This is a genomic window from Streptomyces sp. NPDC028331, from assembly GCF_055565775.1.
On sequence record NZ_JBVHTR010000006.1, the window covers coordinates 373,522 to 414,095 of the forward strand.

A 40,574-nucleotide genomic window follows, 5' to 3' on the forward strand; every position below is an offset into this window, starting at 1 on the left:
TTTCTTTTTTTCTCCTTTTTTTTCTTCTTTTCTTTCCCCCCCCCTCCCCCCTCCCCCCCCCCCCCCCCCCCCCCCCCCCCCCCCCCCCCCGGGCCGTGGGACGGATGTCAGCCGCCGTTCCAGAGGGTCTTCCGGACGGCGCGGATGTCCTCGAAGGAGTCGAGGTCGGGAACGGTCCAGCCGTCGAGGTCGTACTCCGCCAGGCACTGGTCGGCGAACCCCTTGTAGCCGTCGAGCTGCCCCCGCTCGCTCTGCACCGAGAAGATGTCGGTGCGCACGGACTCGTGGTTGCCCGAGTAGTTCCGCTCGTACAGCTCGTGCCGGCTGCCGAACTCGGTGCCGATCGCGTCCCACAGCAGTTTCATGAGCTTGACGCGGTCGACCGCTTCGTAGCCGCCCGAGCCTCGGACGTACTTGTCGAGGTAGGGCCGTACCTCGGGGTTCTTGAAGTCCTCGGCGCCGGAGTTGACGTAGATGAGTCCGCTGGCGACGTCCTGCTCGATGATCTCCTTGATCCGCGGGTAGCCGATGGTCATGAACCAGCGGTAGGCCATGCCGTAGTCGAGGCGGGGCAGCAGGGCCCCGTCCCGCCACTCCTCCGGGTTGCGGGCCGCGGCGTCGGACAGGGCCCAGAACAGGTTGCGCCACGCCAGGACTTCACCGATCCGGGCCTGGATGCCGCGGAAGTCCTTGGTTCCGGTCATCTCGACCGCCTTGAGCAGCAGGCCGGCGATGAAGTCGATCTTCACGGCGAGCCGGATGCAGCCGTGGAAGGTGAGGCGCGGGATGAACCCGGACTTGGCGGCGAAGCCGTTGACCTGTTCCGGGTCGCCGTAGAGGAACACGTTCTCCCACGGGATGAGCACCTTGTCCATGACGAAGATCGTGTCGTTCTCGTCGAGACGGGAGGAGAGCGGATAGTCGAAGGGGCTGCCCATCAGGGCGGCGGCGGCCGCGTAGGAGGGCCGGCAGATCAGCTTCAGTCCCGGTGAGCCCATCGGGATCGTCGCGACCAGCGCGAACTCCTTCTGCTTCAGGGGCAGTCCGTAATGGGAGATGAAGTTGTAGTGGGTGATGGCCGATCCGGTGGCCACCACCTTCGCACCGCTGACGACCAGACCGTCGTCCGTCTCCCGCTCCACGTGGACGAAGACGTCCTTGACGTCCTCGGCCGGGCGGTGGCGGTCGACCGGCGGGTGGATGATCGCGTGGTTCCAGAACAGGACCTTCTCCTGCGACTCCCGGTACCACCGGCGGGCGTTGTCCTGGTAGGGAGCGTAGAAGTCGGCGTTGGCGCCGAGCGTTCCGAGGAAGGCGGCCTTGTAGTCGGGGCTGCGTCCCATCCAGCCGTAGGTCAGGCGCGCCCACTCGGCGATCGCCTCACGGTCCGCCACGAGGTCCTGGACGCTGTGCGGGGTCCGGAAGAACTTGTGGGTGTAACCGTCGCTGCCGGTGTCGGTGCGTGTGGTGAGGACGTCGCGCCGGTCGGGGTCGTGCAGAGCGTCGTAGAGGCGTGCCGTCATCCGCGCCGCGTTGCGGAACGCCGGATGCTCCGTGACGTCCTTCACCCGCTCGCCGTAGATGTAGATCTCCCGGTCGTCCCGCAGACTCTCCAGGTACTCGTCTCCCGTCATCGGGCGGGTCACCGGGGAATCGCCCGCGGATGCGGCGCTCTCGCCCTGCCGAAGCGTCATGTTCTTGCCCTGCCTTTCACGCATGCGTCTGAACCGGTCGGTCTTCGGGCCGGTGGTTACGTGCGTCTCGGCGTCCAGGTCAGCCGGCGTGGGTCGCGCAGTCCGCGAGCCACGCACCGTCGGCAGGGCCGTCGAGCGAGCCCGTCCATGCCGATTCCTGCGCATCCCGGTCCAGTTCGCGGAACGCCCCGCCGTGGAAGACCAGCGGCTCCGCCTCGCCGCCGTCGAAGGAGCGCACCTCACCGACGTGCAGGATGTGGTCTCCCCCGTCGTACGAGGCCCAGGGGAGGCAGGAGAAGTAGGCGGCGCATCCCGTGAGCCTTGGAGTGCGGGAGTCCGGCTCCCAGCGCACGGGGGCGCCCTGCCGTGCGGGGCGGCCCGCGAAGTGCAGGGCGAGATCGCGTTGCCCCGCGGCCAGGATGTTGATTCCGAACTCCCGGCCGGCGAGTTCCCGGCACATGCGGCTGCGCCGGTCCAGCGACACCACGACGAGCGGCGGGCCGAGCGACACCGAGGTGAAGGAGCTCACCGTGGCCCCGTGCACGCCGTCGTCCGTGCGTACGGTGACGACCGTGACCCCGGTCGCGAACCGGGCGAAACAGTCCCTGAGCCGACGCTCCCTGGTGCTCACCGGACCTCCCTCTCGGCGGCTCGTGCGCTGGTTCGGCGGTATGTGTCCGACAGGCCACTGAATATCTTCACGGAAGACGGCACCAATAATGGACGCCGATGTCCACGGATATCGGCGCGGACAATTATGGCAGTCGCTTCTGAAGGATCGAGCTAGGAATAAGGACCGGCGGCACCGGCCCTTTATCGCACGTCCGCGGCCCTTGACACGGACGGGAAAACGAGGCTCTAATCACTGGAGCCGCGCGAGGAATGCACGCCAAACGACCGGAAGTTCTCGCCCATCGGGCCCACCGGTTCTGCATTCACATCTCCCGACTTCATTCCTTTCTCTCACACGAGGTGCCGGTCATGAGAATCCAGGTCGAGGTGAACGAGGCTCTCCAGGACTACGTCGCCGACGTCTCCCTGCGCGAGGGCGAGCTGCTGCGCGAACTGCGCGAGGAGACGGCCAGGTTGCCGCTGCATCTGATGCAGATCTCGCCGGAGCAGGGGCAGTTCCTGAGCGTGCTGGTCAAGGCGATCGGTGCGCGGCGCACCCTCGAGGTGGGGGTGTTCACCGGGTACAGCCTGCTGTCCACGGCGCTGGCGCTGCCGGACGACGGCCAGGTGGTGGCGCTGGACATCAACGCGGAGTGGAGCGCCATGGCGCTCGAGTACTGCAAGCGCGCCGGCGTCGCCGACAAGGTGGAGTTGCGCATCGGCGACGCCCAGCGCTCCCTCGAGGCGCTCCTGCAGGAAGAGGGTGCGGCGGGCTCCTTCGACTTCGTGTTCATCGACGCGGACAAGGAGGGGTACACGGCGTACTACGAGGCCGCCCTGCGGCTGCTGCGGCCGGGTGGACTGGTCGTCGTGGACAACGTGCTGTGGCACGGCGCCGTCATCGACGACGCCGCACAGGACTCGGAGACCCGCGCGCTGCGCGAGTTCAACCTCCGGCTCCACCACGACGAGCGTGTCGACCTCAGTCTGATCCCCTTCGCCGACGGGCTGACCTTCGCCGTCAAACGCTGATCCGCGCTCGTACCGAGGCCGCCCCGGGGGTTCCCCGGGGCGGCCTGCGTACGCGTACTACGGGAGGACGGGGGTCAGCCGGGCAGCCGGACGGACTGGCGGTGCCGGAAGACGTTCCCCGGGTCGTACTTCTTCTTGACCTGCTGCAGGCGGGGGTAGTTGCCCTTGTAGTACAGCCCGTACCACGGCACCGACGAGGTGTTGTACGCCGGGTCGCTCAGGTCGGCGTCCGGGTAGTTGACGTAGCAGCCGTCGGTCACCTCGTTGGGCACCGGCACCCCGCCGGTGTCGGCGTACATATCGGCGTAGAACTCGCGGTTCCACTTCACGTACGTCGCGTCCTGCGCCGGATCGTTCCACAGCGACATCCACATCATCTTGTAGAACGACTCACGGTGCGGATAGGCGGTGGCATCGGGTGCGACCGCGTTCACCTGGCCGCCGTAGGAGCTGAGGGTCACCGAGGCGCCGGGGATGGTCACGTCGTCGCGGGAGAGGTGCTTGTACAGCGTCGCCGCGTGCCGGTCGGGGAAGTTGGCCCGCATGTAGGCCGACTTGTACTCCTGGCGGAACGTCGGGTCGGTCAGGTTCGCGTTGGTCGTGCCCAGATAGCGGGTGGCTTCCAGCCACGGCAGCCGGCGCGGTTCGGCGTACTCCGCCATCGGGCCGAGCTCGGCCATCGGCCGGGTCAGGGCGGCCTGCTGAACGCCGACGCCGGCGTTGACGGCGGCCAGATAGCCGTCCAGCATCTCCCGGGCGCCGGGGACGGTGGCGTCCACCTGGGTCACCATGCCGATCTGCCCGTTCGACCGGTGCGTCAGGACCAGGAAGCTGGCGAGGGCCAGCTCCGCGGCGCCAGGGGCGCTGTGCGCGGCGAACCAGGCACCGTAGTTCTTCACCAGTGTCGTGAACTTCGCCTGCGTCATCTCCGCCCACGGCCAGGAGACGGCGCTGAGGTACACCGAGGCGGGCGGCTTGGGCAGCAGGGTCCGGGGGCTGGTCCCGGTGGCTCCGGGCGCGCGGAACCAGTAGCGTGTCACGACCCCGAAATTGCCGCCGCCACCGCCGGCGTGGGCCCACCACAGGTCACGGTTGGGATCGTCCTTCTCGCGCGTCGCCACCACGGTGCGCACCTTGCCCGCCGCGTCCACCACGACGACCTCGACGGCGTACAGGTAATCGATGACGAGGCCGAGCTGCCGGCACAGCAGTCCCCAGCCGCCGCCGCTGACGTGGCCGCCGGCGGCGACCGAGTAGCAGATGCCGGCCGGGATGGTGACGCCCCACACCTGGTAGAGGAGCTCGTACACGTCCAGCAGTTGCGCGCCCGTCTCGACGGCGACGGCGTTGCGCGCGGTGTCGAAGTAGACCTTGTTCAACTGCGAGAGGTCCAGCACGACCTGGACGTCGGGGTTGAAGACGAAGTCCTCCAGGCAGTGTCCGCCCGACGACACCGTGATGCGCTTGCCGCCGCTCACGGCCTGCTGGACGACGTCGGCGACCTGGCCGACGGAGTCGACGAGGAAGACGGCCTCCGGGTTGCCCACGTACCTCTGGTTGACCCCGTGCACCAACTCCCCGTACTGCTGGTCGGCCGGAGTGATCCTGACCGGACCGAAGCCCTGGGCGTCCGCCGCTTCGGCCGGCACGGCCGCCGCCGGCCCGGCGGTGCCGCCGACCACCGCGGCGCCACCCACCGCCGCGGCCGCCGTCGACAACAACTGTCTGCGTCCTATTCCCGCTGAGTTCCGCGCCATGCGCGCACCCCGTCTTTCTGCAGTTCACCGATGGAGCGGACGCCGAGTTTCCGGTTTGCTCCGTCACCACCCGCCGTCCGCGGCGAGATTACGAACTGCCGTGGCCTGAAACACTCCCGATGTTGCGGTGCTTTTCGCCAATCTGCCCGGGCCGGATTCGACCGCAAGATTGGGAGTGCCCGCGGGCGGGACCGCCCCCACCATCGAAGGACCTTGTGACGACAAGGCCGACAATGGGACAGGAGGCCGATCGGTGACGGTCAGTGTGGGTGAGGTGTACGAGAACCCGCGGTGCGGCGAGCGGGTGGTCATCAGGACGCCGTCGTCCGAGACGGGCGGCCAACGCACCGTCATGGACGTCTACGCCAAGCCGGGCGGGGCCGTTTCGGGCGAGCATGTCCACCCGGTGAGCGAGGAGAGGTTCACCCTCGTCAGGGGCAAGGTCGCGTTCCTCATCGGCGGGCGGCAGGTGACCCTGGAGCGTCCGGGTGAGAGCGTGCTGATCCAGCCGGGCATCAAGCACCGCTGGTGGAACTGCAGCGGGCAGGAGTCGTTCCACATCTGCGAGGTCCGCAAGAACAGCGACCGCTTCGAGCAGTTGGTGCTGCGGCAGCTCTTCGGGCTGGCCCAGGACGGCAAGACCACCCCGGAGGGCATGCCGCGCCTTCTTCAGCAGGCGGTCACCACACTGGAGTTCGGCGACGTCGTCCGGTTCACCTCGCCGCCCTGGGTGGTGCAGCGGGCGTTGTTCACGGCACTGGCGCCGATCGCGCGGCTGCTCGGTCACAAGGGGTGCGACCCGGAGTACATGAACCGCAAGCCGTCGGAGACCGCCGAGTTGGAGGAGCTGCCCGAAGAGGTCGCCCGCTGGCACCGGTGAGTCACCGCCGGCACACGATGCAACACCCTGCCCGTCGGCGGTGTTCCTGGACATGAGACGCACAGCCTCTCCTCCGCCCGCACGGGGCGGGGATACTTCACGAGAAGGAAGTCCATGGATCTGCAACTCTCCGGCAAGGTCGCCGTGGTCACCGGTGCTTCGAAGGGCATCGGGCTGGCCGTCACCCGTACGCTGCTGGAGGAGGGCGCGAAGGTCGTGGCCGCCTCCCGCAAGAGCAGCCCCGAGCTGGATGCGCTGAGCAGCCCCGAGCTGGTCCACGTCTCCGTCGACCTCACGGATCCCGAGGCGCCCGCCCAGGTCGTGGCCCGTGCCGTGGAGGTGTTCGGCGGGCTCGACATCCTGGTGAACAACGCGGGCGGTCCGCCTCCCGGGGTGACCCTGCCGCGCGGTTCGTTCCTCGACGCCTCGGACGAGGACTGGCGGGCCGTGTTCGAGTTCAACGTCCTGTCCGCCGTGCGTGCCATCCGTGCCGCCATTCCGCACTTCCAGTCCCGCGGCGGCGGATCGATCGTGAACATCTCCACGGCGAACGCGCGTCAGCCCTCGCCGATCAACGTCGACTACGGCGCCGCGAAGGCCGGCCTGAGCAACCTCACCAAGGCGCTGGCCGGTGAGTTCGGTCCGCAGGGCATCAGGGTGAACACCGTCTCGCCCGGCGTGGTGCGCACGCCGTGGTGGACGGCTGAGGGCGGTGTCGCCGACATGATCGCCTCGCAGGCGAACACCGACCGCGACAGCGTCATCAACGAGGTGGTCCCGGGCATGCTCAACCTCGCCACGGGCCGCTTCGTGGAGCCGCAGGAGGTCGCGGACGCGGTCGCCCTGCTCGCCTCCCCCCGGTCCGGCTCCACCACGGGTGCGGACTTCGTCGTGGACGGCGGGCTGCTCAAGGAGCTGTAGACGGCCCCGGGAGCCGGGAAGGCGGTCCGGCCCCGGCCGGGCCGCCTGTCACCGTCCCGGCGAACCGTCGCTCGGCCCGTGGCATTCCACCGCACACGACACAGGTGGGCCCCCGGCGTACCGGGGGCCCACCCACCGTGCTCTCCGTTCGCTCACCCTGCCGGTCCGCCGTCGTCGCAACCGGCGTCGGTCGTCAGGCCGGGGTCGGCAGGTACGGCGAGAACGGGGTGTCCGCGCGCGGTTCCAGTTGCGGGTCGGCGGAGAGGATCTCGGTGTGGAGCTGTTGGATCCGCTGCGAGGGATAGGTGCCCAGTTCCGCGCGGAGGGTGTAGCGGAGCTGATGGAAGCTGGTGAGCGCGTCCGCCTGCCGGCCGGACCGGTACAGCGCGAGCATGAGCTGGCTGCACAGGTCCTCGTTGGTGGGGTACCGGTGCACCAGGGCGCTGAGTTCGCCGACCAGTTCATGGTGGCGGCACATGCGCAGTTCGGCGTGGATGCGGTCGATGATGGCGTCCAGGCGCTGCCGTTCGATCCTCTCCATGGCGGCGTGCAGCAGCGGGCCCGTCGGCACGTCGACCAGGAGCTGCCCCCGCCACATCGCCTCCGCCTGCCGCAGTTGCCGTGCGCCCGAGGCGACGTCGTTGACGGCGAGGGCGTCGCGCGCGGACCGCACCCGCTCCTCGTACACATCGAGGTCCAGCTCCCCCGGCCGGACCTGAAGCAGATATCCCTGGTCCCGGGTGACCAGACGGCCCGAGCGCGCCGCCGCGCGCCTCGAGCGGCCGGAAAGGATCCGGCGCAACTGCATGACGTACGTGTGCACCGCCGCGACGGCGCTGGTCGGCGGAGAGTACTCCCAGAGCTCTTCGACCAACTGCTTCCGGGGAACCACGGTGTTGGCATGCAGGAGTAAGAGGGCCAGCATTTGTCGTTGTTTCGGTGGAGTGGGCGCTCTGTCGACAGAGGACTCGATCACACGCAATGGACCGAGTACGCAGAATTGCATCTCTCCCCCATGTCTTTCACCTGATCGTGCACCGGAAGATCATTCCGTGAGAACAAGTTCCGACTGCCGTTGCCCGGGTCAACCACGGCCGTCTTGCTCTTTCTTCGGACCATAACACGCCGCCGCACCCGGCCCCTAGGATCTGCTCGCGCCGCGCGTTCAATATTTTCTGCGCCTTGACGTTCACCGGGACCATGTCGAGTCAACGAGAATCGACGCGGAAGCAGTTCCGCATTCAAGGAGTCGGGGCCTGCGCCTGGTTAATATCCGGTAACTCTGGCCAAAAGCGCGGGAACATCGGCGGGGTTCCTGTTTCCGCGCCAGGCGACATGCTGGTCGGGGCGCACGAGCACCAGGTCGCGCTCGTACAGATCGCGCACCACCGGGTCCTCGATGCGCAGCACGTCCAGCGGCATCCCACGTCTGCGCGCAGCGCTCGTCCAGGCGCCCACCGCGTCGTCGGACCCCCCGAGTCGGAGCAGGGTGAAACCGGTCCCGAGCCGGTCGAAGAGCGAACTTCCCGGGCCGCGCCCGTCGTCGAGCCACGCGTGCGGCGCCCGGCCCCCGGGCACGGCGGACGGCGTGTACGTGGTGAAGGTGTCCGGCGGTGGCGAGCTCCCGTCATCGGCGATGACCGGCGATCCGTCGTAGCGGGCGCCGAGTTGCACACCGAGGGTGTCCAGGGTGAGCCGACCGTACTCGGCGAGCCGGGCCCCGGTCTCCTTGCGGGCCGCGATCCCGTCCTCCGACTCCTCCTCCAGCCGGGCCGGCCGCTCGATGCTGCCGAGGCCGATGCCGAGCCGGCGTGCCGCCTCGGTGTTGCGCAGGGCGATCGGTCTGCGTTCGGCCTCGTAGCTCGCGAGCAGACGGGGTCCCGCCCAGCCCTGCACCGCGGCGGCCAGCTTCCAGGAGAGGTTCGCGGCGTCGTCGACCCCGGTGTTCATGCCGAACCCCCCGTTGGGGGTGAACAGGTGGGCCGCGTCGCCCGCGAGGAGCAGTCTGTCCGTTCCGAAACGCTCGGCGACCAGGGCGGCACCCGCCGTCCAGGTCCGGTGGCCCAGTACCTGCACGTCGAGCGGTGCTCCCGCGGCGCGCTGCACCAGGGCCGCCAGGTCGGCGCCGGTCGCGGTGTCCGGGTCGATGGAGCTGGTCAGCAGGAAGAACTCGTCCACACCGTTGAGGGCGATCAGATTGAGGGCGAGTTCGGCGTTGACGACCCAGTTGCTCCACGCCCCGCGCTCACGCAGGAAGTCCTGGTAGAGGCGGGGTATGCGCAGGTGCGCGGCGACCGAGCGGCGCCCCAGGACGTCCTGGTCGAGGCTGCCCTCTCCGGTGTAGCGGATCCCGAGCGTGCGCCGCACCAGACTGCGGCCGCCGTCGCAGCCCACGGCGTACCGGGCCCGCCAGGTACGGCGCACACCGTCCCGCTCGGCGGTGACGCTCACCCCGTCGGCGTGCTCGGACAGCCCGACGACCCGCCAGCCGAAGCGCAGCGTGACGGCGGGCCGGGTGCGGGCGTGTTCCAGGAGCAGCCGCTCCACGTACATCTGGTTGGCACGGTGCATCGGCTCGGGCGTCTGGTCCGCCCGCGTCGCGGCGGCGACCCGCCGCTGCGTCTCGGCGGCCCCGGGCCACGGCAGCAGGGCCAGTTCGTGCCCGCTGTAGCGGGTGAAGAACGAGATGCCCGCCGAATGGCCGGGCGGGAGACCGAGCCGACGCACCCGGGCGGCCAGCCCGAGGGTGCGGTAGTGCTCCATGGTGCGGGCGTTGTGCGTGCTGCCGCGAGGGTGGTCGGGCACAGACTCCTCGGTGTTGAACACCGTGGCGGGGACGCCCCTGCGGTCGAGGAAGAGTGCCAGCAGCAGTCCGATCGGACCGCCTCCGACGATGACTACGGGCGTGGTCGACGAGGTGGTCGGTGGGGTGTCCATCCGAGCGAGGCCTCCAGCCTGTCTTCTATGACGCGCCCCGGATCCTCCCAGCAGCCGCTGAAGGATGGAGCGAAGTCGGACGGGGCCCGCCGGCGATGGCGCACATACCTGTCGCCGCTTGCGTTTCAAGGCTCGTCGAGTATCCGCGAACGCGATCTCCACCGCCTCTATATCAACAGCCTGGAGACTGAGCGGGAACGGTTTTCGAGCGGCAATTCGATCGCAACGGATCACGCTGAGCCACCGACCTCCGGCTCGATTCCGGGTATCTCCGCGGAGTATGAGGTATTCATATGTTCCTGTTCGGCACGCACAGGTCCGTCGCCCAGCGCCTGCGTCTTTACACCGACCGGAAGCTGGGCGCGGGTAATTTCTTCTGGCACGCCTGGAGAGTGGCACGCGACCGCGACCGCCCGATTCTTTTCCATCCGGACGTCGATTCCGCGGACTGGCACCGGAAAGAGCTGCCCGCCGTGTCCCTGGAGGATATGCGGATCGCCGCCATCCGGTACGCCCACTGGTACCGCGGTCACGGGGTGGGCCCCGGCTCCCGCGTCGGCGTCCACACGCGCGACGGCCTGCTCGGGCTGATCCACCACATCGCCATCACCGGCCTCGGGGCCGCGGCCGTGCACTGCAACCCCAGGATGGCCTCGAAGACCGCCGCCGAGTACTTCCTGCGGACCGGGACGACCGTGCTCGTCGCCGACGGCGACCTTCTCAAGCGACTGGCCGACGCCTGGTCCGAGGACGCCCAGGGCAGGGCCGTGCCGCTGGTCGAGGACATCGCCGCGCTGGAGCAGTCGGCGCCCCGGCCGCCGCGTCCCATGGAGAACTTCCCGTACCGGCACGCCGACGACGACCTGATGATGATCTCGCACTCGTCGGGGACGACCGGACGGCCCAAGGCCCCGGTCTTCAACCACGGTTCCTTCTTCGCCGGCAAGCGCGAGCGGCTGTGGACCTTCCCCTCCCTGCGCACCGACCGGTTGCTGACCGCGCTGCCGCACAGCCACTCGGCGGGCATCAGCTATCTGAGCATGGCGATCATGCTGGGCGTCCCCACGCTCATCCTGGACGACCCCGACGGCCGACGGGTGGTGCAGGCCATCAACCGCTTCCATCCCACCGTCGTGCTCGGATTCCCGCTCACCCTCGCCGAGGTGTGCGCCGCGGACATCCAGCCGGAGGCGGCCCAGTATCTCCACACCTGGAACGGCATGGGCGACGCCTCGCACGAGCGGCACATACGCCCGCTGATCTCCGTCGGCCAGCGGACGGAAGGCAAGCGCAGGCTCGCGGGATCCCGCTACGTCGACGGCCTCGGCTCCTCCGAGATGGGCATGGTGCTGTTCCGGCAGGTGCACGTTCCCACGTCCGAGCGCTACGGACGGCTCATCGGCCGGCCGGTGAGCGTGGTGCGCGAGGCCGCCGTCCTGGACGCGAACGGCCGCGAACTACCCCACGGCGAGGCCGGAATGCTCGGGGTGAAGACACCCAGCGTCACACCCGGCTACCTCGACGACCCGGGCCTGACCGAGGAGTCCACGGTGAACGGCTACTTCCTCACCGGTGACATCGTCCGCCGCGACGCGGAGGGCGACTGGTACCACCTGGACCGCACCCCGGACGTGATCCACACCGTGGACGGGCCCGTCTACAGCCTGCCGCTGGAGGAGAGCGTCCTGCTGACCACCCAGTGCCTGGACGCGGCGGTCGTGGCGGTGGACGATCCGCTGGCGCCCGGCAAGTCCCGCCCCGCAGCGGTGGTGCTGTACACCGACGGCGTCGAGCGCAGTCCCGCCGACCTCCTCGCCGCCTGCAACACGGCGTTGGCCGGGGCGGGTCTCGCCAGGCTGCACGCCCTCGTCCTCACCTCCGAGCGGTCCGAACTGCCGGTCGGCATCACCGGCAAGGTCCTCAAGCGCGTTCTGCGCGAACGTCATCACGCGCTGCTCCAGGGCCCCGCAGGACCGTCGGTGGCGATCGACACCCCCCACCCCTCCAGCTCACGAAAGGCGTGACCGTGACGGACGTGCACGCGGCGCGCCGCGTCGTGGACATCATCACCGGCTCCTGGCAGTCACAGGCCCTGTACGCGGCCGCCGCCCTGGCGATCCCCGACCACATCGCCGCAGGGCACACCACCGCGGAGGAACTGGCACGCCGTGCCGAGGCCCGTCCCGACGGGATCGTCCGGCTGATGCGGCTGCTCACCGCGCTCGGTGTCTTCGAGGGCGACGAGACCGGCTATCGGCTCACAGCGGTGGGCGAGCTGCTCCGCTCCGGCTCCGAGCAGTCGATGCGGGACATGGTGCGCATCTACGGCGAGGAGTTCCACCGGGCCTGGGGCGCCGTGGTGCCCGCCGTCCGCTCCGGCGGCTCCGGCTTCGAGCACGCTTTCGGCGTGCCGTTGCGCGGTTACCTGCAGCGCGAGCCGAGCGCGGCCGAGAAGTTCCAGCGGGCGATGAACGCCGGCAACGTGTTCTTCCCCGACGTGCTGGAGGCCTTCGACTTCACCGGCAGCCGCCATGTGGTGGATGTCGCCGGGGGCAGCGGCATGCTGCTCTCACTCGTCCTGCGCGCCCACCCGGACGTGCACGGGACGCTCTTCGACCTGCCCCATGTGCTGCCGGTCGCGCGGAAGTACCTGGACAGCACCGTCGGTACCGGACGCTACGAGGTCGTCGCCGGCGATGTGTTCCAGGAGGTCCCCGCGGGTGCCGACGTGTACCTCCTGTCCCGGGTGCTGCAGGACTGGGACGACGAACGGTGCACGGCACTGCTGACCACCATCCGGACGGCCATGCGCGGTTCCGCGCGCCTCCTCGTCCTGGAACGGGTCATCGACCCGACGGGCGGGGAACTCCTGCCGCTGCTGTGGGACCTGCACCTGCTCATGGCGGCCGGCGGACGGGAGCGCACCCTGGACGGCTATCGCGCTCTGCTGGCCGGGGCCGGGCTGCGGCTGGAGTCCGTGCACCCCCTCGGGCTGGAGACGCGACTGCTCGTCGCGTCCTCCGCATAGCCGCACCCCCGCCCGTCCACACCCCAGGAGCAGACGTATGACCAGCGGGGACCTCGAAGTGTGCATCGTCGGAGCCGGACCACGCGGCCTGTCGGTGCTGGAGCGGATCTGCGCCAACGAACGCAAGTCCGCCTTCCACCGGTCGGTGACGGTTCATGTGGTGGATCCCCATCGCCCCGGGGCCGGCCGCGTCTGGCGCACGGACCAGTCCGGGCTGCTGCTGATGAACACCGTCTCCAGCCAGGTCACGGTGTTCACCGACGAGAGCGTGGAGATGGACGGGCCGATCGAGCCCGGTCCCAGCCTGTACGAGTGGGCGCGGTCGCTGGCCCTGTCCGGCGGATACGGCGGCCAGGTCCCCGGCGGCGTCCTGGCACAGGCCCGTCGGCTCGGCCCGGACGACTATCCGACCAGGGCGTTCTACGGGAGCTATCTGGAGGACGTCTTTTTGCAGGTGACGGCCGCTGCACCGCGGCACGTCACGGTACGGGTCCACCGGTCCGCGGCGACGGCGCTCCACGAGGACGTGCCGGGCGGAGCACAGTGCCTGACCCTGACGGACGGCACCCGGCTGCACGGCCTGGACGCCGTCGTGCTCGCCCAGGGGCATGTGCCGGCCCGGCCGACGGACCAGGAGCTGACGCTGGCCCGCCAGGCGGAGGCATGCGGCCTGCTCCATGTGCCGCCCGCCAATCCGGCGGACGTCGACCTGTCGCAGATCGAGCCTGGACAGGCCGTGCTGCTGCGCGGGTTGGGGCTGAACTTCTTCGACCACACGACGCTGCTCACCGTCGGCCGCGGAGGAGAGTTCGAGCGGCGTGGAGACCAGGTGGTGTACCGCCCCTCGGGCCGGGAGCCCCGGCTGTACGCGGGGTCACGGCGGGGCGTCCCGTACCACGCGCGCGGCAACAACGAGAAGGGCGCCCACGGCCGGTACGAGCCCAGGCTGCTCACCGCCGAGGTCGCCGCGCGCCTGCGTGAACGTGCGGTCGACGGTCAACGCGTCTACTTCAGCACCGACTTGTGGCCGCTGATCGCCAAGGAGGTGGAGAGCGTCTATTACGGCGCGCTGCTGGCCGCGCACGGTCGGGCGGCCGAGCGCGAGGCGTTCACCGAGCGGTACTGCGCGGCACCGTCCGAGGACGCCGAGGCCGCGCTGCTCGACCGGTACGGCATCCGCGCCGAGGACCGCTGGGACTGGGAACGCATCGCCCGTCCGTACGGGAACCGGGAGTTCACCGACCGGGCGGCGTTCCGGGACTGGCTGCTGGACCACTTGGCCAGGGACGTCCGGGAGGCCCGGGCCGGGAACGTCAGCGGCCCGCTCAAGGCGGCGCTCGACGTGCTGCGCGACCTGCGCAACGAGATCCGGCTGGCGGTGGACCACGGCGGCCTGGACGGCAACTCGTACCGGGACGACCTCCAGGGCTGGTACACACCGCTGAACGCCTACTTGTCGATCGGTCCACCGGTGTCCCGGATCGAGGAGACCATCGCCCTCATCCGGGCGGGCGTCCTCCACCTCGTGGGCCCCGAGCTGCGGGTGCGGGTCGACCCGGGAGAGCCGGCGTTCGTCGCCGAGTCGAGCAGGGTGGGGGGTCCGCCGGTCAGGACCTCGGTCCTGATCGACGCCCGCCTGCCCGAGCCGGACCTTCGGCGCACCGCCGACCCCTTGCTGGCCGGGCTCCTCGCCACGGGTCAGTGCACGCCGTACAGCATGTCCGGTGCCTGCGGCACGAGGGTCGAGACCGGCGGTCTGACGGTGACCGGGAAGCCGTACCACCTGGTCGACGCCGAGGGGCGGCCCCATCCGCGCCGGTTCGCCTACGGGGTTCCCACCGAAGCCGTGCACTGGGTGACCGCGGCCGGTATCCGGCCCGGGGTCAACTCGGTGACTTTGGGCGACTCCGACGCCATCGCCCGCGCGGTGCTCGCGCTCCGCCCCACCGCCGCCGTGGCGACACGGCGGCGGCCGGCCCCGAGGTGCCGGCCCGACGGCGACCTGACGGAGGCGACGGCATGACGACGACGTTCGACGGGGGCCCGGACGCGGGTCTGCTGTCGCCGGTGCGAGCCGGCACCCCGGTCGAGGAGGCCGTGTCGGACCGTGCATGGCTGCAGGCGATGCTGGACGCCGAGGCGGCACTCGCGCGGGCCCAGGCCCGGGTGGGCACCGTGCCCTGGACGGCGGCCGACGCGATCACCAAGGCGGCGCGGGCCGACCGGCTCGACGTGCGGGCGCTTGCGCTCGCCGCCCGGGAGACCGCCAATCCCGTCGTCGGGCTCGTGCAGGCATTCACCCGGGTCGTGGCACAGGACGATCCGGAGGCCGCCGAATACGTGCACCGTGGTTCGACGAGTCAGGACGTCCTCGACACCGGCGCCATGCTGCTGTGCTCCAGGGTCCTCGGGCTGGTCCGGGACGATCTGCGGCGCACGGCGGACGCACTGGGCCGCCTGGCCGCGCGGCACCGCGACACCCTGATGGCCGGGCGGACCCTGACCCTGCACGCCGTGCCCACCACCTTCGGTCTGAAGGCCGCCGGCTGGCGGCAGTTGGTGCTGGACGCGGCCGAGCGCATCGAGCGGGTGCTCGCCGGGGGGCTTCCCTTCTCACTCGGCGGTGCCGCGGGCACGCTGTCCGGGTACCTGGAGTACGCGACGCTGAACGGGGACGGGAACGGGAACGAGAAAGGGGACGGGGACGGGGGCCGACCGCGCCCGGGCGCGTACCTCGACCGGTTGACGACCGCGTTCGCGGCCGAGACGGGTCTAGCCCCTCCCGTACTGCCCTGGCACGCACTGCGCACCCCCGTGGCCGATGTCGCCGCCGGGCTCGCCTTCGTCACCGGGGCGCTCGGCAAGATCGCCGTCGATGTCCAGTCGCTGGGCAGAACGGAGGTCGGGGAGGTGAGCGAGCCGGTGGTGGCGGGCCGGGGCGGCTCCTCGGCCATGCCGCACAAGCGCAACCCGGTCCTCGCCACCCTGGTCCGCAGCGCGTCCCTTCAAGTCCCCGCCCTGGCCGCGGCGTTGACCCAGTGCCTGGTCACCGAGGACGAGCGCTCGGCCGGGGTGTGGCACGCGGAATGGCTGCTGCTGCGTGAATGCCTGCGCCTGGCGGGCGGCGCCTGCCACACCGCCGTCGAACTGGCCGAAGGGCTGGAGGTCAGGCCCGACCGCATGCGCGCCAATGTGCGGACGACGGAGAGCCTGATGGTGTCCGAGCGGGTGGCGGTCGTGCTGGCACCGCTGATCGGCAAGGCCGATGCCAAACGGGTGCTCACCGAGGCTTCCGCGGAGGCGGAACGCACCGGGCGTCCGCTGTCCGGGATCCTCGCGGCGATGCCCGCCGTCGCGCCCCACTTCGATGAGAAGACCCTGGCCGGGCTGCTCGACGCGGCCTCGTACACGGGCGCGGCCGGTCCTCTGGTGGACCGGGCACTGGCACACCCGGGGCCGGCGTCCGCCCGGCCCTCCCCAGCCCCATCCGACGAACCCTCCCAGGAGACGACATGGCGTCGATGATGTTCACCTCGGAGTCCGTGACCGAGGGTCACCCCGACAAGATCGCTGACCAGATCAGCGACACCATTCTCGACGCGCTTCTGCGTGAGGACCCGACGTCCCGGGTCGCCGTGGAGACGCTGATCACGACCGGCCTGGTGCACGTGGCCGGTGAGGTCACGACCAAGGCGTACGCGGACATCGCGACGCTGGTCCGCAACAAGATCCTCGAGATCGGCTACGACTCGTCGAAGAAGGGCTTCGACGGCGCGTCCTGTGGTGTGTCGGTGTCGATCGGCGCGCAGTCCCCGGACATCGCGCAGGGTGTGGATGCGGCGTACGAGTCCAGGGTCGAGGGTGCCGCCGCAGGTGGAGAAGTGGACGAGCTGGACCGGCAGGGTGCCGGTGACCAGGGCCTGATGTTCGGCTACGCGTCGGACGAGACGCCGACGCTGATGCCGCTGCCCGTCTTCCTGGCGCACCGTCTGTCCAAGCGTCTGTCCGACGTCCGTAAGAACGGCACGATCCCCTATCTGCGTCCGGACGGAAAGACCCAGGTCACCATCGAGTACGACGGTGACAAGGCGGTGCGTCTGGACACGGTGGTCGTCTCCTCGCAGCATGCCAGTGACATCGATCTGGACTCGCTGCTGACGCCGGACATCCGTGAGTTCGTGGTCGAGCCGGAGCTGAAGGCGCTGCTGGATGACGGGATCAAGCTGGAGACCGACGGTTACCGGCTGCTGGTCAACCCCACCGGCCGGTTCGAGATCGGTGGTCCGATGGGTGATGCGGGCCTGACCGGCCGGAAGATCATCATCGACACCTACGGCGGTATGGCCCGGCACGGTGGTGGTGCGTTCTCCGGCAAGGACCCCTCCAAGGTGGACCGTTCGGCGGCGTACGCGATGCGGTGGGTCGCCAAGAACGTGGTCGCCGCGGGTCTGGCCTCCCGCTGCGAGGTGCAGGTGGCGTACGCGATCGGCAAGGCGGAGCCGGTGGGTCTGTTCGTGGAGACCTTCGGCACGGCCAAGGTCGACGCCGAGAAGATCGAGAACGCGATCACCGAGGTCTTCGACCTCCGCCCGGCCGCGATCATCCGCGACCTGGACCTGCTGCGCCCCATCTACGCCCAGACGGCGGCCTACGGCCACTTCGGCCGCGAACTGCCCGACTTCACCTGGGAGCGCACCGACCGGGTCGAGGCCCTGCGCAAGGCAGTGGGCCTGTAGACCGTTGCCGCTGCTCGTCCCCAGCCCGCATCAAGAAGGTCGGATTCCGGCGGAACCCTCCGCCGGAATGGCCGAATTCCTGCCCCGGTGACGCGCGATTTCAGGCCAGTTGACAAAGCTACAGGAGAACCTTAGCGTCGATTCGCTAGATTCGACAGAAATGAACCTGGCAGGGACGGCCACGAGTTCAACGTTCACATAGATTTCGCCTCTCGTCTGCGCCGGCCCGGAAGCAGCAGGAACGGGGGAGGGACTCAGTGGACGTCGGAATCCTCGGCTCTTTGATATTTTCCGTCGAAGGGGAAAACTTCATTCCGAGCGCACCGAAAGCAAGACAACTGCTCGCGTTTCTCGTCCTCAATTCCAACCGCATGGTGCGCGCTCAGGACTGCATAGCCGAGCTGTGGGGGTCGCATCCCCCCAAGAGCGCCCTGTCCACCCTGCAGACCTACGTCCTGCACATCCGTCAGAGCCTGCGCACGCCCCGGCTCGACCTGAGCGACGTGCTGGTCACGAGAAACCAGGGCTACCAGCTCGACGTGCCTCCGCAGAGCCTCGACCGTCACCGGTTCCTCCGCCTGACCGAGCGCGGCCGTGAGGCGGCGGACGCCGGCGATGCGGCCACCGCCTCCGAGCTGTTGTCCGAGGCCCTCGCGTTGTGGCGCGGCCCGGTCCTGGCCGATGTGCAGACCGGCCCGATGAGCTATCCCCATCTCGTGGAACTGGAGGAGACCCGCAAGGGGGTGCTCCAGCAGCGCATCGAGGCCGACATGGCCCTGGGCCGGCACCGCGAGCTGCTCGACGAACTCACCGCCCTGGCCACGATGCATCCGACCAACGAGAACATCCACGCCCAGCTCATGCTGGCCCTGTACCGGTCCGGCGCGCCGACCGAAGCGACCAGGGTCTTCCGTCGTCTGCACCGCACCCTCGGCGACGCCCTCGGTATCGAGCCGGCACCGCGCATGCAACGCCTGCACCAGGCGATGCTGGACCGCAGTCCGCTGCTCGACGGGCCGCCGGCGCGCGTCTGACGCACCGCAGGCCCGCTGACACACCACAGGGCCCGCAGACGAACCACAGGCCCGCTGACGTACCGCGCGGTCCCTCGCCGACGGGGCCCGTGCTCGCAGGCGTGCAACCCTCTGACCGGAGACGGTGTTTCTCTCAGTGATGGATGAGATGGCCGAGCAGCAGCTGACGGATCTCCTCGCCACGGACCTCGACGGTGGATTCACCGAACTGGTCCGGATCCACGCGGGAGCCGTGCACGCCTTCCTGCACCGGGTCACCGGCTCCGCCGCGGAAGCCGACGACCTGGGGCAGGACACGTTCCTGCGCGCGTACTCGGCGCTGCAGGGCTACAGTGCGCAGCGGCGTCTGGAGCTGAGGCCGCGTGCTTGGCTGATGACCATCGCGGCGAACGTCTGGCGCAACCACGTGCGTACCTCCACCCGCCGGCCCGCTCCTGCGCGCGTGCGGGTGGAGGACTCCGCGGACACCTTGCCCGCCCACGAGCCGGGGCCGGAGGAGCACGCCGCCACGGCCGACGACCGCAGCCGCCTGGTGGCGGCGCTGTCCGAGCTGCCGGAGAAGCACCGCGTACCGGTAGTGCTCCACCATGTGGTGGGCATGAGCTACGCGGAGGTGGCGGAGGTACAGGGTTGCGCGGTCGGGACGGTCAAGGCACAGGTCTCCCGCGGTCTGGGAAGCCTGCGCCGACTGCTCGCCCAGGAGACATCCCCACTGAAGGAGGTGACGATGTGAGCCGGAGTGGCCCGGTGGCAGTGCCCCCGCCGGACGGAGTGACGGACGGCCTGCCGGGGCTTGTCGCACAGCCCCCCGACGACTTCGCCCTGCGCGTCCTGCGACGCGTCGGCATCCCGCAGGAACGCTACGACACATACGTCCGCCTCGAAACGCCCGCAGGCGACCTTTTCGTGGCCGCCGGACCCCAGGCGGTGACCGGTGCGGCCCTGGCTTCGGCCACCATGACCGCGACCGCTTTCGAGGAGCTGCACCGTGCCCGCACCGGCCGCTCGGCCATACGGTCGGCCAAGCCGTTCCCGGGCCTGACGACGGCCCTGCGCACCGGCCGGGCCCGGCGGCTGCCGCTCGACCTGTCCGGGCTGACCGCCGTCGAGCGGGCCGTGCTGGAGACGGTACGGACCATCCCCGCCGGGCAGTTGCGCCCGGTCGGCTGGATCGCGCGGGAGTCGGCGGTGCCCCCGGAGGCGATCGTGCCCGCCCTCGTGAAGAACCCGGTGGCGGTACTCGTCCCCTGCCACCGGGTGACGTACGAGGACGGCACGCCGTGCGATGCGGGCCACCCTCCGGGCGCCGGAGACGCGCTGCGCGTCGCCGAAGGCGTCGACATGTACGACGTGGCCGAGCTCTCCGAGAGCGGCGTGGTGTTCCTCGGCAGCGACACCACCCATATCTACTGCCATCCGACCTGCGCCCACGCCCGCCGCATCACGCCGGCCCACCGGGTGCCGTTCCGGACGGCCCGTGACGCTCGGCGCGCGGGTTACCGCGCGTGCAAGAGCTGCCGGCCCGTCACCGCCTGACGGGATACGAACACTGTCTCTCTGGGAGTCTTCCGATGCGGACGCAACGACGCCCCGCCGACATCACCGCCGCCGTGACGGTGCACGCCACGACGCTCGGACAACTGGTCCTGGCCGCCACGGACGAGGCGCTCCTGCTGTGCGCCTACGACGCGCCCGCAGCGGCACGGCAGCGCATGGACCGGGCCGGGATCCGTCAGATCGAAGCCGGGGACGCTTCGCCGTCCCAGACCAGGGTCCTGGACCAGGCACGGGCCGAGATCGACGCCTACCTGGACGGGAAGCGCCGGAACTTCACCGTCCCGGTGGACCTGCGCCTGGCCACCCCCTTCAGCCGCCAGGCCGTCCAGGCGCTGGACGCGTTCGTTCCGTACGGCACCACCGCGACCTACGCGCAGCTCGCATCGGCCCTGGACCGGCCCCGTGCCGCCCGGGCGGTGGGAGCGGCCCTGGGCGCCAATCCGCTGTGCGTGGTGCTGCCCTGCCACCGGATCGTCGGCGCCAGCGGTGCCCTGACCGGATACGCGGGCGGTCTGGCGGCCAAACACCTCCTGCTCGACCTCGAGGCGGCGGCCGTCCCGGACGGCGCACCCTCCCTCCGACCGGTGGGTGCCGGTCGCATTGCCCCGGGGCCGGCGCCCACCGATCCCTCCCCCCTGCGAAAGAAGAGCACGTGAGCACGTTCGAGGCTCCCCACCTGCCCGGTCTCGTCGAGGCGGGTGGGACGCATCCCGCGCCCCACCCGTCGAGCGCCGCTGCCCCGGCCGCCGGCCCCGCCCTGCCCGCCCTGCGGGCCTTGGACTGGCCGGCGCTGGCCGCGGAGCTCGACACGGAAGGGGTGGCGCTCACCCCGCCGTTGCTCACGCCCCGGCAGTGCGCGGACCTCCGCGACCTGTTCGACGTGCCGACGCTGTTCCGCTCCACGGTGAACATGTCGGCACACCGCTTCGGCGAGGGCCGCTACCGCTACTTCGCCGATCCCCTGCCCGATGTCGTCCAGTCTCTGAGGGAGCAGCTCTACCCGCCGCTCGCACGGATCGCCAACGCGTGGGCCGAACGGCTGGGCGAGCGGAGTTTCCCGCCGGACCACGCCGGACTGGTGGCCGCCTGCGCGGCCGCGGGACAGCACCAGCCGACCCCGCTGCTGCTCCGGTACGAGCGGGGTGGCTACAACTGCCTGCACCAGGACGTCTACGGCGAGCTGACGTTCCCGCTGCAAGTGGCGATCATGCTGGACCGCCCTGACGAGGACTTCACCGGCGGCGAAAGCGTGTTCGTGGAGCAGCGGCCGCGTGCGCAGTCCCGCCCGCTCGTCAAACGGCCGCTGCTCGGCCAGGGTCTGATCTTCGCGGTGCGTCACCGCCCGGTGCCCTCGGCCCGCGGCTGGAGCCGTGTGGCTCTCCGCCACGGGGTGAGCGCCGTGCACAGCGGACGACGTCATGTGCTCGGCGTGATCTTCCACAATGCACCGTAGCCGAATTCCTCGCCCGCGCCGGATGCCGGCGGTGTCCGCATCGCACGCATTCCGGGGAAGGCTGGAGTGAATTCTGGGACCGGAGGGAATCGGGGCGTGTCCGAGGGCGCCCCGCCGCACCGTTGAAAGCCGAGCGCATGGAATCGTCCGCGCGCATGGAATCAGCCGCGCGCATGGAATCCAGCCGAGTGCATGGAATCAGCCGTGTTCTCGAATTGCCCCTGCGCCCGGCAGTCGTCACCGGATCGGAAAAGTTTTTGGCCGCGCTGGACCGAACGGGGCGAATGAATACGCTTTCGGCCGCCGAAAACGCGGATCGGACAGCCGCTTCGCGCCATGATCACATCACGCCATGACTCGGGCCGTCATCGCCGGCACGGTGGCGGTCATGTCCGCCCGCCATGGCCCGACGAGGACGGGATGGGACATCCTCAGTCGAAGCGCAGATCGGAGAGTCGCCTCCCAGCCGGCCCGGGCCGGCACGTCGCGTGAACCCGCTGGATCAGGGGTGCCGGACTGGGATACCCCTCACTTGATGGCTCCGCTGGTGGCACCGGCGGTGACGTAGCGCTGAGCGACGACGAGCAGTACGGCGGCGGGGACGGACGCCATGACCGTGGTGGCCATGACGGCGTTCCACTGGTTCGTATGGGCACCGATGTACTGGTAGATGCCCAGGGTGATCGGCCGAACGGTCTGCGTGGTGGTCAGCGTGAGGGCGAAGAGGAAGTCGCTCCACGTGAACAGGAAGGTGAAGACGGCTGCAGTGATCAACGCGTTTCTGCTCACCGGGAGCACCACGGAGCGGAAGACGCGCAGCCTGCCGGCGCCGTCCACGCGCGCGGCTTCGATGATCTCCCTGGGAATGTTCCGCATGAACGAACGCAGAATGATGATCGCGAAGGGGACTCCGGCGGTGGAGTCGGCGAGGACCAGTCCGAGGCAGGAGTTCAGGAGTCCCAGGTCGTTGTAGGCGCTGTAGAGCGCGTTGGCCACGACGATGCCCGGCACCATCTGCGTGGTCAGGATGCCGAAGAGCACGAGGTCGGTGCCGCGGAGGCGGAACTGGGCCAGTGCGTAGGCCGCGGGCGCGGCGAGCCCGAGGCTGAGGGCGACGCTGCCGACGGCGACGATGAGGCTGGTGACGAGGTTGCGTCCCTGATCGCGCAGTGCCGTGACGTATCCACCCCGGTCAGGGTGGGAGGGGAACCAGCCTCCCTGCAGTGTGTTGCCCGCCGGCTGGAGGGAGGCGTTCACCATCCAGTAGACGGGAAACAGCATCAGCGCGAGCAGGGCGATCCCGACGATGGTGGACGGCCGGCCACGGCCCGGTGCGCGCTTCACGGGATCACCTCGTCGAGGTTCCGGGCGCGACGGTTGGCGCGCAGGTAGACGAGGGCGAAGACGAGCGAGATGACGATGAGTACGTTGCTCATCGCGGCACCGCGTCCGAACTCGAACTGCTGGAAGGACAGTTCGTAGGACTGGGTGGCGAGGGTCTCCGTGGCGTTGGCCGGTCCTCCGCCTGTGACCACGAGGATGATGTCCAGCACTTTGAGGGTGTAGACCACGCCCAGCACCAGCACGACGCTCACCAGGGGCCGCAGCAGTGGCCAGGTGACATGGCGGAAGGACGTCAGCGGGCCGGCGCCGTCCAGCTTCGCCGCCTCGTACAGGTGCGTGGGGATGTCCTGCAGGCCGCCGTAGAGGATCGCGGTGTTGAAGGGGATTCCGACCCAGATGTTGATGAGGATCACCGACACCAGCGCCTGTGAGGTGCCGGTGAGCCAGGGGATCCCGGACGACGAGAGAGCGAGGTGGCGCAGTGCAGCGTTGACTACTCCCGTGTCGGGGTCGAGCATCCACCTCCATGTGGTTCCGGAGACGACCAGCGGCAGCAGCCACGGCAGCAGCAGGAGCGAGCGCAGAACGCCGCCGAGTGGGAAGCGGCGCTGGAAGAACAGGGCGAAGGCCAGGCCGAGTGCGAACTGCCCGATGATCGAGCCGGCGGTGAACAGGACCGTGGTCAGCAGGGCCCCCGAGAACAGGTCCGACGACAGGATCTTCGCGTAGTTCTGCAGCCCGACGAACGGTGCGGCGCCCGTGTAGAACGTCGTGGTCGTGTACTGCTGGAAGCTCATCACGGTGTTCTTGACGATCGGGTAGCCGAAGAACAGCACCAGATACGCCCCCGCGGGCACGAGGAACATCCACTGGGCCGCCCGCTCCCACGAACGTGCCCGGTCAGTTGCTGGTCGCGATCTGCTGTGCATGCCTGAGGGCTTCCTCCGGTGTCTGCCTGCCCGTCAGCGCGGACTGAATCGCGGTGTATATCCCGGTCGCCGCCCCCGGCCACTTGACGCCGAGCTCGCTGGTACGGGCCCGGGCCGCTTCCACGCTCTTGACGAAGGCAGCCATCGACGGGACCTGCTCGGCGTACCGGGAGGCCACCGTGGTGCGGGAGGGCACGGTGAAGTGTTGCTTGGCCAGGGTGAGCATGCTGGAGGAGTCGTTCAGGCAGGCGAGGACCTGGGCGGCCTTCTGCTGACGGGCCTTGGAGGGACTCTGCGGGACCGTCCACACCTCACCGCCGAGTGGTGTGACCGGGGGCTGTCCCATCCGGGGGACGGGGATGGGGGCCACTCCCCAGTGCAGGTTCCTGTCCTTCTCCAGGGCGGGGATCCGCCAGGGGCCGTTGATCATCATGGCCGTTCTGCCGGCGACGAACTGATCGTGGACGTCGGCCTGTGTCCAGTTCAGCACCGACTTCGACATGGACCCGCTCCGCACCAGGTCGACCCAGAGCTGGAGTGCCTGTGCGGCCTGCCGGGTGTCCAACTGCTTCTCGTCCCCGCCGTTGGACCACAGGAAGGGCAGGAACTGCCAGGTGCCCTCGAAGGTCGCGTTCGCGTCGACCGCCATGCCGTAGCGCCCGGGACGGGTCAGCTTGGCCGCCGCCGCCTTCAGCTCGTCCCAGGTCCTCGGTACGGCGACACCGGCCTTGGCCAGCATGTCCTTGTTGTAGAAGAGGGCGATCGTGCTGACGTAGGGGGCCAGTCCGTACACCTTCCCGTTGTAGGTGCCCGCCGACAGGATGCCCTTGGCGTAGCCGCCGGAGTCGACGCCGTACTGGTCCAGTGGGGTCAGCGCGCCGGTCCGCGCGATCTGCTGGAGGTCGGGGTTGTCCAGCATCAACAGGTCGGGAAGGGTCCGCGACGACGACTGCTGCAAAACCTTGGGGATGAGTGACGCCCCCGGAACGCTCGTCTGCTCGACCCTCACACCGGCGGTCTTGCCGCAGGCGGTGAGTATCTCGCCCCATTGCGTGTGCTCTGGTTCGTCCGTGTAGTAGTCGAGCGCGGTGATGGAGGTGACCTTGCCCTCAGCGGACCCGGCGCCTGGTCCGCCACCGCACCCGGTGGCGGCCAGCACAAGGGCGATGGTTCCGGTCAGGAGGACGGCAAGCCGCCGCGCCGGCGGTCTGGCCGGTGAGATCATGCTGGTGCCTTTACCGAGTGACTTCTGTGGCTGGGAGTTGGGGTCGGTGTCCCTGTGGTGGTGAGCGGACTCCGGCGGCGCCATCAAGATAGTCATACCGGCACCTTCGGTTCGAAGGCATGTTATATGGCTTCACATGTTCAGAAGGCGTGTCGCAGCTCATCTCCGTAGCCGCCGCCGTTGCCCTGTCCGGCGGCTTCCCGGATCATCGCCGCCACGGCGCCGGGCTGCGACAGCACAACCGCGTGCGAGCCGTCCAGCAGGTATTCGGTGGCGGCCATGCGTTGGGCCATGAAGCGCTGAGCGGTGGGGTTGATCATCCGGTCGGCGGTGGCGATGGCGTACCAGGACGGCTTGGAGGCCCACGCCGGCGGGCCCGATCTACTGGTCAACGCGCTGCGGGCGATCGGGCGTTGCGCCACGGACAGTACCTGCTTGACGTTGGACGGGAGGTCGGCGGCGTACACCTGCGGGAATCGCTCCTTGCGGATGTAGAGCTCGCTGTCCGGTGCGCCGGGAATCTGGGCGGGGAGGGTGGCGGTGAGGGTCGCGTCGGCTACCGGCGCGGGGGCGAAGCGGTTCGTTATGTCGAGGACGCACTCGCCGGCGTCGAGGCCGAACGCTGCGACGTAGCACAGGGCCACGACGTTGTCGGCGTCGGTGGCGGCGTGTGTGATGACCGCGCCGCCGTAGTCGTGGCCGACCAGCACGACGGGGACATCGATGTCGCGCAGCACGCTCCTGATGTAGGCGGCGTCCTGGGCCAGGCCGCGCAGCGGGTTCGCCGGGGCGCGCGCGGTCAGTCCGGCGGCGTGAAGGAGGCTGACGACCCCCGCCCAGGATGAGGCGTCGGTGAACGCCCCGTGCACAAGAACGATGGTTGGTGGTGGGGGGACAGGTGGCATGGCGGTGCCCTCCGATGGAGTCGGGTTTCCCATCCAAGTGGGTCCAGGTACGGCGGGCATCGCGTGAACGTACCAATCATCCGCAGGTCCGCTCAGTTGTCGGGCAAGGTCATGACCAGGTTGGCGAGCTGAACGCGGGAGTTGACCGACAGCTTGCGGAAGGCGGAGGTCAGGTGAGTGTTGACCGTGTGCGGGGAGACGAAGAGCAGGTCGGCGGCCGACCGGTTGGTGTGGCCCTCGGCGATCAGGCGCGCGACCTTCTTCTCGGAGGCCGTGAGGGCCCCCCATCCCTGGACGGGGCGCTGCGTGGTCGCTGCCGTGCGGCTGCCGGCCCCTGCACCGTCCAGATCTCGCTGTAGGCGTGCCGCTGCGGCGTGGGCGCCCGACTCGGCGAAGGTGTCCTGGGCGTACGTCAGGGCGGCCGCTGCCTGAGGTCTCCGGCCTGCTGCCAGGAGTGCCTGTCCTAGATCGGCGTGGGCGGCGGCCCGGACCAGCGGGCGAGGGCTTGCCTTGAGCAGCTCCACGGAGTGTTCGAGCATGGCGAGGTCGTTCTTCACGAGCCCGAGAGCCTGCGCCGCGATGCCCGTGGCGGTGGGTACGGCGGGGTTGCGTTCGGCATGGGCTTCGGCCTGGGTGGCCAGGTCCTCGGCGAGTTCGTGGTCCGCGCCGCGCAGGGCCATGCGTATCCCGCAGTCGACCCAGTCGCGCAACAGCCGCCAGCGCATGAAGAGGCCTTCCCGCTGCACCTGCCGGATCTTGTCGACGGCGAGCCTGATGTCCCCGTCGGCCTCTGCGTGGACGGCTTCCAGGAAGCGCACTGCGGCCGTGTTGCCCGGGTTCGGTTTGACCACCAGTCTTTCCCGCGCCGCGACCAGGTGCTCCCGGGCCGCTTCCCGGTCGCCGCGCAGCAGGGCGATCCGGGAGCGGATCACGCGACCGTTCACCTGCTGGACGGGTGTTTGTACGTCGTCTTCCAGGCGCTCCATGGTCGCGAAGTCGGCGTCGGCGTCATCGAGCCGGCCGAGCCCCAGGTCGTACTGGCCCTGCGCCCACAGCATCATCGCCTGACGCATCGACCCGGTGTCGTCCGCTGCCCGCAGGAGGAGTCGTTCACCGGACGCGAAGTCGTCCACGTGCAAGTGCGCGACGATCTCTTCGGGAAGGAAAGCCGAATCGATGGCGCTGAGCGCGGAAAAGCGCTCCAGCGCGACCCCGTTGTCACCCGCGTTCTGTGCGATCTCGCCGAGCCCGGACAGGGCCAGGACATGCGCCTCCCGGTCACCGGTCGCGGTGGCGGCCCGCAGCGCGGTCTCACCGGCCTCTCGCGCCGCGACAAGATCACGCCCCCGGGACAGAGCCAGCGCCCGCAGGGCGGCCAGCCTCGCCGCGATCTCCGGGGACGCACCCCCGATTCCGAGGGCGGATTCGGTCCGGCGACGCAGTTCCTCGGCGAGATCCAGGTTCCACAGCGTCCCGCCGAGGGCGGCCTGCAAGCGGCTGAACACCTCCGACGACGGTCGGCAGGCCAGCAGCCGGTCGCCGATGGACAACGCCTGTCGGCTCCTACCGGCCCGGGTCAGGAAGAGGATCGCCTGCTCACCGGCCTCGAACCTCAGCGGCCCCGCGGCTGGCGCCAGTTCCAGGGCGCGCGTGATGAGGTCGGCCGCGAGGCCGGGCGTGACCGGCAGCACGTCCTCCGCGGCTCGCCGCAGCAGCGCCACGCACTCCTCGTCTCCGGGAAGGGCGCCCTTGAGGATGTGCGGCACCGCGTCGATCGGCCGGCGTCCCGCGGAGACGAGGTGGCCGGCGGCCTCTCGGTGCAGGGCCTTCCGGGCTGACGGCGGGATGTCGACGTAGACGGCCTGACGCAGCAGATCATGCCGGAAGACCAGAACGTCGCCGTCGTCGTCCAGGAGTCCGGCGCGGATCGCCTCCTCGAGCGCAGGGATCAGTGTGGCGGGCGGCTGGCCGTACAGCGCGGCTGCGTCATGGAAGCCGAACCTGCGCCCCAGTACGGCTCCCATCTGCAGGAAGCGCAGGGTGCCGGGGTGCAGGGACCTGAGTCTGCCGCGCACACCCACCACAAGTGTGGAGGGCACCGGATCACCCGAGGCCTCGGCGGTACCCAGTCCCGCGAGCATCTCGACCGCGAGAAACGGGTTCCCGCCGGCTCCGTCGAGCAGGTCCCGTACCCGCTCGTCGACGGCTGCCCCCAGCGTGTCGTCGGCCAGTTGGCCGATGGCCGCGCCGGACAGCGGCCCCAAGGACACGGCGACCGTCGGGAGTGTGCCGGCCGCGGCTGCGACGATCTCCTCCGTCGGTCCCGTGGGATCCCGTCGCCCGGCCAGCATCCACAGGACCGGCGAGGTGCGCAGGCGTGCCGGAAGCTGCTTCAGGGCGAACCGGCTCAGCGGGTCGGCCCACTGCACGTCGTCCAGGGCGATCAGCACGGGCGCGCTGCCGGCTCTGGCTTCGATCGCCTCCGCGAGGCGCTCCACCAGCCAGATCCGCTGATCCTCGTTCCGCGCGAGATCAGCGAAGGCGACGCCGGACAGCAGGGGCTGATCGCCGTGCAGGAGGCTGGCCGCCAACGACGACAGCGGCACGATGTGATGCAGCTCATCGGCCTTGCCGAGGCCGACCGAGAAGCCCGCTGCCCTGGCCCGGGAGACGGCCTCGGTGAGCAGCGTGGTCTTGCCGATGCCGGGTTCCCCCTGGAGCACGGCCAAGGCGCCGCTTCCGGTGCGGGCCACCGAGGCGATCAGCGCCTGAAGCTCTTCGAGCTCGGCCTCACGGCCTCGCAGGCCGCTACGGGACAGTGAGCCGTTCGACCCCGACATGTATGTCCCTTCCTGTCCGCACTCGCCGCCGGAGCCCGACCCGGCCCACGCCGACCAGTGTGCCCGCCCATCGGCGCCGCCCGCCGGTGCGGGAAGGTCTCGTCGCCGCGCAGGCCGACGCGCGCGTCCGCCACCCTGGGCACGGCGCGGTACCCGGCGTTACAGGCTCGCTGGGCTCGGCTTCGCTGCCGCGCCCTCCCGACGTTCGGTGGTCCAGCAAAGGAGGGCGAGTCGGAGCGGGCGGTCCGTGCGCCGTCGGTTCCGGAATCGGCTCAGCGGGTGGTGGCCCGGACGGCCTCCTCGATCAACTCGACGACGCGCTCGGGGTGGGCGAGCATCACCAGGTGCGAGGAGTCGACGTCGACGGTGGTCATGCCGGCCCGCTGGTAGCCGTAACGCTCCACCTCGGGGTTGATGGTGCGGTCGGCTGTGGCGACCAGACCCCAGGAGGGCTTGGTCTTCCACGCCGCCTTCGGCGCCTTCTCGGCGAAGGCCTGCGCGGCCAGCGGACGCTGGGAGACGGCGAGGACGGCCGCGAAGTGGGGGTCGACGTCGGCGGCGAAGATGGACGGGAACTTGTCGATCACGACCGACACATCGGTGCCGGAAGCGTTGGAGCCCTCGATCGGGAACGGTGTGTAGACGAGCGCGGCGGCCAGTTCGGAGTCCGGGAAGCCGCCCTGCAGCTCGCCCAGGCTCTCGCCCTCCTCCAGGGCGTAGCCGGCCAGGTAGACCAAGGCTGTGACGTTGTCCTCCGCACCGGCGACGGTGATGACGGCACCGCCGTAGGAGTGTCCGACCAGGACGACTGGTCCCGGTATCCCACGGACGATCGAGGCGATGTAGGCGGAGTCGCCGAGCAGACTGCGGTTGGGCACCGCCGGGGCCACCACGTCCAGGCCGCGGGCGATGAGTTCGGGGATGACGCGGGCGAAGCTGGACGCGTCGGCGAAGGCACCGTGGACCAGCACGACGGTCGGGCTGTCGGAACGGGACAAGGCACAACTCCCTGTTGATGTCCTGGTGATCGGCTGCGGGGCCCGCTGGAACAGCACGCTAGGGGCGGCCGGTGAAGGTGCCTTGTCTGTCGGTGCACCGCCTGTGGTCCGTCCGCGCCTGCGAGGGTTTCCTGGCACTTCCCTGAAGAACTGGGAGCAGGCCGACCCTTCGGCCAGGGGAAGCCGGGAGCAACGGGGCACCCGCACCGGGAGCACGGCCACCTCGACCGGATCGGGCGGTGGTCGGTCCACGTCAATGGACGCCGTCGGCGGCGGCTGGGAGCGATGAGAGGACGGGGAGCGGCAGCGGGCTCCCGATTTCTCCCACTCACGCGTCAGGGGCCCTCCGAAGAGAGCCCCGGACCTGCGAAAACTTCCGACTTCACCGTCGGGACGACAGGATTTGAACCTGCGACCCCTTGACCCCCAGTCAAGTGCGCTACCAAGCTGCGCCACGTCCCGGTGCGTCTCGCGCGGTGTCCCGCGTGATCGCGTAGACAGAACTTTACCCCACGACGGACCCTGCCCCGAAGGGGGCCGGTGGCGCGGGACAATCGGGGTATGAGCGACGCATCGGGAGTTCGGGCGGGCCGGGGACGCGACCGGGACACGGAGGGGCGGGCCCGGAACGCGCGGCCGCGGGACGGTCTGGGACGGCCCCTGCCGTACGGGGCGGAAGGCGTGGCACGGCAACCGGAGGGCGTCGTGCGCACCCCGGAGGAGACCGTGGCCGAGGCCCAGGCGCTGCTGGACGCCGGGAAGCCCTTCCACGCGCACGAAGTCTTCGAGGACGCCTGGAAGTCGGGGCCCGAGGAGGAGCGTGCCCTGTGGCGCGGGCTCGCGCAGCTCGCCGTCGGCCTCACACACGCGGCCCGGGGCAATGTGACCGGCGGCGCCCGGCTGCTGCGGCGCGGCGCCGGGGCCGTGGAGGCGTGGGCGTCCGGGGCGGGACGGGACCGGCCGTACGGGCTCGAGCTGGCCGGGCTGGTCGGCTGGGCCCGGGAGTTGGCGGCGGTGGTGGAGCGGGACTCGGCGAGCGTCGACGCGCGGACCTGGGCGCCGCGGCTGTGCGGAGCACGGCCGTAGGCGTGGGCGCCCGGGCCGCGTGGGGCGCGGCGACAGGGGGCGGGCCGCGGGGACTGTCGGTGGCGTACGGCAGACTCGGGGCGTGCGAAAGATTCATGTCATCGGCATCGGGGCGGGCGACCCCGACCAGCTGACCCTGCAGGCCGTGAAGGCGCTGAAGAGCACGGACGTGTTCTTCCTCCTCGACAAGGGCGAGGTGAAGTCCGACCTGGTGCGGTTGCGCCGTGACATCCTCGACGCACACCTGCCCCAGGGGTCCTACCGCCTGGTCGCGGCGCGCGATCCGGAGCGCGACCGGGCCGCGGGCGGCGCCGACTACTCGCCCGCGGTCGGCGACTGGCGCTCGGCGCGCGCCGGGATCTACGAGCGGCTCATCGCCGAGGAACTGGGCGAGGACGAGAGCGGCGCGTTCCTGGTGTGGGGCGACCCGGCGCTGTACGACAGCACGCTCGGGATCCTTCAGGAGGTACTCGAGCGGGGCGCCGTGACGTTCTCGTACGAGGTCGTTCCGGGCATCAGCAGTGTCTCGGCGCTGGTCGCGAAGCACCGCACGGGGCTCAACCGGGTGGCCGGGCCGGTGCAGATCACCACGGGCCGCCGCCTCGCGGAGGGCTTCCCGGAGGGGGTCGACGACGTGGTGGTGATGCTGGACGCGCACCAGGCGTTCCGGAAGTACGCGGACCAGGACATCGACATCTACTGGGGCGCGTACATCGGCACACCGGACGAGATACTCGTCTCCGGGCCCCTTGCGGAGACGGCCGAGCGGATCGAGCGGCTGCGCGCCCAGGCGCGGGAGCGCAAGGGCTGGATCATGGACACGTATCTGCTGCGCCGGCGTCCCCGGGAGTAGCGGAGCCGGTGGCCCGCGTGCCGCGCGGAGACCCGGCGGCCGGCCGTGCCCGCGTCCCCGTCAGGGCGCCCCGAGCCCCAGCTCGGCCAGCACGCCGGCCACGTCGGGCACCGCCGTCACGCCCCGCGGCAGCGGCGGACGGCGTACGACGACGACCGGCAGGCCGAGTTCCCGGGCGGCCGTGAGTTTCGCGGCGGTGGCCTCTCCCCCGCTGTCCTTGGTCACGAGCACGTCGATGCGGTGCTCGCGCAGCAGCGCCGTCTCGTCCTCCACCGTGAACGGTCCGCGCGCCAGCAGCACGTCGATGTCCGGTGGCATGGGCGGCTCGGGCGGGTCCACCGACCGCAGGAGGAAGTGGAGGCCGGTCAGGTGCGCGAACGCGGCGAGGCCCCCTCGGCCGGTGGTGAGGAAGACGCGCCGGCCGAGCCGCGGCAGGCGGTCCGCCGCCTCGGTGAGCGAGGCCGTCTCGTGCCAGCGGTCGCCGGGGCGGGCGCTCCAGCCGGGTCTGCGCAGCACCACGGCGGGCACGCCGGTGGCCGCGGCGGCGTGTGCCGCGTTGGCCGTGATGCCGGCGGCGAACGGGTGCGTGGCGTCGACCACGGCGGCCACGCGGTGCTCGCGCAGCCAGGCGGCAAGCCCCTCCGCGCCGCCGAAACCCCCGACGCGCACCTCGCCCTCGACGGTCCCCGGCCGGGACACCCGCCCGGCCAGGGACGTGGTCACGCGGACTCCGGGGCGGGACGCCAGCGCCGCGGCGAGTTCGCGTGCCTCGGCGGTGCCGCCGAGGACCAGGACGTGCGGGGACATGACGACGAGGGTACGGACTGCCCCCGATGCCTCCGCGCGGAGGATCCCCGGCAGGGCCCGATCGGCGCGATCGGTGAACTGCGAGGTGGCCTCGATCAGCCCAGTGAGGCAGTTGCCGCGCGCAGGTCCTCCAGGGCCGCCAGCGCATAAGGCGCGAGCCCCTTCGTGTCGTCGTGGTCGCTTTCGGACCACTGGGCGTAGCCCCGCTTGAACGCGAGGACTCCGAGCTCCCCCGCGAGATGCGCAGTCGGGTCGGGGACACCGCGGGCGATGAGCGCGGCTGTCATGGCGGCCGCGAGACCGACGCTCTTGAGGGCGTCGCGCTCCTGGAGTTCGGTGCTGGCCGCCACGGCTGCCTTGAGGCGTGGGCCGAGTTCGCGGTTCGCCGGCCCCATGGCGCTCGATGCGCGCTCGAGACCGGCTGCCACCGCCTGGAGCGGGCTGGCGTCCGCAGGCGCCTCGGTGATGCCCTCGGCGAGCAGCCTGCTGAGCGTCTCCTGGCCGGCGACCAGCAGCTCTCGCTTGTCGGAGAAGTGCCGGAAGAAGGTGCTCTTGGTGACGCCGGCGCGCTCGGCGATCTGCGTCACCGTCGTGGCGTCGTACCCCTGTTCGGTGAACAGTTCGACGGCCGCAACGACGAGTCGCTGGGTCGCCCCCGGTTGCCATCTAGCCATGGGACAAGAATAAGTGATGGGACAACAGTCCCATCACTGTGTAAGGTCAGTGACGGGACAATTGTCCCATCACTTTCGAGGGAGTGCCCATGCATGTCTTCGTCACCGGCGGTACCGGCACCATCGGCTCCGCCGTCGTCGCCGAGCTGCTCGGCAACGGCCACACGGTTCTCGGACTTGCCCGCTCGGACGGCTCCGCGCAGGCCCTTGAGAACGCCGGCGCCCAGGTGCTGCGAGGAGAACTGGCGGACCTCGACGTCCTGCGGTCCGGCGCCGCCCGGTGCGACGGCGTGATCAGTCTGGCGTTCGGACGCGACTACAGCAGTCCGGACGCGCTCGCGCGGGCCATCGCCGAGGAGAGCGCCGCGCTCACCGCGCTGGGACAGGAACTCATCGGAAGCGACCGCCCGATCGTCACGGTCTCGGGTACGCCCTGGGTGGCCGGTCGCGCCTCCACCGAGGCCGATCCGCTGCCGACCGACGGACCGGTGGGCGGTCGGGGCCGTTCGGTCACCGCGCTGCTGGATCTCGCCTCGCGCGGTCTGCGCAGCATGGCTGTCCGCATGCCGCGCACGGTCCACAACGAGGGACAGGGCGGGTTCGCCGGCCTGTTGGTCGACGCGGCGCGCCGCACCGGGGTGGCCGGCTACCCGGGCGACGGCACCCAGCGCTGGCCGGCCGTGCACGCGCTCGACGCAGCGGTCCTGTTCCGTCTGGTCCTGGAGTCGGCACCGGCAGGGACGTCCTGGCACGCCGTCGACGACGAGGGCGACGCGGTGCGCGACATCGCGACGGTCATCGGCCGGCGACTGGACCTGCCGGTCAAGGAGGTTCCACAAGAGAACTTCGGCCCGTTCGGCCCGATCTTCGCCATGGACCAGCCGGCGTCCAGCGCCCACACCCGCGATGCCCTCGGGTGGCGGCCGACGCACCCGGGCCTCCTGGAGGACCTGGAGAACATCGAGCCCTGACGCAGCCACCGCCGAGGAACGCCGCTCACCGGTGGCGACATCCGGGAGGTCCTGGCGGACGTCCGCCTCCTCGACGACGAGGACACCGTCCCGGACGTGGTGATCCTCGGTGCCGCCGGTCCCGGGTCCGGCTGCGCGGGCTCAGCGCAGCAGGAGCTGGACGGCGCCCACCACGGTCGCCGCGATGACCAGTTGCTCGAACAGGCGCTGGTTGATGCGGTTCACCGCCCATCTGCCGATGACGGCGCCCGGCAGCACGAACACCGCGAGCGCCGCGTCCAGGAGCAGGGAGCGGCCGTCGATCAGGCCGAGGCCGGCGCTGAAGGGCACCTTGGAGACGTTGACGATCAGAAAGAAGAAGGCGGAGGTGCCGAGGAAGCCCAGTTTGCGGAAGCCGGCGGAGAGGAGGTACATCGACATCACCGGGCCGCCCGCGTTCGCCACCATCGTGGTGAAGCCGCCGAGGACGCCGTAGGAGCGGGCCTTGACGCGGCCGGCGCGGGTGGTCACCGCGTCGGGTTCGTCGTCCTCGTCGGCGCGTCGCCGACGCCACACCGTGACCGCCGCCATCAGCAGCAGGATCGCGCCGATCGAGGTCCGTACGACCGCGTCGTCGGCCCGGACCAGGAACAGGGTGCCGATGACGACGCCCACGGCGACCGCCGGGAACAGGCGCCACAGGGTGGGCCAGTGGGCGTGCCGGCGGTAGGTGAGGACGGCGAGGACGTCGCCGACGATCAGGAGGGGCAGCAGGACACCGGTCGAGGCCCGGGCGGGCAGGACGGCCGCGAAGATCGCGAGGCTTACCGTGTTGGCGCCGCTCACGGCGGTCTTGGAGAAACCGACGAGCAGCGCGGCGGCGGCCAGCGCGGCGAACCCCCACGGCGATATGTCCCAGAGCGTCATCGTGTTCATGCGGGGACCGATGCTATGCCCATGCATCCGGCCACGTCAGGGGCGTCTCGCCAGATGGGCCCGCCGGTGCGGCGGGCCCGGACAACCCTGTGCGCGCGCCGCGCGGCCTACGCCTGCGGACGCTCGACGAGCACCGTGCTGCCCTGCCCGACGCCCACGCACATGGTCGCCAGGCCGCGTCTCGCCCCGGTGCGGCGCATGCGGTGCAGAAGGGTGGTCAGGATGCGGGCGCCCGAGCAGCCGAGCGGGTGGCCGAGGGCGATGGCGCCGCCGGTCGGGTTGACCAGCTCCGGGTCGAGGCCGAGCCGGTCGACGCAGGCGAGGGTCTGGGCCGCGAACGCCTCGTTGAGCTCGGCCTCCTGGAGGTCGCCGATCCGCCAGCCGGCCCGGGCCAGGGCCTTCTCGGTGGCGGGGACGGGGCCGATGCCCATGACGTCCGGGTGCACGCCGGCCGAGGCCCCGGCCACGTACCGGCCGAGGGAGTCCAGGCCCAGCTCGTTCAGGGCCTCCTCGCTGACGAGGAGGAGTGCGGCGGCGCCGTCGTTCATGGGCGAGGCGTTGCCGGCGGTCACGGTGCCGCCCTCGCGGAACACCGGCTTGAGGCGGGCGAGTTTCTCGTACGACGTGTCCTCGCGCACGCCCTCGTCGGCGGTGACCACGACACCGTCCGGGCGGGCCACGGGCAGGAGTTCGGCGTCGAAGAGCCCGTTCTTGCGGGCCTCGGCCGCCCGCCGGTGGCTGCGCAGCGCGAAGTGGTCCTGGCGTTCGCGCGGGACGCCGTACCGCTCTGCGACCTCCTCGGCGGTCTCCCCCATGGAGAGCAGGCCGTGCAGGTCCTTCATCGCCGGGTTGACCAGCCGCCAGCCGAGGCGGGTGTCGGCGGTCTCGATGCGCTGCGGCAGGGCCTCGTCGGGGCGCGGCAGCACGAAGGGGGCACGGCTCATGGACTCCGAGCCGCCCGCGAGCACGATGTCGGCCTCGCCCGCCGCGATGGCGCGGGCGGCCGTCGTCACCGCCTCCAGGCCGGAGGCGCAGAGCCGGTTGACCGTGGCGCCCGGGACGGACTCGGGCAGGCCGGCGAGGAGGGCGGCCATGCGGGCGACGTTGCGGTTGTCCTCGCCGGCCTGGTTGGCGGCGCCCCAGTAGACGTCGTCGATGCGGGCCGGGTCGAGCGCGGGCACGTCGGCGACCAGGCCGCGGATGACGGTGGCCGCGAGGTCGTCGGGCCGCACCGGGGACAGGGCGCCGCGCAGTCTGCCGATGGGGGTGCGGCGGGCTGCCGCGAAGTGGACGCTACGCACGACGGGACTCCTGACCGGCCTCGGCGATGGGAGCGGCGCCGATTAATTAGCACCGCTAGTTTCTGACTATAGACCGCCGCGCGGCCACCGGGAAGCTCCCCGCGGACGGGGGATGGCCGGCGCCCTCCCGGCCGGGTTTCACCTGATCCGTCCTGGGGACCCGGGCGCGCATGGAGTGGTTGCGGCAAGCGGCGTGCGTGGGCGAGGACCCCGAGCTGTTCTTCCCCGTCGGGACGGCGGGGCCGGCCGTCGCGGAGACCGCCGCCGCCAAGCGCGTCTGCCGCCGCTGCCCCGTCATGGGCGAGTGCCTGGACTGGGCGTTGGGCAGCGGGCAGATGGCGGGCGTGTGGGGCGGTACCGGCGAGCAGGAGCGTGCCGAGCTGCTCCGTGCCACGAGAGAACGACCGACAAGGAGAAGCGCTCGATGACCGCGGTGCACAGCACACTGCCCGACCCCGCACGCAAGGTCGCCGGGGAGGCCCTGCAGGAGACCCTGGTGGATCTGCTCGGGCTGTCCCTGATCGGGAAGCAGGCCCACTGGAACATCGTCGGACCCAGGTTCCGTTCGATCCACCTCCAGCTCGACGAGGTGGTCGCCACGGCACGCTCGTACGCCGACACGGTGGCCGAGCGCTCCTCCGCGCTCGGTGTGCCGCCGGACGGCCGCCCGGAGACCATCGCGTCCGTCTACGGCCTGCCCGGCACCAAGGAGGGCTGGCTGCGCGACAACGAGGTCGTGGGCCTGATGGTGGAGTCGCTGGAAGCGGCGATCGGGCGGCTGCGCAAGCGGATCGACGACACCGCGGAAGCGGATCCCGTCACCCAGGACCTGCTGATCGGACTCACCGCGGAGCTGGAGAAGCAGCGCTGGATGTTCGAGGCGGAGAACTGGCCGCGCGGGGAGTGAGCCGGAGCGGAGCCGAACCGTCGAGGGCCGAGAGGAGTACGCCATGACCGACGCCCTGGAGATGGACGCGCTGTGGGAGGACTTCCACCGGGTGGTGAACATGACCTCCCAGGAACTGGCGGCCTGGCTGCGGGTCCGGGACGCCGAGGAGGAGAGCGAGCCACTGCCGGAGGAGGCGGGCACGCCCACCGGGCGGCACGTCCTCGCGATCCTCCAGAAGCGGCGCACCGATCTCACCGACGACGACGTCCGGGTGATGCGCAAGGTGGTGGACACGGTCACCTCCCAGGTCGACGTGGAGAACGAGCCGGAGGCCGAGGACGAGCACCTGCGCCACCGGCTCATGACGCTGGGGCACGACCCGCTCAAGGCGTCACGGTGAGGCCGTCATGGGCCGCGACGACAGAGCCGCCGAGGTGATCGGGGAACTCGTCGGCGAGCATGGGCGGACCTACGCCGAGGAGGCGGGGATCCGGCTCAAGGACGCCCCGCAGCCGCTGTACCGGCTGCTGTTGACCGCTCTGCTGCTCAGTGCCCGCATCCGCTCCTCGATCGCCGTCGCCACGGTGCGGGCGCTTGAGGAGGCGGGCCTGAAGGACCCGCGCCGCATGGCGGAGGCGGACTGGCAGGAGCGGGTCGACGCGCTGGGACGGGGCGGCTACCGGCGCTACGACGAGCGCACGGCGACCCAACTCGGCCAGGGCGCCGAGCTGGTGACGGAGCGTTGGGGCGGGGACCTGCGGCGCCTGCGCAAGGAGGCCGGCGGGGACGTCTCCGCTCTGCGCCGACTGTTGCAGGAGGTCCCCGGCATCGGCCCGGCGGGCGCGGACATCTTCCTGCGCGAGGTGCAGCGCGTGTGGCCGGAGGTGGCGCCCTATCTGGACGCGAAGGCGCTGTCGGGCGCGGAGCGGCTCGGGCTGCCGAAGGACCCGGAGAAGCTGCTGGAGCTGGCCGGGGACACCGAACCGGCGGTGCTGGCGGCGGCGTTGGTACGCGCGGCACTCGACAAGAAGCTGGCGGCGGAGGTGCGGGAGCACGCGGCGTGAGGGAGGGTGCCCGAGGCGCCCGCCTGCTCGGTGCCCCGGGCACCCTCCCTCACGAGCCGTTGCCCCGGCGACACCCGCCGGGGGCTTCGTGCACCGGCCACCGCCGCCTCGCCGTCATCGACACCGGAGCGACCGCCGGGTGAAATCTTCACCGGGAATGGAGAAAGCGCATTCCATCGGGGACCTGGCCGCTATTTTTTGACATGCGCGCAACACTCCCTTCCGTCACCCCCCAGGAGCCGTTCCCCATGCGCAGACTCCTCGCCACCCTCGCGGCGGCCGCCGCCGCGCTCGGTGGACTCACGGCCACCGCGCCCACCGCGGCGGCGGCCGACTCGGGCACGTTCAACGTGCTCAGCTACAACGTCGCCGGTCTCCCCGAAGGCATCTCCAGCGCCCCGACACCGCGCCAGTCGAGCACCACGACGATCGGCTCACGCCTCGGCCCGTACGACATCGTCCAGGTACAGGAGGACTTCAACTACCACTCCTACCTGTACGCCGCGGACACGCACCCCTACCGCACGCCGACCAGCGGTGGCGCCGGCATCGGAAGCGGACTCAACACGCTGTCCGGCATCCCGTACGACACCGACGACTTCGAGCGTGTGCACTGGAACTCGTGCCAGTACGACTCCGGCGACTGCCTGACCCCCAAGGGCTTCACGTTCATGCGGGAGCGCCTGGCCGAGGGCGTCTACGTCGACTTCTACAACCTGCACACCAACGCCGGAACCAACGACGGCGACCTCGCCTCACGGGCGGACAACCTCAACCAGCTGACGGCCTTCATCAAGACCCACTCGGCGGGCAACGCCGTCGTCGTGATGGGCGACACCAACACCCGCTACACACGTTCCGGCGACACGATCGCCGAGTTCGCCGCCGCGAACGGCCTCACCGACGCCTGGGTCAAGCTGGTGCGCGGCGGCACCCCGCCCGCCAAGGGCAGCGACCCGCTGCTCTGCGACGAGAACGCGGTCACCAACAGCTGCGAGGTCGTGGACAAGATCCTCTACCGGGGCGGCAAGCTCGTCTCGCTCGACGCCACCGCGTACGACAACGAGCACGCCCGGTTCCTCACCGACGACGGCAAGATGCTCTCCGACCACGACCCGATCACCGCGACGTTCCGCTGGGCGCGCAACTCCGCCTTCCAGCTCAGCGACCAGTTCGGCGGGCCGCACGGCGACTACTACAACGACATCGACAGCGTTCCGGCCGGCGCCCGCGCGACCGGCGTCTCGCTGCGCAGCGGCTCCCGTGTCGACCAGATCGGCATGACGCTGGCGGGCGGCACCACGCTCGCCCACGGCGGCACGGGCGGTACCGCGTCCTCGCTGGCGCTGGGCAGCGACGAGTACGTGACGAGCGCGCAGCTCTGCGAGGGCCAGTACGACGGCCACACGAGGATCTTCTCCGCGAAGTTCACGACCAACCTCGGGCGCACCCTGGCGGGCGGCACCACGACGTCCGACTGCGTGACCCGCACGGCGCCCTCCGGCTGGCAGATCGCCGGGTTCCACGGGCGCTCCGGCGACGAGGTCGACAAGATCGGCTTCATCTACACCCGGCGCTGACGCGCCACGCCGGCACATCGAGGGCCGCTGCCCGACCGGCGGTTTCTAGGGATCGTTGCAACACGTGGTCGTGTTGATCAGGCCGCGAGCAGTTTATGCAGGCGCTCGGCTGGGGTTGCCCAGCCGAGCGTTTTGCGTGGACGGCCGTTGAGTTCGGCCGCGACGGCGTCCAGGTGCTCGCGGGTGTGGACCGAGAGGTCGGTGCCTTTGGGGAAGTACTGCCGGAGCAGGCCGTTGGTGTTTTCGTTGGAGCCGCGCTGCCAGGGGCTGGCCGGGTCGCAGAAGTAGACCGGGATGCCGGTCGCAACGGTGAATGCACCATGAGCGCCCATCTCGCTTCCCTGGTCCCAGGTCAGGGACCGTGTGAGGTGTGAGGGCAGGGTCTCGACCGTGGTGAGCAACGCGTCTCGGACGCTCTCGGCGCCGTGATCACCGGGCAGGTGCAGGAGCATGACGTAGCGGGTGGCGCGCTCGACCAGGGTGCCGATGGCCGACTTCCCGTCCTTGCCGATGATGAGGTCGCCCTCCCAATGCCCAGGCACGGCCCGGTCC

The 40,574-nt window shown here is 70.6% G+C and carries 38 protein-coding genes and 1 tRNA gene; 22 read left to right on the forward strand and 17 right to left on the reverse strand.

Annotated elements, in window-relative coordinates; translation table 11 throughout:
- Positions 1 to 107 precede the first annotated feature (107 nt).
- Together ACZ4SW_RS11685 and ACZ4SW_RS11690 are read right to left on the reverse strand one after the other, a co-directional pair.
- On the reverse strand, positions 108 to 1,694 hold the full coding sequence (locus ACZ4SW_RS11685) for a 4-hydroxyphenylacetate 3-hydroxylase family protein (RefSeq protein WP_468241150.1): 1,587 nt from the start codon (positions 1,692 to 1,694) through the stop codon (positions 108 to 110).
- A gap of 79 nt (positions 1,695 to 1,773) precedes the next feature.
- Positions 1,774 to 2,325 carry a flavin reductase family protein gene (locus ACZ4SW_RS11690; RefSeq protein ID WP_468241152.1) on the reverse strand — a complete coding sequence of 184 codons (552 nt, stop codon included), beginning with the start codon at positions 2,323 to 2,325 and terminating at the stop codon, positions 1,774 to 1,776.
- Positions 2,326 to 2,675: 350 nt separating this feature from the next.
- Between ACZ4SW_RS11690 and ACZ4SW_RS11695 the strand changes: the two genes are divergently transcribed.
- Positions 2,676 to 3,338 carry a class I SAM-dependent methyltransferase gene (locus ACZ4SW_RS11695; RefSeq protein WP_468241155.1) on the forward strand — a complete coding sequence of 221 codons (663 nt, stop codon included), beginning with the start codon at positions 2,676 to 2,678 and terminating at the stop codon, positions 3,336 to 3,338.
- A 74-nt stretch (positions 3,339 to 3,412) separates the two neighbouring features.
- On the opposite strand, the gene ACZ4SW_RS11700 is transcribed toward ACZ4SW_RS11695, so the two are convergent.
- Positions 3,413 to 5,095, reverse strand: a complete 1,683-nt coding sequence (locus ACZ4SW_RS11700) for an FAD-binding oxidoreductase (protein WP_468241157.1) — start codon at positions 5,093 to 5,095, stop codon at positions 3,413 to 3,415.
- A gap of 253 nt (positions 5,096 to 5,348) precedes the next feature.
- On the opposite strand from ACZ4SW_RS11700, the gene ACZ4SW_RS11705 reads away from it, so the two are divergent.
- Both ACZ4SW_RS11705 and ACZ4SW_RS11710 read left to right on the forward strand, forming a co-directional pair.
- Positions 5,349 to 5,975, forward strand: a complete 627-nt coding sequence (locus ACZ4SW_RS11705; protein ID WP_468241159.1) for a cupin domain-containing protein — start codon at positions 5,349 to 5,351, stop codon at positions 5,973 to 5,975.
- A gap of 114 nt (positions 5,976 to 6,089) precedes the next feature.
- Entirely contained in the window at positions 6,090 to 6,896 is an 807-nt protein-coding gene (locus tag ACZ4SW_RS11710; RefSeq protein WP_468241162.1) for an SDR family NAD(P)-dependent oxidoreductase, read from the forward strand.
- A 193-nt stretch (positions 6,897 to 7,089) separates the two neighbouring features.
- Here the strand turns inward: ACZ4SW_RS11710 and ACZ4SW_RS11715 are convergent, their stop codons facing one another.
- Both ACZ4SW_RS11715 and ACZ4SW_RS11720 read right to left on the reverse strand, forming a co-directional pair.
- Positions 7,090 to 7,902: an AfsR/SARP family transcriptional regulator gene (locus ACZ4SW_RS11715; RefSeq protein ID WP_468241164.1), complete on the reverse strand. Its 813-nt coding sequence runs from the start codon at positions 7,900 to 7,902 to the stop codon at positions 7,090 to 7,092.
- A 260-nt stretch (positions 7,903 to 8,162) separates the two neighbouring features.
- Entirely contained in the window at positions 8,163 to 9,833 is a 1,671-nt protein-coding gene (locus ACZ4SW_RS11720; RefSeq protein WP_468241166.1) for an FAD-dependent monooxygenase, read from the reverse strand.
- A 473-nt stretch (positions 9,834 to 10,306) separates the two neighbouring features.
- Between ACZ4SW_RS11720 and ACZ4SW_RS11725 the strand changes: the two genes are divergently transcribed.
- The 11 genes from ACZ4SW_RS11725 to ACZ4SW_RS11775 all read left to right on the forward strand — a co-directional run bounded on the left by ACZ4SW_RS11725 (position 10,307) and on the right by ACZ4SW_RS11775 (position 21,997).
- Positions 10,307 to 11,857, forward strand: coding sequence for a class I adenylate-forming enzyme family protein (locus ACZ4SW_RS11725; RefSeq protein ID WP_468241169.1), 1,551 nt, complete (start codon positions 10,307 to 10,309; stop codon positions 11,855 to 11,857).
- 2 nt (positions 11,858 to 11,859) lie between these two features.
- On the forward strand, positions 11,860 to 12,861 hold the full coding sequence (locus ACZ4SW_RS11730) for a methyltransferase (RefSeq protein WP_468241171.1): 1,002 nt from the start codon (positions 11,860 to 11,862) through the stop codon (positions 12,859 to 12,861).
- A gap of 37 nt (positions 12,862 to 12,898) precedes the next feature.
- Positions 12,899 to 14,884 carry an FAD/NAD(P)-binding protein gene (locus ACZ4SW_RS11735; protein ID WP_468241173.1) on the forward strand — a complete coding sequence of 662 codons (1,986 nt, stop codon included), beginning with the start codon at positions 12,899 to 12,901 and terminating at the stop codon, positions 14,882 to 14,884.
- Positions 14,881 to 16,386 (forward strand): nitrosuccinate lyase, encoded by a 1,506-nt coding sequence (locus tag ACZ4SW_RS11740; RefSeq protein ID WP_468241176.1) that lies wholly within the window; start codon positions 14,881 to 14,883, stop codon positions 16,384 to 16,386. The genes ACZ4SW_RS11735 and ACZ4SW_RS11740 overlap by 4 nt, the downstream gene beginning before the upstream one ends.
- A complete protein-coding gene (gene metK / locus ACZ4SW_RS11745; protein ID WP_468241178.1) occupies positions 16,374 to 17,597 on the forward strand; it encodes a methionine adenosyltransferase in 1,224 nt (407 codons plus the stop codon). Before ACZ4SW_RS11740 ends, metK begins: the two co-directional genes overlap by 13 nt.
- A gap of 257 nt (positions 17,598 to 17,854) precedes the next feature.
- Complete coding sequence (locus tag ACZ4SW_RS11750) at positions 17,855 to 18,631, forward strand: AfsR/SARP family transcriptional regulator (protein ID WP_468241180.1); 777 nt, start codon at positions 17,855 to 17,857, stop codon at positions 18,629 to 18,631.
- A gap of 139 nt (positions 18,632 to 18,770) precedes the next feature.
- Complete coding sequence (locus tag ACZ4SW_RS11755) at positions 18,771 to 19,364, forward strand: RNA polymerase sigma factor (protein WP_468241183.1); 594 nt, start codon at positions 18,771 to 18,773, stop codon at positions 19,362 to 19,364.
- The gene (locus ACZ4SW_RS11760; protein ID WP_468241185.1) at positions 19,361 to 20,167 is read left to right on the forward strand and encodes an Ada metal-binding domain-containing protein; all 807 of its coding nucleotides are present in this window, start codon (positions 19,361 to 19,363) and stop codon (positions 20,165 to 20,167) included. The genes ACZ4SW_RS11755 and ACZ4SW_RS11760 overlap by 4 nt, the downstream gene beginning before the upstream one ends.
- A gap of 35 nt (positions 20,168 to 20,202) precedes the next feature.
- On the forward strand, positions 20,203 to 20,844 hold the full coding sequence (locus ACZ4SW_RS11765; RefSeq protein ID WP_468241187.1) for a methylated-DNA--[protein]-cysteine S-methyltransferase: 642 nt from the start codon (positions 20,203 to 20,205) through the stop codon (positions 20,842 to 20,844).
- The gene (locus ACZ4SW_RS11770) at positions 20,841 to 21,641 is read left to right on the forward strand and encodes a 2OG-Fe(II) oxygenase (RefSeq protein WP_468241189.1); all 801 of its coding nucleotides are present in this window, start codon (positions 20,841 to 20,843) and stop codon (positions 21,639 to 21,641) included. Before ACZ4SW_RS11765 ends, ACZ4SW_RS11770 begins: the two co-directional genes overlap by 4 nt.
- A gap of 155 nt (positions 21,642 to 21,796) precedes the next feature.
- The gene (locus ACZ4SW_RS11775) at positions 21,797 to 21,997 is read left to right on the forward strand and encodes a hypothetical protein (protein WP_468241191.1); all 201 of its coding nucleotides are present in this window, start codon (positions 21,797 to 21,799) and stop codon (positions 21,995 to 21,997) included.
- A gap of 172 nt (positions 21,998 to 22,169) precedes the next feature.
- Here the strand turns inward: ACZ4SW_RS11775 and ACZ4SW_RS11780 are convergent, their stop codons facing one another.
- The 7 genes from ACZ4SW_RS11780 to ACZ4SW_RS11810 all read right to left on the reverse strand — a co-directional run bounded on the left by ACZ4SW_RS11780 (position 22,170) and on the right by ACZ4SW_RS11810 (position 30,344).
- The gene (locus ACZ4SW_RS11780) at positions 22,170 to 22,985 is read right to left on the reverse strand and encodes a carbohydrate ABC transporter permease (protein WP_468241194.1); all 816 of its coding nucleotides are present in this window, start codon (positions 22,983 to 22,985) and stop codon (positions 22,170 to 22,172) included.
- Positions 22,982 to 23,914 (reverse strand): carbohydrate ABC transporter permease, encoded by a 933-nt coding sequence (locus tag ACZ4SW_RS11785; protein ID WP_468241196.1) that lies wholly within the window; start codon positions 23,912 to 23,914, stop codon positions 22,982 to 22,984. The genes ACZ4SW_RS11780 and ACZ4SW_RS11785 overlap by 4 nt, the downstream gene beginning before the upstream one ends.
- Positions 23,886 to 25,235, reverse strand: a complete 1,350-nt coding sequence (locus ACZ4SW_RS11790) for a sugar ABC transporter substrate-binding protein (protein WP_468241199.1) — start codon at positions 25,233 to 25,235, stop codon at positions 23,886 to 23,888. The genes ACZ4SW_RS11785 and ACZ4SW_RS11790 overlap by 29 nt, the downstream gene beginning before the upstream one ends.
- 44 nt (positions 25,236 to 25,279) lie before the next feature.
- A complete protein-coding gene (locus ACZ4SW_RS11795) occupies positions 25,280 to 26,008 on the reverse strand; it encodes an alpha/beta fold hydrolase (RefSeq protein ID WP_468241201.1) in 729 nt (242 codons plus the stop codon).
- 128 nt (positions 26,009 to 26,136) lie between these two features.
- Positions 26,137 to 28,884: a helix-turn-helix transcriptional regulator gene (locus ACZ4SW_RS11800; RefSeq protein ID WP_468241203.1), complete on the reverse strand. Its 2,748-nt coding sequence runs from the start codon at positions 28,882 to 28,884 to the stop codon at positions 26,137 to 26,139.
- 272 nt (positions 28,885 to 29,156) lie between these two features.
- On the reverse strand, positions 29,157 to 29,882 hold the full coding sequence (locus tag ACZ4SW_RS11805; protein ID WP_468241206.1) for an alpha/beta fold hydrolase: 726 nt from the start codon (positions 29,880 to 29,882) through the stop codon (positions 29,157 to 29,159).
- Positions 29,883 to 30,270: 388 nt separating this feature from the next.
- Positions 30,271 to 30,344: transfer RNA gene (locus ACZ4SW_RS11810), tRNA-Pro, on the reverse strand.
- Positions 30,345 to 30,443: 99 nt separating this feature from the next.
- On the opposite strand from ACZ4SW_RS11810, the gene ACZ4SW_RS11815 reads away from it, so the two are divergent.
- The gene (locus ACZ4SW_RS11815) at positions 30,444 to 30,968 is read left to right on the forward strand and encodes a DUF309 domain-containing protein (protein WP_468241208.1); all 525 of its coding nucleotides are present in this window, start codon (positions 30,444 to 30,446) and stop codon (positions 30,966 to 30,968) included.
- Between the two features lie 82 nt (positions 30,969 to 31,050).
- Positions 31,051 to 31,821, forward strand: coding sequence for a precorrin-6A synthase (deacetylating) (gene cobF / locus ACZ4SW_RS11820; RefSeq protein ID WP_468241210.1), 771 nt, complete (start codon positions 31,051 to 31,053; stop codon positions 31,819 to 31,821).
- Between the two features lie 60 nt (positions 31,822 to 31,881).
- Here the strand turns inward: cobF and ACZ4SW_RS11825 are convergent, their stop codons facing one another.
- Positions 31,882 to 32,628, reverse strand: a complete 747-nt coding sequence (locus ACZ4SW_RS11825) for a cobalt-precorrin-6A reductase (protein WP_468241212.1) — start codon at positions 32,626 to 32,628, stop codon at positions 31,882 to 31,884.
- 95 nt (positions 32,629 to 32,723) lie between these two features.
- On the reverse strand, positions 32,724 to 33,302 hold the full coding sequence (locus ACZ4SW_RS11830; RefSeq protein WP_468241214.1) for a TetR/AcrR family transcriptional regulator: 579 nt from the start codon (positions 33,300 to 33,302) through the stop codon (positions 32,724 to 32,726).
- An 89-nt stretch (positions 33,303 to 33,391) separates the two neighbouring features.
- Here ACZ4SW_RS11830 and ACZ4SW_RS11835 point away from each other — a divergent pair, with 89 nt between their 5' ends.
- Positions 33,392 to 34,273, forward strand: coding sequence for an SDR family oxidoreductase (locus ACZ4SW_RS11835; RefSeq protein ID WP_468241217.1), 882 nt, complete (start codon positions 33,392 to 33,394; stop codon positions 34,271 to 34,273).
- Between the two features lie 141 nt (positions 34,274 to 34,414).
- Here the strand turns inward: ACZ4SW_RS11835 and ACZ4SW_RS11840 are convergent, their stop codons facing one another.
- A complete protein-coding gene (locus ACZ4SW_RS11840) occupies positions 34,415 to 35,188 on the reverse strand; it encodes a sulfite exporter TauE/SafE family protein (RefSeq protein ID WP_468241219.1) in 774 nt (257 codons plus the stop codon).
- A gap of 107 nt (positions 35,189 to 35,295) precedes the next feature.
- Complete coding sequence (locus ACZ4SW_RS11845; RefSeq protein WP_468241222.1) at positions 35,296 to 36,489, reverse strand: thiolase family protein; 1,194 nt, start codon at positions 36,487 to 36,489, stop codon at positions 35,296 to 35,298.
- 170 nt (positions 36,490 to 36,659) lie between these two features.
- On the opposite strand from ACZ4SW_RS11845, the gene ACZ4SW_RS11850 reads away from it, so the two are divergent.
- The 5 genes from ACZ4SW_RS11850 (at position 36,660) to ACZ4SW_RS11870 (ending at position 40,022) form a co-directional block, all read left to right on the forward strand.
- On the forward strand, positions 36,660 to 36,917 hold the full coding sequence (locus ACZ4SW_RS11850) for a WhiB family transcriptional regulator (RefSeq protein ID WP_468241224.1): 258 nt from the start codon (positions 36,660 to 36,662) through the stop codon (positions 36,915 to 36,917).
- A complete protein-coding gene (locus ACZ4SW_RS11855) occupies positions 36,914 to 37,396 on the forward strand; it encodes a Dps family protein (protein WP_468241226.1) in 483 nt (160 codons plus the stop codon). Before ACZ4SW_RS11850 ends, ACZ4SW_RS11855 begins: the two co-directional genes overlap by 4 nt.
- A 43-nt stretch (positions 37,397 to 37,439) precedes the next feature.
- Positions 37,440 to 37,778 carry a DUF3140 domain-containing protein gene (locus ACZ4SW_RS11860; RefSeq protein WP_468241228.1) on the forward strand — a complete coding sequence of 113 codons (339 nt, stop codon included), beginning with the start codon at positions 37,440 to 37,442 and terminating at the stop codon, positions 37,776 to 37,778.
- Between the two features lie 7 nt (positions 37,779 to 37,785).
- Positions 37,786 to 38,442: an HhH-GDP family DNA glycosylase gene (locus tag ACZ4SW_RS11865; protein ID WP_468241230.1), complete on the forward strand. Its 657-nt coding sequence runs from the start codon at positions 37,786 to 37,788 to the stop codon at positions 38,440 to 38,442.
- A 248-nt stretch (positions 38,443 to 38,690) separates the two neighbouring features.
- Positions 38,691 to 40,022, forward strand: a complete 1,332-nt coding sequence (locus ACZ4SW_RS11870; RefSeq protein WP_468241232.1) for a jacalin-like lectin — start codon at positions 38,691 to 38,693, stop codon at positions 40,020 to 40,022.
- A gap of 77 nt (positions 40,023 to 40,099) precedes the next feature.
- Here ACZ4SW_RS11870 and ACZ4SW_RS11875 read toward each other — a convergent pair.
- A partial coding sequence (locus ACZ4SW_RS11875) for an IS30 family transposase (protein ID WP_468241234.1) occupies positions 40,100 to 40,574 on the reverse strand: 475 nt, incomplete at its 5' end.

Excerpts from the sequence above, each read along its gene's own strand:
- ACZ4SW_RS11685 (WP_468241150.1), bottom strand. The coding sequence starts at position 1,694 with ATGACGCTTCGGCAGGGCGAGAGCGCCGCATCCGCGGGCGATTCCCCG.
- ACZ4SW_RS11695 (WP_468241155.1), top strand. The coding sequence starts at position 2,676 with ATGAGAATCCAGGTCGAGGTGAACGAGGCTCTCCAGGACTACGTCGCC.
- ACZ4SW_RS11700 (WP_468241157.1), bottom strand. The coding sequence starts at position 5,095 with ATGGCGCGGAACTCAGCGGGAATAGGACGCAGACAGTTGTTGTCGACG.
- ACZ4SW_RS11710 (WP_468241162.1), top strand. The coding sequence starts at position 6,090 with ATGGATCTGCAACTCTCCGGCAAGGTCGCCGTGGTCACCGGTGCTTCG.
- ACZ4SW_RS11715 (WP_468241164.1), bottom strand. The coding sequence starts at position 7,902 with ATGCAATTCTGCGTACTCGGTCCATTGCGTGTGATCGAGTCCTCTGTC.
- ACZ4SW_RS11720 (WP_468241166.1), bottom strand. The coding sequence starts at position 9,833 with ATGGACACCCCACCGACCACCTCGTCGACCACGCCCGTAGTCATCGTC.
- ACZ4SW_RS11735 (WP_468241173.1), top strand. The coding sequence starts at position 12,899 with ATGACCAGCGGGGACCTCGAAGTGTGCATCGTCGGAGCCGGACCACGC.
- ACZ4SW_RS11740 (WP_468241176.1), top strand. The coding sequence starts at position 14,881 with ATGACGACGACGTTCGACGGGGGCCCGGACGCGGGTCTGCTGTCGCCG.
- metK (WP_468241178.1), top strand. The coding sequence starts at position 16,374 with ATGGCGTCGATGATGTTCACCTCGGAGTCCGTGACCGAGGGTCACCCC.
- ACZ4SW_RS11755 (WP_468241183.1), top strand. The coding sequence starts at position 18,771 with ATGGATGAGATGGCCGAGCAGCAGCTGACGGATCTCCTCGCCACGGAC.
- ACZ4SW_RS11765 (WP_468241187.1), top strand. The coding sequence starts at position 20,203 with ATGCGGACGCAACGACGCCCCGCCGACATCACCGCCGCCGTGACGGTG.
- ACZ4SW_RS11775 (WP_468241191.1), top strand. The coding sequence starts at position 21,797 with ATGGAATCAGCCGCGCGCATGGAATCCAGCCGAGTGCATGGAATCAGC.
- ACZ4SW_RS11785 (WP_468241196.1), bottom strand. The coding sequence starts at position 23,914 with ATGCACAGCAGATCGCGACCAGCAACTGACCGGGCACGTTCGTGGGAG.
- ACZ4SW_RS11790 (WP_468241199.1), bottom strand. The coding sequence starts at position 25,235 with ATGACTATCTTGATGGCGCCGCCGGAGTCCGCTCACCACCACAGGGAC.
- ACZ4SW_RS11800 (WP_468241203.1), bottom strand. The coding sequence starts at position 28,884 with ATGTCGGGGTCGAACGGCTCACTGTCCCGTAGCGGCCTGCGAGGCCGT.
- ACZ4SW_RS11815 (WP_468241208.1), top strand. The coding sequence starts at position 30,444 with ATGAGCGACGCATCGGGAGTTCGGGCGGGCCGGGGACGCGACCGGGAC.
- ACZ4SW_RS11825 (WP_468241212.1), bottom strand. The coding sequence starts at position 32,628 with ATGTCCCCGCACGTCCTGGTCCTCGGCGGCACCGCCGAGGCACGCGAA.
- ACZ4SW_RS11830 (WP_468241214.1), bottom strand. The coding sequence starts at position 33,302 with ATGGCTAGATGGCAACCGGGGGCGACCCAGCGACTCGTCGTTGCGGCC.
- ACZ4SW_RS11835 (WP_468241217.1), top strand. The coding sequence starts at position 33,392 with ATGCATGTCTTCGTCACCGGCGGTACCGGCACCATCGGCTCCGCCGTC.
- ACZ4SW_RS11840 (WP_468241219.1), bottom strand. The coding sequence starts at position 35,188 with ATGAACACGATGACGCTCTGGGACATATCGCCGTGGGGGTTCGCCGCG.
- ACZ4SW_RS11850 (WP_468241224.1), top strand. The coding sequence starts at position 36,660 with ATGGAGTGGTTGCGGCAAGCGGCGTGCGTGGGCGAGGACCCCGAGCTG.
- ACZ4SW_RS11855 (WP_468241226.1), top strand. The coding sequence starts at position 36,914 with ATGACCGCGGTGCACAGCACACTGCCCGACCCCGCACGCAAGGTCGCC.
- ACZ4SW_RS11860 (WP_468241228.1), top strand. The coding sequence starts at position 37,440 with ATGACCGACGCCCTGGAGATGGACGCGCTGTGGGAGGACTTCCACCGG.
- ACZ4SW_RS11865 (WP_468241230.1), top strand. The coding sequence starts at position 37,786 with ATGGGCCGCGACGACAGAGCCGCCGAGGTGATCGGGGAACTCGTCGGC.
- ACZ4SW_RS11870 (WP_468241232.1), top strand. The coding sequence starts at position 38,691 with ATGCGCAGACTCCTCGCCACCCTCGCGGCGGCCGCCGCCGCGCTCGGT.